This is a genomic window from Streptomyces sp. NPDC006602, from assembly GCF_042870385.1.
Classification (GTDB): Bacteria; Actinomycetota; Actinomycetes; order Streptomycetales; family Streptomycetaceae; genus Streptomyces.
Genome location: NZ_JBIAHG010000039.1, coordinates 1 through 44654, shown reverse-complemented (window position 1 = coordinate 44654; position 44654 = coordinate 1). Strand labels below are relative to the sequence as shown.

The following is a 44654-nucleotide window of genomic DNA, read 5'->3' as shown; positions in this document are numbered from 1 at the left end:
GGGGGGCCATTCGCCTTTTTGGCCGCCCGCGTTTGGGTCTGGTTCTGGGGGGCGGCCCGCTGGGGGGCGCGCCCGCCGGCCCGCCCCCCCCCCCCCCCCCCGCCCGCATCGCCACGCTCGGGGCTTCGCAGGTCGCCGCTCACAGCACGCTCCGCCGTGACAGGGATCTGCCGTCGCCGCGACGTGCTCAACGCCGCGGCGACCTGCGGGAGTCGTGCCGGTCTCCGGGGCGTTGTTCCGGCCCTGGTGAGGCTGCGGGTCAGGCGGGTGTGATGTTCTCCGCCTGCGGGCCCTTCTGGCCCTGGGTGATGTCGAAGGTGACCGCCTGTCCTTCCAGCAGTTCGCGGAAGCCGGAGGCGTTGATGTTGGAGTAGTGCGCGAAGACGTCCGGTCCGCCGCCGTCCTGGGCGATGAAGCCGAAGCCCTTTTCGGCGTTGAACCACTTCACGGTTCCGCTGGCCATGCTGGTGCCTCTCAGTCGATGTCAGGAGCCGCACCGCGCGGTCCTGGAGGTGATCGCCCTGGTCCGGCACTGCACAGCAAAGCGCCCGCGCCAAAGCGCGGGCAGATCCTGCGAACCACGACAGCTGACGACGACGCTACACGGCAAAACCGGCCCTCACCAGTGAACAACAACCACGAGTCGCACCGCACTTCGGGAAGTTTCGGCCTGGATCGAGTCCGCATTGCCCGAAGGCGAAAGGGCAGACCCTCCATCACGCACCCGCGCCCCGGATGCACCGCTGCACCTGCGCAGTCTGGATCGGGCACACACCGACGGCGGCGGCACACGGCTGGAGTGAATCCGGCGCGTTCGCCTCCCGACACCGGCACTCGCTCACGGTCACGGTCACGGTCACGGTTACGGTCACCAGAAGTCACTCATGCTCATTGAGGCTTTGCAGCATGGCCACGGATCAAGTGACGGTTTCGATGCCCGCAACGCAGGGTCACGATGCTCATCGTCACCCCCGCGAGGGTGACCACCGCTGCAAAGTCCCGCCGCACCAGCGTGCGCTCGTCCGCCTGGTGTACCTGCGCAGACACGACACCCTTGCGCAGATCGCCGCCGACTTCGGCATCTCGGTGGGCACCGCACACGCCTAGACCATCGCTGTCATCGACCTGCTCGCCGACCGTGCCCCCGGCCTGCTGCGAGCCCTGCTGGCAGCCGATCCACCTGCGGAGGATCGGGAAGACCCGTCTGACCGGCTGCTGGGCGCCGCTTCCGCCCGCTCGTGGTCGAACTCCTCGGCCTGCTCGCGCAGCGCCTCGGCGGTCGGCCGCCGGGTCCGAAGGCCGGGTCGGCGTCGGCAGGCCCGAGACGTGCGGTCGGCTGAGCGCATGCGGCGCGAGCCCACACGGCGGGACCCTGTGTGAAGGTCAGGCCATGATTGCCGCAGCGGGGTGTCCGTCGGGGAGAATGCTGAACGATGATGTCGACGCCTTCCGGACCGGCACGGGCCGGGTATGCGCCCTTCGCCCACCTCACCGTGCCCAACGCCGCCCTGTACCGCCGGGTGATGGGCGCGTTCCTGGCCGCCAAGGAGCGCTTCGCGGTCCATCTGCGGCCCGAGGACGTGTTCGGGGTGCTGCCGCCGGAGCACCGGCCCGCCGACGTGGACGCGGTGGTCAAGGCGCTGGACAGCCTTGTCGAGTGGGGCAATCTGCGGGCGGATCCGGACACCTCCCGGGTCACCGCGGTCGAGGACTTCTACCGCAAGCGCTTCATCTACCAGCTCACCCAGGCCGGCGAGGCCGCCGAGCTGGCGCTGTCGGCGTATGACGAGGCGCTGGGGCGACGCGGTGCGCTGCAGGCGGTGGCCCTGCATGACATCGTCACCCAGCTGCGGGCCCTGTTGGTGATCGCCGCCGAGCAGGAGGAGGGCGAGCCGGACGCGGCCAAGGCGCATCTGGCGCTGTCCGCTCTCACAAGCCGGTTCGAGGCGCTGGCGGAGAACGCGCGGGCGTTCATGGGCTCCCTGCAACGCACCATCGACCTGCACGATGTGGAGGTCGAGGTTTTCCTCGCCTACAAGGACCGCCTGATCCAGTACCTGGAGCGGTTCATCCAGGACCTGATCACCCTGGGCGGGCGGATCGCCCTGCTCATCGGCGAGTTGGAGGAGCAGGGCCGGGTCGGTGGGCTGTTGCGGCTGGCGGCGGCCCGGGAGGCGGCCGACGCTGCCCCGGACGAGGCCGAGAGCGCCGAGGCGCGGGCGTACGAGCGGTGGGTGGGCAGGTGGTCGGGGCGGCGGCCTGGTTCGTGTCGGCGGACGGCCGCGAGTCGCAGGCCCGCCTGCTGCGTGGGCGAGCTCTTGGGGCGATCCCGCAACTGCTGGCAGTTGTGCGCCAGTTGAACGAGCGGCGAGCCGGGCGCTCGGACCGCTCGGCGGACTTTCGGACCCTTGCCCGGTGGTTCGCCGAGGCCCCCGACGACGCGGCGCGGCACCGGCTGTGGCGCGCCGCGTTCGGGCTGTATCCGGCACGTCACCTCACCGTCGACGCCGACACCCTCGACCGGCGCGCCGCCCACCCGGTGGCCGCCGCCACCCCGTGGGCCGAGTCCGAGCCGCTGCGCATCAGCCCGCAACTGCGCCGCACCGGCAGCTACGAACGGCGCGGCAAGACCCGCCGCGTACAGGACCGGTCCGAGCAGCGCAGGCGCCTGGCCGAGATCGCCGCCAAGCAGGCGGAGGAGATCGCGGCCGCCCGCGCCCGCCTCGCCACGGACGGCACCACGCGGCTGTCCGCGCTCGGCGAGCTCGACCCGCTCGCCTTCGGCCTCTTCCTTCAGCTGCTCGGCGACGCCCTGGCCACCTGGCGGCCCGGCATGACGGCCACCGTCGCGACCAGCAACGACGGCACGATGGAGATCCGGCTCACCGCCCTGGCGGACGGGACGACGGCCGAGGTCCGCACCCCGGGCGGCACCTTCCGCGGACCCGACCACCTGGTCGAGATCACCGATCTCACCCGGACCGGTCAGGTGCGCGCCGACGACAATGCGACGGGAGGGGAGCGATGACCACGCCTCTGGGCGAGGTGCTGGACAGCCGGCGCGCCGCCGAGTTCCACAAGGCCGCCCGCGCGCTGCTGAAGGAGCCGCTGCTGCTCGCGCACGGCCCGTACGCCGAGGAGTTCCGGCTGGTGCGCCAGCACGCCGGCGACCTGCGTGACTGGTTCGACCGCAACACCGGCTGGCCTCTGCGGGTGGACGCGGAGGCGGCGCGGCTGGGCAGGACACCCGGCACCCTGGCCGACCCCACCCATCCGGCCCGCGAGGCATCCCGCGCTCGCGCGCCCTTCACCCGCCGCCGCTATGTGCTGCTGTGCCTGGCGCTGGCCGCGCTGGAGCGGGGCGAGGCGCAGATCGCGCTGGGCCGGCTCGCCGAGCAGGTGGTCCTGGATGCCGCCGATCCCCATCTGGCCGCTGCCGGAATCGAGTTCACGCTGGAGCGGCGCGAGGAGCGGCTGGATCTGGCGGCGGTGGTACGCCTGCTCATGCGGTACGGAGTGCTGCGGCGGGTGGCCGGGGACGAGGACGCCTACGTCAGTGGGGCAGGCGATGTGCTCTACGACGTCCAGCGCCGCGTCCTGGCCGGACTGCTCGCCGCCCGCCGCGGCCCGTCGATGATCACCGCCGACGGCTTCGAGGACCACCTGGCTGAGCTGGCCGCCGAGAGCGCCCTGGACAGCGACGAACTACGCTTCCGCGCCATCCGCCAGCGGCTGACCCGGCGCCTGCTGGACGACCCGGTGCTGTACTACGCGGAGCTGACCGACACAGAGCTCTCATACCTCACCCGCCAGCGCGCCTTCATCACCGCGCGGATCACCGAACTGACCGGCCTGGTCGCGGAGGTGCGGGCCGAGGGCATCGCCATGGTCGACCCCCTGGACGACCTGACCGACGTACGGATGCCCGAGCAAGGCACCCACGGGCACGTCACCTTGCTGCTCGCCGAGCACCTCGCGGCCGCGAACGGCCCGGTCAGCCGCGGTGAGCTGGAGCACAGGGTGCGGGAACTGGCCGCCGAGCATGGCGGCTTCTGGTCCAAGAGTGCCAAACAGCCGGGCTCGGAAGCGGAGTTGGTCGACCAGGCCCTGGCCAAGCTGACCGCGCTCGGCCTGGTCACCGCCGCACCCGGCGGCGTCGCCCCGCTGCCGGCGTTGGCCCGGTTCGCGGTCGGCGAGACGGTCGTAAGGGAACCGGGAGTCCCTGCCCCCCATACCGCTCAGCGAAAGGCGTGAGAAGAGCTGTGACCGCCCTGCCCACTCCCGCACCCGGCCGGTGGCGGCCGCTGCGTATCGGCCTGGTCGACCTTTTCTACTACGACACCGAGGAGTTCTGGTTCCGGGACGGACGGCTGCTGCTGCGCGGCAACAACGGCACCGGCAAGTCCAAGGTCCTCGCCCTCACCCTGCCCTTCCTCCTGGACGGCGACCTGTCCGCGCGGCGCGTGGAGCCCGACGCCGACCCGGGCAAGCGCATGGAGTGGAACCTGCTGCTGGGCGGGCAGCATCCGCACCCCGAGCGAGTCGGCTATACCTGGATCGAGTTCGGCCGCCACGACGAGGCCGCCGGACAGGACCGCTTCCTCACCCTGGCCTGCGGGCTGAAGGCGGTGGCCGGGCGGGGTATCGCCCGCCACTGGTACGCCGTCACCGACCAGCGGATCGGGCAGGAGCTCAGTCTGCTCGACACCACCGGCACCGCCCTGTCGCGAGACCGGCTCGCGGAAGCTCTCTCCGGGCACGGCATGGTGTACGACACCGCCACCGCGTATCGCAGGGGTGTCGACGAGGCGCTGTTCGGGCTGGGTGAGCGGCGGTACGCGGCCTTGGTGGACCTGCTCGTCCAGCTGCGCCAGCCGCAGCTGTCGAAGCGGCCCAACGAGGCCACCCTGTCGCGTGCGCTGACCGAGGCGCTGCCGCCCATGGACCAGGCGGTGATCGCCGACGTGGCCGAGGCGTTCCGGTCTCTGGACGAGGAGAAGGAGGAGCTGCGGGCGGCCACCGAGGCGGAGCGGGCCGCCTCTGCCTTCCTGGACCACTACCGCCGCTACGCCCGCGTCGCCACCCGCCGCCGCGCCCGGCTCCCCCGCCACGAACACGCCCGCTACGAACAGCTGAACCGCGACCTCGCGCAGGCCGAGAGCGAGCGGTCGCAGGCCGAGGAGGACCGGGAGCGGATCGCCGGACGGATCGCGGAGCTGGAGGAGAGTGCCGCACGGCTGACGGCGCAGGAAGCTGCGCTGCGCGAGGGCCCGGAGATGCGCAACGCCCGGGAGCTGGAGCAGGCGGCGGCCGACGCCCGCCGCACCGCCGGCGACCAGTCCCGCGCCGAGGCGGACCGGGAGCAGGCCGCCCAGGTCCACACCCGCGCCCTCGACCGCCTCGAGAGTGCCGACAGGCGGCTCGCGGCGGCCGGGCAGCAGGTCGCGGACACGCTCGCCCGCGAGCGGGAGGCGGCCTCCGCCGCTCGCCTCGACGGTGATCTGCGCACCGAAGGTGCGCCGGAGGCCGAACTGCGCCACGCCGCCGACGAGTCGGTGGCCCGCAGGCGGCGCACCCTCGACCACGTGGAGGAACTGGCGACACGCGCCGAGCAGGCCGCGGCCGAGCGGCGCGCCGCCGCCCGCCGCCTGGATGAGGCGCAGACCGAGGCCGGGCACACCGCCGAACGGCACGCGCAGGCGGAGGCCGTCGCGGCCGAGGCGGGCCGGGAACTGGTCGCCGCCGTACGCGAACACCTCGACTCCTGTGAGGAGTTGACGCCTCAGGATCCGGTGGGCCTGCTGGACGGACTGCAGGAGTGGGTCACGCACCTCCAAGGCCCGTCACCCGCGCGCGTGCATACCGCCGACGCCCATCGCGCCCGCGCCGCGCACCTGGCCGACCAGACGGCCGCTCTCGGCCAACGGCAGACCGAACTGCACGCCAGGCGCGCCGAGACCGAGCGGGAGCTGGCCGGCCTCGAGGCGGGCGGCCAGCACGGCCCCACGGCACCCCACACGCGTACTCCCGGCGTCCGCGACCAAGCCCCCGGGGCGCCGCTGTGGCGTCTGGTCGACTTCCAGGACCACGTCACCGCAGCTGAACGCGCGGGCCTGGAGGCGGCGCTGGAGGCGTCCGGTCTTCTGGATGCCTGGGTGCGCCCGGACGGTACCGCCGTGTCCACCGACGGGCACGACATTCTGCTGTCGCCGGGCGCCGCGCTCGCCGGGCCGGTGCTTGCCGATGTGCTGCGCCCGGCTGTGGACCACGGTGACGCGCGTGCCATGGCGGTGGGCGAGCAGACGGTGGCCCGCCTTCTGGCCGCCGTGGGTCTCGGCTCCGGCGGCGACACCTGGGTGGCGGCGGACGGCCGCTTCCGCGTCGGAGCGCTGACCGGCAGCTGGTCGAAGCAGGCCGCCGTGTACGTGGGCGAGGGCGCCCGCGAGGAGGCGCGCCGGGCCCGGATCGCTGTCCTGCACGGCGAACTCGAGGCCCTGGCACACCAGTCGGACCAGCTGCAGGCCGAGCGGGCCACGGTGGCCCGGCGCCGCCGCACCCTGGACGCCGAACTGACCGCCGTCCCCGACGACGCCGCCCTGCGCCACGCGCACGCGCTGGCCGCGGCCGCCGCGGACGCCGCCCACCGCGCCCGCGCCCGCCAGGACGAACGCTCCGCCGAACTGGCCGCGGCGGCCGGGCAGGAAGCCGAGGCCGCCACCGACCTCACCGACACGGCAACCGCCGTCAACCTGCCCGCCGACCGGCCGCAACTGGCCGCTGTCCGCCAGGCGCTGGCCGACTACACCGCCGTCCTGGCCGCCCTGTGGCCCGCCCTGCGCGAGCGCGTCGACGCCGGGCGCACGGTCGCCGACGAGCGCGCGGAAGCCGAGCGAGCCGGCACCCGGGTGGCCGAACTGGCTCTGCGGGCCGAAAACTCCTCCCGCCTCGCGGCCGCCGCGGACGAACGCCACAGCACCCTGCGCTCCACCGTCGGCGCCGCCGTCGCGGAGCTGGAACGGCGCCTGGCCGCCACCGCCGCGGCCTTGGCCGCGTGCGACCGCGACCAGCGCATCTCCCGCGAGGAGCACACCACCGCCGGTCGTCGCGTCGGCCATGCGGAGGGCCGCATCGAGCAGTTGGAGAAGGACGTACGCGAGGCCGCCGCCTCCCGCGCCGAGGCTATCGCCGCGCTCCAGCGGTTCGCGGCCACCGGCCTGCTGACCGTCGCCCTGCCCGAGACGGTCGTGCCCCCGCTGGACGGCGGACCGTGGGCGGCCACCCCGGCCGTCGCGCTCGCCCGCACCATCGAGGCGCAGCTGTCGGGCCTGTCCGGCACCGACGACTCCGACGGCGCATGGGAACGCGTACAAAAACGGCTCAGCGAGGAGTACAAGAAACTCCAGGACGCCCTCTCACGCGGCGGCCACAGCGCCACCGCCCGCATGGTCGAGGACGGCATGGTCGTCGACATCGTCTACCAGGGCCGCCGGCGGACCGTGCCCGACCTGGCCGCGGCCCTCGCCACCGAGGTGACCGAACTTGCGCGCATCCTGTCCGCGCACGAACGCGAGATCCTCGAAACCCACCTGCTCACCGAAGTCGCCGGCACCCTTCAGGAGCTGATCGCGGCCGCCGAGCGGCAGGTGCGGGCCATGAACGCCGAACTTCAGGAGCGGCCCACGTCCACCGGCATGAAACTGCGATTGATGTGGCGCCCCTCGCGCAAGGCGCCTGTCGGACTGGCCCAGGCACGCGAACGCCTGCGCCAGTCCGCGGACGCCTGGGCGCCCGCGGACCGGGCGGCGGTCGGCGAGTTCCTTCAGGCCGAGATCGCCCGCCGGCAGTCCGACGACGCGGCAGGAAGCTGGCTGGAGGTGCTCACCGCGGCGCTCGACTACCGCTCCTGGCATGAGTTCGGCATCGAGCGCCACCAGCACGGCACCTGGGTTCCTGCCACCGGCCCGGCCTCCGGCGGCGAACGGGTCCTGGCCGTGTCCGTGCCACTGTTCGCCGCCGCCTCCTCGCACTACGCCACGGCCACCCCCGACGCCCCGCGTCTGGTCACCCTGGACGAGGCGTTCGCGGGCGTGGACGACGACTCGCGGGCCAAGTGCCTGGGCCTGCTGCACGCCTTCGACCTGGACGTGGTGATGACCAGCGAACGCGAATGGGCCTGCTACCCCCAGGTTCCCGGCATCGCCATCGCCCAACTCTCCCGTGTCGACGAGATCGCCGCGGTCCTGGTGACCCGCTGGGAATGGGACGGGACCGAGCGCGTACGGGGCTGCGAACCGGACCACCACCTGGCGGTACTCCCCGCTCAGGTGGCGTCTTCGGCCACTGCGGCAGGCGCGGCGGCACCCGGGCCCGCGCCGGCCGACGGCAGCGACCCCGGCCAGGACGCGCTGTGGGCATGAGCACGCCCGGGCAGCCCTCCTCCCCCGGGGAACCCGGCGCGCGCGTCGATCGATACCGTCTCGGCCGCCTGCTCGGTGACCCCGACCTCGCCTGGCTGGTCGAGCGCGTCCGACGCCGCATGGAGCGGGACGAACCCCTCACCGGCCCCGTCACGCAGGCCGCCCCCACCACTGCCGAACGCGCCGCTGCCGAACGCCTGCTGGGCCGCAGCCCGGGGGCCGGACGCTCGCTGACCGTGCGCCTCGAAGCGGTGGACGCCGTGCTGCGCCGCTCGGGCGTCAGCCCCGAGGGCCTCGCCACGGCCGTGACCGCCCTCACCGGCCCGGTCACGCGGCTCGCCGACGTACGCGAACGGGAGGCGAACGCCTGGCAGGACGCCTACGCCCCACTGGCCACGCTGCGGCCTGAACTGTCCGAGTGGGCCGACCTGTTGCGCAAGGACGGCCTCGTACGCCGCCTCGCCCGCACCCCGCACGCGGCGAAGACCCTGCTGACCGACGCCGCGACGGCCCTACGGGCGCTGCCCGCCGACCCGGCCGTGTCCCTGCCCGCCTTCGCCAACAACACTCTGGGCGACGCGCACGCCCTCGACGACGCAACACCGCTCGCCACTGTTGTCCTGTCCGGCGTACGCGCCCTGACCGGCTTCCCGGACGGCAGCGGAACCGAATGGCGCCGCGAGGCCTGGGCCTCGGCCGGCCTGCTGAGGGACGCCCTGTCCTCCACCGTTCTCACCCTGGGTCTGCAGGGCACCGCTGCTCTGGACTGGATGACCGACACAGGCGAGCCGGCCGTCCTGACGCTACGCCAGCTCAGCCACAGCCCGCCGAGCACGGCACCTGCGGTCGTATACGTGTGCGAGAACCCGACCGTCCTGGCCACCGCGGCCGACATCCACGGCCCCACCTGCCCGTCTCTGGTCTGCCTCCAGGGCCAGCCCTCGGCCGCCGCCCTCACCCTGCTGCGCCACCTGCACACCCACGGTTCCACTCTCCGCTACCACGGCGACTTCGACTGGGGCGGCCTGCGCATCGCCGACGCCCTGCTGCGCCGCGTCCCCTGGCAGCCCTGGCGCTACACCGCCGCCGACTACCGCACCGCGGCCGCCGCCACGCCCCTGGCCCCACCCCTGACCGGCACACCGGCCAACGCCGCGTGGGATCCCGACCTGACCCCGGCCCTGACCGAACTCGGGGTGCGCATCGAGGAAGAGGCCGTCCTCGACACCCTCCTCACCGACCTTGCGCCCTGAGGCCGTCGCGCAGGTTGAACCTGGACGTCGCGCGGCAACGGCCCGGCCGTTCCGGTAGGTAACGCGCCCCTGAGCCAGGCGTCGATGCAACGCACTCGGTGGGGTGACGGGGCTGGATATTCCCTCCGGGTTGTTGCGGCGCACGAGCGCGGAGGCGGCCGCCGACGCGCGACCTGACCAACGGCGGCCCCGATCCCCCGACGGCACGCGCCGCTCCGGTGGCCCGCCGTCCCCTGCCACCTGCTGTTCTTCTGACCACGGAGCCCAGTTGTTGCGGGACATGACGTTGGTGACACAGGCCAATGCCGGAAAAACCAAGGTGCCTCGACGGGTATCAGTCGAGTACCGTGCGGGCCATGTCGAGTCCTGAGTCAGACAAGGTGGGGGCTTTCGGTCACGCCGTCAGCCCTCTGAACCACTGAGCTCGTAGCCCTGTCGTCCTGCCGCATTCTGCGGCCGGGCGAGTGTGCCCTTGGGGCTGGCCGCGGTGACGAGATGACCTCCTCGTGCTTCTCCTCACCTCGGAGCCACTCGATGCCTCTCCCGCTGTATCTGCTTGCCATGGCGGTCTTCGCCATGGGCACCTCGGAGTTCATGCTCGCCGGCCTCCTGCCGGACATCGCGTCAGATCTCGACGTCACAGTCGGGACAACAGGCGCACTCACCTCGGCCTTCGCGGTCGGCATGGTCGTCGGTGCTTCCCTTGTGGCCGCGCTTGCCCGCAACTGGCCCAGGCGCTCCAGCCTTCTCGGGTTCATCCTCGGTTTCGCGGCAGCTCACGCCGTGGGTGCCATCACCACCAGCTTCCCGGTCCTGTTCGCCACCCGGGTCGTCGCCGCGCTCGCGAACGCAGGGTTTCCTCACCATCGCTCTTACGGCTGCCGCCACGCTGGCCTCGCCCGACAAGAAGGGACGTGCGCTGGCCGTGCTGCTGTCAGGCACGACGGTGGCCACGATCGCCGGTGTCCCTGGTGGGTCGGTACTCGGCACGGTGCTCGGCTGGCGGGCCATATTCTGGGCTGTCGCCGTTCTCTGCCTGCCTGCCTGCGGCTCTCGGCATCCTGAAGGCAGTCCCGGCGGGACATGTGAAGGAGGAGGCGAGTGGCGGGCCAGCCTTGCGAGCAGAGCTCGCCCAGCTCACAAGGCCGCCATTGCTTCTGGTGATGCTTCTCGGCGCGCTGGTGAACGCGGCAACGTTCGGGAGCTTCACCTTTCTTGCCCCCGTCGTGACCGACACCGCAGGGCTGGGCGAATTGTGGATCTCTGTCGTTCTGGTGCTTTTCGGCGCCGGTTCCTTCGCCGGGGTCACCGTCGCCGGACGGTTGTCCGACCAGCGTCCCGGTCTGGTCATCGCAGTCGGCGACCCGCTGCTGCTCATCGGCTGGCCGGTCCTGGCGGTGCTGGCCATCGAGCCGGTCGCCCTGTTCGCTCTCGTGTTCGCGCAGGGCGCCGTGTCGTTCGCGCTGGGCAGCACCCTGATCACACGGGTCCTCTATGAGGCCGCAGAAGCCCCCACCATGGCCGGGTCGTATGCGACCGCGGCACTCAACGTCGGCGCCGCGGCCGGCCCCCTTGTCGCCGCAACCACCCTCAGCACCGCGGTGGGTAACCTCGGGCCGCTGTGGGCAAGCGGGCTCCTGGTTGCGATCACACTGCTCATCGCGTTCCTCTTCCACGCTGTGGTCGCGGCCGGCCGAGGCGCCGATGTGCTCCAGCGACCCATGCGAACGTCCCCCTGAACATCGAGGGACGCCTCAGCCGCCCGCCGGTAGAACTCCTCGGTGCCGAAGTTCTCCGCCTGCTGCCGTTTCCCACTCGTGAGCGTCTGCCCGAGTGGGGCGGGCAACTGAGAGGGGAGGTCCTCTCCCTCGCCGGGGGCGATCCGCCGTTCACCCCGCATACTGCATCACGAGACGGCGTCTCGCCCGTTGACCATGGCCCGAACGTCTCCTATGGTTGAGGCACTTCTCGAAAGGACGGGACCAGCATGAGGCCAATCGCTCAGATCGGCGTCTTGGTCGTGTCGTGCGCCGGCCGCCGGACCTACGACGAGCCGCTCAGCTACTTCCCGCCCCGGGAGGGACTGCGCCCCGGCACGGCTGTCGGCGAGCCTCAGACCCCCTTCTGAGTGCAGTTCGTCGCCGCGCGACGAACTCCCGCCACACCGAAACGTTCGCTGTCCGGCAACGTTCGTCGTCCGTCGTGGCTTCGCCGACGGGCTTTCCCAACACGCTTTCGAGGAGTGCATCATCGTGACCACCACTGTCGGCCTTCAGCCGATCTCCGGGCCGTCCGCCTGGCGCGGCGACGAGCTGTCGAAGTCCACCGAATGGATCTACATACTCAGCGACGCCGAGCGCGCCGAGTTGGAAGATCTGGGACGGCGCTTCGTCGCCGACGACCCCGACCTGCGCACGGTCACCGTCGCCGACTACCCGTTCGACGCCTGTCGCGCCCTCAACGACGAGTGCGCCCGCCAGATGGACGCCGGCCGTGGCTTCATCCTGGTGCGTGGCCTGCGCACCGAGGAATACGGCGACCCCGTGACCGCGGCCATCTTCTTCATCATGGGCCTGCACCTGGGCCAGCCGATCGGGCAGAACCAGAGGGGCGACCTGCTCGACCACGTGATCGCCACGTCGAACATGACGCTGTCCGACGAGGGCGCGCTGCCCTCTCGCGTGCGGGACCGGCTGCCGTTCCACTCCGACAGCTCCGACGTCGTCGCCCTCATGTGCCTGCGCGGCGCCAAGGAGGGCGGAGCCTCCAGCCTGGTCAGCGGCACCACGATCTACAACGAGATGCTGCGCCGCCGACCGGACCTCGCTGCGCGCCTCTTCGACACCTACCACTGGGACTGGCGGCGTCAGGACCCCGACTCCCCGGAACTCACGTACACCTCGCCGATCATCAGCAACGTCGACGGCGTCTTCAGCACCTACGCGGGCAACTCGATGATCTTCAGCGCCCAGGAGTACCCCGGTGTTCCCCAGCTGACACCCGACCAGGCCGCGGCCATCACCCTCTTCGACGAGATCTCGCAGGAGCCCGGCCTGCCGATCGACATGGATTTCCAGCCGGGGGACGTGCAATGGCTGCTCAACTACGCCGCACTGCACTCGCGCACCAGCTACATCGACCACCCGGAGCCGGAGCGCCGCAGGCACCTGCTGCGTCTGTGGCTCAAGCGCGACGTCGACCGACCGCTGGCCCCTAAGTTCGGCAAGCACGTCGTCGTGATGGGTGAGCCTGCTACACCCCTGGTAACCGGCGGGCGGTTCCGCATCGCCGACGCAGTCACTGTCAACGACGACTGGGGAGTTTGAATCCGTCCCTCCCTGAAGGGAAGGGGATTCCTGGCTCAGGCGGCCTCCTGGAGCAGCGCTCCAGGAGGTCTTCCGCCATCAGCACCAACCGGGTCGACCAGCACCATGCGCCGATCGACGGTGGTGGGGAACGGCTCCTGGTTCTCGGCGGGGAAAGCCCGCCCGGATTTGAGTATGGTCCAGGGCGCACGATTCATGGCGCACGAGTCATGGGCTCCACACCGTCGGCGACCGTGACCGATGCCTCAGTCGGCAAGTACGGGCCTCCCTGTCCGTCGTGCGCCCCGACAGCCTCGCCACCCATGTGGTGAAGGCCCTGCCGGACGCGCCCCGAACCCTGCCCGCGACGTGTATGTACTTGGCCAGGGCGCCGGCGAGGAGAACCGCAACGCGGCGCGTATGGCCGTGCTGTTGGCCGGCCTGCCGGTCACCATGGGATGCGGAATCGGTGTCGACGATGAACGCGTCATGGATTATGTGCGCGGGTTCCCTCGGGGATGAGCACCTTCGCCGCCGTCTTCGCGGTGATCTCCTCGACCGTGACGCCGGGGGCGGTCTCGACGAGGACCAGGCCGCGTGACGGTCTCCTTGCCCGCGTTGATCAGGTCAGGGTCGGCCTCGTCCTCGTAGGGGAAGCGGCCGGTGCCGAGGATGCCGTTCTCCGACTCCAGTACGACGTGGACACCCTCGGGCAGGTGGTTGGGGATCAGCGTCGGCAGCCCGATGCCGAGGTTGACGTACTCGCCGTCGCGCAGTTCGCGGGCCGCGCGGGCGGCCATCTCGTCCCGTGTCCAGGCCATCAGACCCGCACCTCCCTACGCGTCACCGTGAGGTTCTCGATCCTCTTGTCGGCGGCCTGCTCGGCGCTCAGGGCCACCACGCGCTGGACGAAGATGCCCGGCAGGTGAACCTGGTCGGGGTCGATCGCGCCCGGTTCGACCAGCTCCTCAACCTCGGCGATCGTGATGCGGCCCGCCATGGCGGCGAGGGGGTTGAAGTTGCGGGCGGACTTGTTGAACACGAGGTTGCCGTGCCGGTCACCCCTCGCCGCCCGCACCAGGGCGAAGTCGGTGGTGATGCCGTGCTCCAGGACGTGCTCGACGCCGTCGAACGCGCGGACCTCCTTGGCCGGTGAGGCGACGGCGACGCCGCCCCTGCCGTCGTACCGCCAGGGCAGCCCGCCGTCGGCGACCTGGGTGCCGACCCCGGCCGGGGTGTAGAAGGCCGGGATGCCGCAGCCCCCGGCCCGCAGCCGCTCGGCGAGCGTGCCCTGCGGGATCAGCTCAAGCTCTGTCTCACCGCCCAGGTACTGGCGGGCGAACTCCTTGTTGCCGCCGATGTAGCTGCCGGTGACCCGGGATATCCGGCCCGCCGCGAGGAGCACGGCGAGGCCGGATTCCATCGCCCCGCAGTTGTTGGAGACGACGTCGAGTCCTGTGACGCCGGTGTCGTACAGGGCCTGGATCAGGGCCCCCGGAATTCCGCTGAGGCCGAAGCCGCCGACAGCGAGGGACGCCCCGTCCGGGATGTCCCTCGCCGCCTCGGCCGCGGAGGCGACCACCTTTTCCATCCGCCTGCCCACTTTTCTGCAGGGCGCGTGCGCGCCCCACGCTGATTGTTCGCTGGTGAACTTCAGTTCACGTGGTTCTGAGGTGAACGCCGGGATCCGCGGGCTACGCCGGCAGCTCGGTCAGCAGCCGGCGGTAGATGCGCGCGTAAGCGGTCAGCTGCCCCAGCGACAGGGCGTCGCGGCGAGGATCGTCGGCGGCAGGCTTCGCCTGCGGGCCCAGGCGCACGGTGTCGACGCCCCGGGCACGCAGCACGACGCCGTCGGTCGAGCCCGTCCATCCGGTGATCGGCGGCGGCTGCGCACCGAACTCTTCGTGCCAGGCCGCCCGGGCGGCCGTCACCACCGGGGCGTCGGCCGGCGTCGCCGCGGCTGCCGCGACCGGCTCGGCCTCGACCTCGACCGCGCAGTCGCGCAGCACCGACTGAGCACACCGGGCCCGCAGTCGGTCGGCCAATTCGGCCGCCAGCACCTTCGGCTCCACCAGGTCACCGGTGACGACGTACAGATCGATCCCCAGTTGGGCCGGCAGCAGGTCCGGCTTGTCCGGCCACCCGCCGCTGATCGCGCCGATGCCGCACGCCCGGCCGGTCTGCCCCGCCCGCGGGTCGGCGGCCAGGTAGGCCGTGCGCCAGCGGGCGAGCTCGTCCAGGACGATGCCGGCCGAGGTGACGACTCCCCCGGGCGGCGTGGCCGACTCCGGCATCATCGCGGCGCCGGAGCGGCCGGTCACCCGGACGCTCAGGTAGAGCGCGCCCGGCTCGTGCCACAGCAGGGTGGGCGGGCCGCACTTGGCGACGATCGCCGAGCGGGGCAGCGGATACGCGTCGGCGTAAGCCTCCAGGCCGGTGGTCCTCCCGGAGCGGCGATGCGTCCCGGAGCCGGCGAGCAGCAGCCGTCCGGCGCCCGCCTCGGCGAACGCGACGAGCGCCGCCGCCGCCGGCCCGCGGGCAACCCCGAGACCGAAGCCGGCCACCACGTCGCCGTCCACACCGAGTGGAGCGACGGGTGCGGCGTTGCCGGTGACGAGCTGGTTGTAGGCGCCGCCGTCGTCCAGCGACGTGTCGAGGTGGGAGTACAGCAGCGGCCCGGCCCCGTGCGCGGCGATCAGACTGCCACCCTCGGGGCCGTGCTCCGCCACCTGCCACTCGACATGCGGCCACCGGTGCGCGCACCAGGCGCGCAGCCGGTGGGCCGCCGTCCGCTCCGCGCCGCGTGGAGCGGGCGTCGCGTCGAGCAGGTGCAGGACGTCGAGCAACTGCTGTCTCAAGGGCAGCTGCTGGCTCAAAAACGTCCCCAGTCGTCGGACGCCGGACGCCACACGTCGATGTTGCGAGGGTCGGCCGGCATCCTGCGGGGCCGGTGCGTCTCGTGCTCCTCCGGCGTGAACACCCGGTGCCGGTCGCACAGTTCGAACCGCGGGCCGAAGCGCGGGTCGTGCAGGTAGAACGCGATCGACGTCGACGCCGAGTGGTTGACGATGTCGGAGGCGATCGGCGCGCCCTTGTACAGCGCTCGGGCGCGCATCCGCATGACGTGGTCGAGGCTCTTCATCGCGAAGCACAGGTGCGCGACGTAGTGCTCCTTGTTGTTCTGCACCGCGAGGCTGTGATGGTGGCGGTCCTCGCCGCGGAAGAACGTGGTCGAGCCGACGACGTAGTCCGAGGGTATGAACCGCAGGACGTTCTGGTAGAAGTCCTGCGTCTCCTGGTACTTGGTGGTGGCGATGAAGGGGTGCACCAGGTCGAGCGGCCGGATCTCGATGTGCGGCGGCTCGGCGTACTCCTGGAACTCGGTGAACAGCTCGACGATGAGGCCGTTGGGGTCCTTGACCGCGAAGCCGTTCTCGCACAGCGCCTGCTGGCGTTCCTGCAGATCGAGGACTTCGAGGCCGGCGTCGAGGACTCTCTTGTGCAGCTGCTCGAGGACCTCCTCGCTCTCCACGCTGTATCCCACCGCGGTCGTCCACCCGTCGGTGCGCTCGGGCGCGTTGATCAGCTCGATCGCGTGGTGCTCGATGTCGGCGCGCAGGTAGGCGTATTCGTCCGTACGCTGCTCCAGCTGCAGCCCGACGTGGTACTCGAGGAAGTCGATCGTGGCCTGCATGTCCGGAACCTCGATCCGGGCGTACTCCATGCCGTACGGGCCGTGCGGGCGGGTGCTCACGGGCGCTGTCCTTCCTGGGGCGAGCGAGGGACGCTCGGCGTACTCGAACGAGGTGATGGCCTGCCGGTCGATGACCGGTCGCCAGCGCGTGTGCACGAAGCTCTCGTGGGACTCGCTGCCGAGATAGGCGAGCAGGTCGTCCGGGCCGTCGAAGTCGACGGCCATGGTGTGGGTGAAGGTCTGGTCGCGGGTGCTGATGTTCGCGCCGAGGAGGAAGCCGCGCATGGCCGGGTACCGGTCCGGGAAGGTGCGCAGCTCGGCCAGCACGGACTCCCGTGTGGCCTGGTCGACTCCGTCGGCGAAGCGGAAGGACAGGGTGTGTCGGATCATCGGGTCACCGTCCGTCGCCGGCTAGAGGATGAAGCTGAGCCGGGCGCCTGCCGCCAGCGACTCATGGCCCAGGATCGAGCGCCGCAAGCGGAAACGCAGTCCGTCCTCGGTCGGCACCAGCACATGCTCGTACCAGCCGACGTAGGCGTCGAAGTGGCCGTCGCGGGCGCGGTGCACCACGAAGGACGCCGCCACCCGGAAGGAGTCCTCGGTGTGCTGGGACAGCCGCACGTTGGACACCAGCCGGTGGGTGCGCGAGTGCGGGTTCTCGGCGTGCGCCTTGCGGGACTTCAGGCGCTTGACCCTGGCGAGGATCAGGTCCCAGTCGTCGTCGACGAAGGATCCGGTCTCGTGCGGCGACCAGCCGGGGCGGTAGTCGGTGGTCGGGATCTCGTAGCGGGCGCCGGGCTCGAAGAGGGCCAGCCAGCCGTCGTAGTCCCAGTGGTCGAGGATGTCGGCCTCGGCGTAGAGGAAGTCCTCCACCTCCGGCCGGGTGATGGTGCGTCCCTGGCACTGCACGGAGTGGGTGTTGGTGGTCGCGGTCATCGCACGTCCCTCCCCGTGAGGAAGGACGCCGGCCGCGCGCCGTGGACGGCGAGGCCGTCATCGAGGCCGACGGCGTCGATCCAATGCCGCCAGAAGCCCCGCATCGCGCCTTCGTCGGTCGATCTGCCCTGCACGCCCTTGACCTCGTCGGCCATGCCGCGCGACATGTCGCTGTAGTCCAGTTCGGGCACAGCGGTGCCGGCCGTGGCCTGGATGCCGCGCTGGACCGCCTCGTACGCCTCGATGTCGTCCGGGGTGGCGAGCCCGCCCGGGCCGACGAAGCTGACGACCGTCTTCATGCGCAGGGCACGCGCGGCCGGGTCCTCGTCGCGCGGGACCAGCTGCCAGGCGCGTACGTCGGTCTGGTCGGGTGCCACCGGCTCCAGCTGCCGGATCGACAGTCCCTCGATGTCGAACAGCAGCAGGTTGGGGAAGACGAACAGGATGTGGCTCTCGTCGGCCACGTAGTGCGCCCGTTCCTCCCCCAGCCGCTGCGTCATCTCGGCCCGGTGTTGCTCGGTGCGCACGCGCTCGTCCTCGCCGAAGCGCGGTTCCCAGAGCATGCTGATGCGCCCGCCGTGCCCGGTCAGGACCAGCAGTCCGTGGCCGTTGCCGAGGTTGTACGCGTACTGGTTGTCGTCGGTGACGGCGAAGCCGCTCTCGCGCAGGTAGCCCACGAACGTGTTGTGGGTCGGCGCGAAGTGGTAGCCGTCCATCGCGTTCTCGACGGCGAGTTTCCAGTTGCCCCGCACGCTGTACTGCTGCGTGCCGGGCAGCGTGGTCATGCCGCCGACGTGCTGCTGTTCGATCATCGTCATGTAGTCGGCCGCATCCCCGAGGTGCTCGAGCAGCGGCACGACGTCGGGGTCGAAGGCGACGAAGACGTATCCCTCGTGGATCTCCAGGCGCGGGACGCTGCGCAGCCCCATGGACGCTTTGAACTCGTCGGTCGACTCGTACGCGTCGGCGTCGGGGATGGCGGCGAGGTCACCGTTGTTGCGGAATGTCCAGGCGTGGTAGAAGCACTGGAAGAGCCTGGCCGAGCCCTCGCTCTCGCGGCACAGCACAGTGCCGCGGTGCGGACAGGAGTTCAGGAAGGCGTGCACCTCGCCGGCGGTGTCCCGGCAGAAGATCAGCGGTCGCCCGCCGAGTGTGCGGACCTTGAAGTCGTTGGGGTTGGGGATCTCGGTCTCGTGGCCGAGGTAGAGCCAGGTGTGTGTCCATACCCAGCCGCGTTCCCGGGTGAAGATCTCCGCGCTGCGGTAGGCCTCGCGGTTGACCCGGAAGGTGAGCTGGTCCCAGTCCTCGACGATCATCGGCGCTGGGACGGTCCGGGGGTTGCTTCCCATTACGGCGTATGCCTCTCACAAGTCCCGACCCGAGTGGCGCGCTGTGAGACGCCATCTCGTATGTCGCGCCAGCTTCTCCTAGCACAGGCGACAGTGTCAAGCAATCGCCTGGTGGTTGACACCTGAGGCCGGTGCCGCCATCATCCATTCCACATTAGAAGACACCATCTCGCATTCCGTGCGACCGTGTGAAGGGCAAGAAGCCCGTGCCGTACGTCATCACTGAGGCATGTCTCGACGTCATGGACAAGTCGTGCATGGAGGAGTGCCCGGCCGACTGCATCTACGAGGGCGACCGGATGCTCTACATCCAGCCCGACGAATGCGTGGAGTGCGGGCGCTGCGAACCCGTCTGCCCGCAGATCTCGATCTTCCACCACGAGGACCTGCCGGATCGGGCCGAGCAGTCCCAGCGCATCAACGCCGAGTTCTTCACCCTCGAAATCGTCGGAGCCGAACCGCTCGGGTCGCCCGGCGGCGCACGCAAGGTCGGCCGGATCGGCCGCGACCACCCCGGGGTGGGAGCGTGAGCGGCTTCCGGACCGCCACGGACACCGGTCCCGAGGTGTCCGTCGACCTGCTGGTCATCGGCGCTGGCCCGACAGGGCTGTACGGCGCGTACTACGCCGGCTTCCGCGGCCTGAGCGTCGCTGTCGCCGACGCCCTGCCCGAGGTGGGCGGGCAGATCGCCGCGCTGTATCCCGAGAAGCTCGTCTACGACGTGGCCGGCTTCCCCGCCGTCCGCGGACAGGACCTGGTGGACCGGCTGGCCGAGCAGGCCGGTCGGTGGAACCCGACCTACCTGCTCGGCCACGGGGTCACCCGCCTCGACGACGCGGGGGAACACATCGTCGCCACCACCGACGCCGGCGCGCGGATCACCGCCGGGGCGGTGCTCGTCTGCGGCGGGATCGGCAACTTCGTGCCCCGCGAGCTTCCGGTGGGCTCCGACTACCTGGGCCGGGGGCTTCGGTACTTCGTGCCGAGGCTGGACGAGCTCGCCGGTCAGGATGTCGTGGTGGTCGGCGGCGGGGACTCCGCGCTGGACTGGGCGCTGTCGCTGGAGCCGATCGCCTCGTCGGTCGCGGTCGTGCACCGGCGTACGCGGTTCCGGGCCCACGAACGCACCGTCGAGCAGGTGCACGCGTCCTCCGTGCGGGTCCTGACGCCCTACGAGGTCGAGAAGATCTCCGGCGACGGGTCGGTGTCGGAGGTCGTGGTCGCGGGCTCGGACGGCGACCGGATCAGCCTGCCCGCCCAGTCCGTCGTCGCCGCGCTCGGCTTCATCGCCGATCTCGGCCCGATCGAGCAGTGGGGACTGGAGCTGCGCCGCCGGCGCATCCTCGTCGACCGCACACTGCGCACCAGTCGGCAGCGCGTCTTCGCAGCCGGAGACATCGCCGACCACGACGGCAAGGTCAGTCTCATCTCGATCGGCTTCGGCGAGGCGGCCCTCGCCGTCAACCACATCGCCGCCCTGCTCGACCCGGCACGCTCGCTCACGCCGGGGCACTCCTCCGATGCGTGAGTGCCTGACTCACGTTTCACCGCCGCAGCTCGCCGGGGAGAAGCGCCTCAGCACTTCCCGCACACTTACCCGGCCCTCACCGTTACGCTATTCAATACGACGTTCCATTCAACGTCTTACCACCTTACTAAGTACGGGACAGGAGCAAGAATTCATGGCCACGAAGGCGCAGCCCGGCACCGGTGAGCAAGGCGGTCCCGACACGACCGCGCCGACCATCCAGACGGTGCAGCGTGCGGCGCTGATCCTCGGCTCGTTCACGGTCGGCAAGCCGCACATGAGTCTCAATGAGATCACCGCGCGTCTCGGGGCGAGCAAGGCGACCGCGCACCGCTACACGAAGGCGCTGCGGGCGGCGAACCTGTTGCGGTACGACGAGCGCACCTCGCTCTACTCCCTCGGCCCCCAGGTGCTCACGCTCGCCACGGCCGCGCGGGCCGGCCTGCCGATCGTCGCCGCCGCCGAGCCGTACATGGAGGATCTGGTCCGGCGCATCGACGAGACGATCGTGCTGTCGGTCTGGGACGGCGAGGCGCCGACCGTGGTCCGCTCGGTGGACAACACCGACCACATGGTGCGCATCAGCGTCCGGGTCGGGTCGCGTCTCGACCTCACTTCCTCGGCACAGGGACGGATCTTCCTCACGTTCCTGCCTCCGGAACAGGTACCGACGCTGCCGCGCTCGGTCCGCAAGTCGTCCGAGCTCACCGAGGAGCTCGACGCCATCCGGCGACACGGGCTGTCGGTCAACTCCCCCGCCGTCAACGGGGTCCGCACCATCGCGGCGCCGATCTTCGAGGGCGACGAGATCAGCGGAACGCTCGCGGTCGTCGGCACGACGGCGACCGTCCCCGACGACGTCAAGTCGCCGATGGCCCAGGCACTGCTGGAAACCGCCCGCGCGCTGTCGCAGCGGCTGGGCACCTCGGACAGCGCACCCAACGGCGACTGAACCGCTTGTCGGGGCGGCGGCCGACTGATCTTCACCTGCACGGTCCTGACCGTGTGACAGATCGAGGGCCTCCGGGCGGAGTGGATGCGTCTGGCATCCACCCCCGGAGGCCCTCGATGTTCAGTAAGCCGGCCCATCGGTCACGGAAGCAGGTCGGCCCGGGGCGGGACGAAGAAGTCTATGTTCACGCAGGGGGCCTCCGTCGGCTCCACATAGTGCTCACTGCCGCGGGGGACCAGCAGGAACGACCCCGCACGCATGTCGTGCGCGACACCGTCCACGTAGTAGTTCGCCCGCCCCTCGGCGATATGGACCAGCTGGTCGAACTCCTCGTGCCGGTGCGGGTTGAGTGTCATGCCGACGTCGAGTTCGTGGTGGCAGATCATCATCTCGTCCGTCGCGTAGACGCGGCGGCGGACCCCCGGCCGTACCTGGGTCACCGGCAGCTCGTCCCAGTTGAGGACGGTGCCGAACAGGGCCGCGTTGCGTGTGGTCACTGCTTTTCCTCTCCGGCGGCCGTCCGCAGGGCGGTCGCCAACATCTGCAGGTCGGAGCCGACGACCAGGTAGTCGGCGTCACTCAGGCCCAGATCGGCCGCGGCGCCCCGGGCCGGCACCCACCCGCCGAACGCCACCGCCGCAAGGCGGGCGGCCTCGCGCACTCGGTCCACCGCGGCACGCAGCATCGCCGGGTCCGTCGGCATGGCCAGGTCGACCGCGAGGTCGGTGCTGCCGACGAAGCACACGTCGAGAGCGGCGAGTAGATCCGGCAGAGGATCGGTCAGCGCCGTCTCGATCTGGCCCACCAGCACCGGCGGATCGTCCTGCTCACCGCGCAGGAAGGCGGCCAGCGGGATCGCACCGAAGCGGGCGGCCCTGTTGGCGAGGCTGACCGACCGGCGGCCGGCGGGCGCGAAGCGGGTCGCCGCCACGAGTGCCTCGGCCTGGGAGACGCGGGTGAGCATGGACAGCTGGATACCCGCCGCCCCGGCCTCCAGCAGCCGGTTGACCGCGGCGGCGTCCACCTCGGGCACGCGGACGAGGGCCGGCAGGCCGCACGCGTGCGCGTGGCGCACCAGATCGACGGCGTTCTGCTCGGTGAGGGTGGAGTGTTCGAGGTCGACGACCACGAACACGAACCCGGCCGCCTCGGCCAGTTCCACCACGTCGGGCGTCGCCAGCTTGACGAACGTGCCGACGGCGGGTTCCGCCGCCGTCAGGGCCGCGCGCAGCCGGCGCCGCAGCAGGTGGACGTCACCGACGCTCATCGCGTCCCTCCCGGACAGGCGGGCGTCTCACGCCGACGGCAGACCGCGCCACGGCACGATGTCGACCTCGGCGCCGGCGTGCAGCACGACGGTCGGCTCCAGGCGCGGCGCGAGGATGGTGTTGCCCGCGGCGTCGGGCAGGGTGACCTCGTCGGTCCAGTTGACGACGGTGACGTCGGCCCGTCCGCCGACCGCCAGACGCCCGTAGCCCTCGGTGTCGAGCCCGAGCAGCTGTGCCGGGGCGACGGTTGCCCGCCGGATGCACTCCTCCAGCGGCGCGCCGAGCGCGACCAGCTTGGAAATGCTGGTGAGCAGGTCGAACACCGGGCCGCGCCAGTTGCGGGCGCTGGTGTCGGAGCTGAGGATGTCGGGCAGGAATCCGTCGGCGATCGCCCGGCGCGCCACCTCGAAGCTGAGGTTGCTCTTGCCGTGGGCGGAGTCGAACAGCACGCCCCGCTCCCGGGCCGCCATGACTGCGGGGTGCACCTGGTCGCCGTCGAGGATGCCGTTCGGCTTGCCGGTGTAGCAGTGCGCCACGATGTCGCCGGGGCGCAGGTGGTCCAGGACGACGGGCACCGGCTCCTCGGTCTCGCCGATGTGCACCATCAGTGGCAGCCCGGCCTGTTCGGCCAGCGCCACGGACTTCTTCAGCAGCGACTCCCAGTTCTCCCCGACGACGTCCTCGGACAGACGGATCTTGAAGCCGCGCACGATGTCGGGGTGGGCCTCGGCGGTCGCGAGCGCGTCCTCGGGGACCAGGGTGTCGGGGTTGAGCAGCTCGCCGAACCTGAAGTCGATCAGGCCGAGCACCGAGACGTTGAGGAAGTTGACGATGCGCAGCGGGTTCGCCTCGACCACCAGCTTGCGGAAGGCCGCGAACGTCGAGGCGCCGGCCGTGCCGGCGTCCGCCGCGGCGACGACGCCGCGGCGCAGGTGGGCCTCCTCGGCCGGAGCGCCGACGGCGGAGACGTACTGGAAGATGTGGGTGTGGCCCTCGACGAGGCCCGGCAGCACGGTGGAGCCGGTGACGTCGATCGTGCGGGCCGCGCCCGCCGCAAGCCCTTCCCCGATCGCGGCGATGCGGTCACCGGTGACCGCCACGTCGAGCCGGGCATTGGTGCCCGACGCCGGATCGATGACGGTGCCGCCGGCCAGGACGAGGTCGTAGGACGACGCGGAGGAGATGGGCATCGGTGTGTGCTCCAGGGTGAGGGGCGGTCAGCTGACCGGTTCGGTCAGCCGGGGGTCGCGCAGTGAGGCGTCCGCGGGACGCACGACGCGGGTGACAAGGGGCAGTACGCCGTCCACCTCGACCCGTACCTCGTCGCCGTCGGCGAGGAAGCACGCGCGGTCCTGGCCGGTGCCGGCCGGGGTTCCGGTGAGGACGACGTCGCCGGGTTCGAGGGCGGTGAACCACGACAGCCTGCTGAGCAGGTCGGTGACCGCGAAGATCATCCCGGCGCTCGTGTCGTCCTGTACGAGCTCGCCGTTGACCCGGGTCCGCACGTAGATCGCGTCGCGGTCGGCGAGGTCGTCGACTGTGCGGACGGAGGCGCCGAGCGGCGTGAACCCCGGGTAGCTCTTGGCGAGGGCGGGCACCCCCGTGGCGCGCATGACCTCGCGTGCCGTCATGTCGTTGGCCGCGGTGATGCCGGCGATCGCGGGCCAGACCTGCGACTCGGACGCCTGGTACAGGCGGCGCCCGACGACGACCGCGATCTCCCCCTCGTAGTCGGGTTCGGTCACGGCCTGCGGGATCACCACCTGCGCGCCGGGGGCCAGGACGCCGGACGGCGCGGCCAGGTACAGGATCGGCTGCTCGGGCAGTCCCCGGCCGGCCCGGGCCGCCTTCGACACGTAGTTGAGGCCTACGCCCCACACCGCACCGGGGCGGCCCAGCGGCGCCACGATCGTGGCCTCGTTGAGCGGGATCCGCCGGCGTACCGCGCAGGACGCCAGGCCCTGCAGTGAGCCGTCCTGCTCGAGGACCGCGCCGACGTGCGGAAATGCCGTGTCCAACAGGGTGATGGCCCCGTCCTCGATCCGGCCCAGGCCGGACTGCGTCGTCACTACTTGCATGACGGCATCTTTCAATGCGAGACGACATCGTGTCAAGCAATGCGAGACGGCATAACGCAAAGCGATACGCGCGTCAGGCCGGGGACACACAGGCACCCCGTCCGCACGAGAGGTGGACGGGGTGTCGGGGGGCTGGTCGGACTGCCGGCCGAGGGGTCAGGCGAGCTGCCGCTGCACCTCGCCGCTGTCCCAGTAGTCCGTGCGGCGCGTGATGAGGCCGCCTGCGACGGTGAACACGAAGACCCCGCGCACGCGTACGGGGCGGTCGCCCGCCGAGCGCATCCGGAACGTCATGACGTACGGCACCGCGGCCGACTCGCCGTCCACGAGGACGCGCTCGGGCGCGTAATGCAGGTCCCCGAAGTTCTCGAGGAACCCGGTCAGCGCTGCGCGGTACTCGGCGCGGCCCTTCCGGCTCTGTCCCATGGCCGACGTGTGCTTGTTGACGAAGTCCTCGGCCACGCAGGCGGCCACGGCGTCGGCGTCGTGCGCGTTCAATGCCGCGAGGTACGCCTCGACGGCGGCGCGGGTGTCCTTCAGGACGAACCCCACTTCGCCCGGACGGAGTCGAAGACCCGCTGGTCGTGGGAGATCTCGACGACGTTGCCGTCGGGGTCCTTCAGAGCGCAGATGTAGCCGACGGGCTCGGGCATCTGCCTCGGCTCCCAGTGCAGGCAGCCGAGCTCGCGGGCCCGGTCCGCGAGCGCGTCGACGTCCTCCCGTGTCGGCACCTCGATGCCGAGGTGCGCGAACGGGTGCAGCAGGCCCAGCTGGTTGCCCTTGTCCTTGTTGAACGACACCAGGACGAGCACGAACGGCGTCTCGGCCTGCTGGTCGTTGGAGAGCCAGACGCTCTCGCCGTCGGCGTCCTTGAACCGCTCGACCACGACCAGCGGAGTCAGTGTGGTGTAGAACGCGATCGCTTTGTCGAGATCGCCGGTCGGCAGCGCGATGTGAGTCCAGCGTGCCGAGGTGAGACCGGTGGCCACGGAACCTCCATGGTGAGTGGTGCGGATTTCTTTGAGCCTAGGCGTGCGCGCACGCGCGGGTCGATGTGCTGCGGACACAACACGCAGGCCAGCGATGCTGGCCCCGCGCGACATCGGTTCGCGGCCTGCCGCTGTGCGAGCCTGCGAGAGGACAGCGACAGGGCGTCGGCTGGGAGACGAGGGCAAGCGTGCACTACCGGATTCTGGGTGGGACGGGCATCGAGGTGAGTCAGCTGTGCCTGGGGTCGATGATGTTCGGCGCCTGGGGCAACACCGACGAGGCGGAGTGCCACCGCATGGTGGCGACGGCGCTCGACGCCGGGGTCAACGTCGTCGACACCGCTGACGTGTACGCCTTCGGCGAGTCGGAGGAGATCATCGGCCGGGCGCTGAAGGGACGGCGCGACGACGTCGTCCTGGTGTCGAAGGTCGCGAGCCGGATGCCCGCCGGCCCGCTCGACCGCAACCGGGGCGGCACCTCCCGGCTGTGGATCACGCGTGCCGTGGAGGGCAGCCTGCGCCGGCTGGGGACAGACCACCTGGACGTGTACCTCGTGCACCGTCCCGATCCCCTCACCGATGTCGAGGAGACCCTCGGTGCGCTCAGCGACCTGGTGCGAGCGGGCAAGGTGCGCGCGATCGGCACCTCCAGCTTCCCGGCCGAGGAGATCGTGGAGGCGCAGTGGGCGGCGCGGCGCGGTGGCCGCGAGCGGTTCACCGTGGAGCAGCTGTCGTACTCGATCCTGGCCCGGCACGCGGAGGCCGCTGCCCTGCCCACCGCTGGGCGGCACCGTATGGGCGTGATGGTCTGGAGCCCGCTCAACGGCGGCTGGCTGACGGGCAAGTACCGGACCGGCGCCGAACCGGCGGCGGATTCGCGGGCACTGAGAAACAGCGACCACTTCGACTTCGCCGACGAGCAGGTGCGCGAGCGCAAGCTCGCTGTCGTCGAGGAACTCGTGCGTCTGGCCGCCGAGGAGAGCTGCACGCTGGTCGAGCTGGCGCTGCGGTTCGTGCTCGCCCATCCCGGCGTCACCACGGCCGTGATGGGCGCGCGCACCCACGACCAGCTCCTGTCGCAGCTCACCGCGGTGGACCGGCCGCTGTCGGCCGAGGCACTGGACAGGATCGACGAACTCGTCGCGCCGGGCAGCGTGCTCAATCCGCTCGACGTCGGTTACACGCCGCCGGCGCTGGAGACCGTGGCGCTGCGCCGGCGCTGACGGCGATGTCGCACACCCACGGCGGATGCCGGCCCCGCGCGTTCGCGGCACCGGCGTCCGTCCTCGCCGGATCCCGGCCGTCACGTCGACCCGCGCTCGAAGGGCCGGCCGAGCGCGCCGGGCTCCCGGTGCTGGGTGGTGAACAGGAGCATGGCGAGGAGCGCGAGGAGATACGGGGCCGCTACGAGCAGTTGTGCGTTGAGGGTGACGCCGAGCGCCGGGAGCGCCAGGCGCATCGCGTCGGAGAGGCCGAAGACCAGGCAGCCGAGCATGGTCCGGCCGAGCCGCCACGCCCCGAAGATCACCGCGGCGATGACGATGTATCCGCGTCCGGCGGTCATGTTCTGGTTGAACGATCCGACCTCACCGACCGCGAGGTAGGCGCCACCGAGACCGGCCAGTGCGCCGCACCACAGCAGAGCCTGCCGGCGCCGCATGTTCACCTTGATGCCCGTGACGTCGGCGGCCTGGGGGTTCTCCCCCACCGCCCGCAGCTCCAGGCCCCAGCGGCTGCGATCCACCAGCCACCAGGTGAGGGGGACCAGCGCGAACAGCAGGAAGGCGGGCCAGCGTTCGGAGAACAGCGGCTTGCCGATGAGCGGGATGTCCTGCAGCAGCGGGATCGACAACATGTGGACCTGGTGCGAGACGAACTCGTTCGTCGTGATCAGGTAGCTCGTCAGCCCGAGCACCAGCGCGTTCAGCACCAGGCCGACGACGAAGGTGTTGATCTGTGCCCGGTGGGAGAGATTGCCGTGTACGAAGCCGAGGACGAGGCCGGTCACGACGCCTGCCGCGAGGCCGGCGGTGGCACTGCCGGTCGCGCTGGCGGTGGCGATCGAGGTGAACGCGGCGCCGAGCATCATCGCCTCGACGGAGATGTTCATCGTGCCGGCGCGCTCGGCCACGTACTCACCGCAGGCGGCGAACGCCAGTGGCACGGTCAGCCGGACACCGCTGGCGAGAATGGTGGTGGTGCTGTCCAGAACGCTCACGCGGCTGCCTTCACCTTGGTCGGGACTACGGACAGGTCGGGCGCCGCCTGCGGTGTGGCACCGCGACGCCGGCGGAAGAGATCGACGAGCACGGGCGGTGCGACGAACGCGAGGACCAGCAGCGCTTTGACGACATCGACGAGGTAGTACGGCACCCCCGTGGCCGAGAGGAAATCGCCGCCCGCACGCAGTACGGCGAACACCAGCGACACCGGGATCGCGACCAAGGGCCGGTTGCGTGCGACGAGCGCGACGAGCAGGCCGTCCCAGCCGAAGTTGTCCGAGAGCCCGGCCTGCAGCCGGTTGGTGCCGACCGGGCTGACCAGCAGCAGCCCGCCCGCCAGCCCGGCGAAGGCGCCGGACAGTGCCAGAGTGAAGCCGCCGAGCGCGGCCACCCTCACACCGGTGTGCTTGGCCGTCAGCGGATTCAGTCCGAGCATGCGCACCCGAAAGCCCCACCGGCTGCGCGTGAGGACCACAGCGACGCCGACCGCGGCGACCAGCGCGATGAACAGGCCGGTGTTCCACTGCACCGAGGGGTACTGCCCGAAGCCGCCGAGCCGGGCGCCTGCCGGTAGGGGGTTGGACGCCGCGTCGGCGATGCCCGAGGAGCCCTGCGCGCTCTCCTGCAGGAACCAGGGGGTGCTGACCGCGAAGGTGACGAGCTGGATGGCGAGGAACGTCATCAGCAGGGTGCTCACCGGGACGTTGACGCCGCGCAGTCGGAGCATCACCGCGCTGAGCGCGGCCCAGGCGCCACCGCCGACGGCCGCGGCGATCAGCACCACGACGACCAGCATCGGGCCGGGCACGGCCAGCCGCAGCCCGACCCAGGCTCCGGCCAGGCCGCCGATGAGCACCTGTCCCTCCTGGCCGATGTTGAACGTGCCGGCCGACGCGCAGACGCACGCGCCGACCGCGACCAGCAGCAAGGGCGCCGCGTTGAGCAGCGTCGTCGTCCATCCCGTGGCGTCGGCCAGACTCCCGGTCCATATCGCGTCCGCCGAAGCACTCGGCGAACCACCGGTCAGTACGAGCAGCAGCGCGGACGCGCCCGCGGCGACGGCGACCAGCACGGCGGTCAGGCCCGCCGTCATCCAGCCGTCGCGCCCGGGCCGGAGCCGGGCGAGAAAGCGCCGGGCGAGGTCGTCCCCGTTCGGCAGCGAGGCGGTACTCATGCGGCCTCACCGCCGACCAGCATGCCCAGTCGCTCGGGGGTCGCCTCCGAGACGGGGAGTGCTCCGGTGATCCGCCCGGACGAGATCACCGCGATCCAGGTTGCAAGGGCCATGACTTCCTCGAGTTCGGTGGAGATGAGCAGCACCCCGACGCCGTCGGCGGCCGCCTGTCGCAGCCGGGCGTACATGTCCTCGATGGCGCCGACGTCCAGCCCGTGGGTGGGCTGCGCGGCCACCAGGACGCTGGTGTGACCGGACAGTTCCCGGGCGAGCACGACGCGCTGCTGGTTGCCTCCGGACAGGCTGCGCACCGGCGCGTCGAGCGAGGGAGCGACGATGTTGAACTCGTCGGCGAGGCGACGGGCCTCGGCGAGCATCGCGCGCCGGCCCAGCAGGAACCGGCCACTGAGCTTGTCGAGCGACTTCATCGTCAGGTTTTCGGTGACACTCATGTCGAGGACGACCCCGCTTTGGTGCCGGTCCTCGGGCACGATGCCCAGACCGGCCCTGCCGAGCGCGCCGGGCCGACTCACGTCGACCGTGCGCCCGGCGACCTCGACGGTGCCGGCGGTCGGCACGAGGAGCCCGGCCAGGACCTCCCCGAGCACCGCCTGGCCGCTGCCCTCGACACCGTAGAGAGCGCAGATCTCGCCCGCGCCCACGGTCAGATCGATACCTTCGAGAACCCTCACCCCGCCCTTTTCGACGGTGAGGCCGGCGAGGCGCAGGACGGGCGGCTGCCGGTCGTGTGTCCCGCCTTCGGCAGGACGGGTCTTCTGCACCGGCAGCAGACCGAGGGCGGCGGCCTCGTCGTGCAGCGACACGTCACGGCCCACCATCTGGCGGGCCAGTTCCGGCGCCGTGGTCTCGGCGGTGACCGCCCGGAAGGCGACACGGCCCTTGCGCAGGACCGTCACCCGGTCCGTGGCCTGCACGATCTCGGCGAGCTTGTGGCTGATGAGGATGACAGCGCGTCCCTCCTCCTGCACCACGCGGCCGAGCACGGCGAACAGTTCCTGCGACTCGGCCTGGGTCAGCACCGAGGTGGGTTCGTCCAGGATCAGGATCTGAGGGTTGCGCCGCAGGCACTTGACCACTTCGACGCGCTGCCGCTCGCCCGCCGAGAGCGCGTCGACGCGCGCTTCGGGGTCGACCGGCAGCCCGTACCGTGCGGCGACCTCGGCGATGTCCGCGCAGATGGCCTGCTTGTTCACCGCACCTGTATCGCCGAGCGCGACGTTCTCCCACACGGTGAGCCCGTTGATGAGGCTGAAATGCTGGTGCACCATGCCGATGCCCAGCTCGGCCGCTTCCTGCGGGCTGTCCAGCGCGACCTGTTCGCCGCGCACCAGCACGGTGCCGGAGTCGCGCCGGATCAGCCCGAGCAGAACCTTCATGAGACTGGACTTGCCTGCCCCGTTCTCGCCCAGGAGACCGTGGATCTCGCCGGCGTCGACGGTGAGGTCCACGGCGTCACAGGCCGTGACGGACCCGTAGGACTTGGTGATGCCACGCAGCTCGAGGATCCGAGCCGCTGAGGTCGTCGGTGTCATCGCGTGTGAATCTCCTGGGTCGGTGTCGGCACGGTCAGCCGAGGCGCTTGACCTCGGCCTCCGGGTTGATCTCCTTGCTGCCGATCTTCTTCATGAACTGCGCCAGCTGCTGGTCCTCGTCGCCCTGGCCCTTGCAGATCTTGACGGTCGGGAAGGGGTCGACACCCAGCTGCCACACGCGCGCCGAGCCCATCTTCAGCTCGTCCTTGGCGAAGTCCTCCAGCGCGGCGCGGAAGTAGTCACCCGGGCTGAAGATCACCGAGATGTCGAACTTAGGGCTGGTCGAGTCGCACCGGTCAGTGCCCGGGGTGAGGGTCGGCACGCCGTTGGCGTTCGCCACCTGTGCCGCGGCGTCGGTCGCGCCCCCGAGGTAGGGGTAGATGACCTTGGCACCCTGGCTGATCTGGGCCTGGATGGCCTCCTTGGCCTTCGCCGAGTCGTTGAAGTCACCGGTGTAGGTGCTCACCAGGGTGGCCTTGGGGACCACCTCCCGGATACCGGCCAGGAACGCCTTGGCTCCCAGGACACTGAAGTCGGCCTTGATACCGGTGACGAACCCGGCCTTGGTGTAGCCGGCCGCCTTCATCTTCAGGCCCGCGGCGTAGCCGGCGGCGAGCATCGACTGGTTGGGGTTGTCGGAGGACAGCAGGATCCGCGGGGTCTGGTCGATGTTCGCCGACGACGGCACGTACCACGCGGTCTTGGCGCAGACCGGCTCCTCGGAGGCCGGGATGGCGGCCTTGAGCTCGCTGGCGGCGAGCGCGACCATGTCGACGCGCTGCTGGCACAGCGCGCGTGCCGCGGTGAGCGCGTCGCTCGCGGGCACGCTGCCGCGCTTGATGACCTTCCAGCCCTTTTCCTTGGCGAAGGCGTCCGCCGAGTCGACGAAGCTCTCGTAGTAGCCGTGGTCGTTGATGTCGCCGGGGCTGAGGACACCTACGACGACCTTCCCGTCGCCGTTGACGTCGGGCTCGTTGAGGCCTGAGCCGCCGGTCCCGCTCGCCGCGGGGGTCGTCTTCGCTGCCGTCGCCTCATTGCTGGCGCAGCCGGAGAGCGCGAGGGCTCCGGTGAGGGCGAGGGCGAGGCCGAGCGGGGCCCGACAACGCCGAAGCGAGCTTCTTGCGGTCATGTGCGTTCCATTCACTGGGTGGCACCGCCTTGTCGAGGCGGTGGCGAAAAAGGGGGGGTGGGTCAGTTGGCGGACGTGTCGGCCCGGTCGAGGTCGGCGTAGGCGACACGATCCTGGTGGAAGAGGGAGTCCTCACCCGCGGTCACGAACCACGGGAAACCCATCCGGCCGACCGCTCGGACCTGGGTGGGGTCGATGCGGCCCGGGGCGGACATGATCGAGTCGTCGGTGGTGATGCAGACGACCTCGGCGAGCAGGAGGTGCACGCCCGAGAAGCAGGACGTGTGGTCGCCGCGGTCGATCACCTCGTGCACACGGCACTCCAGGTGCGCGGGGCTGTCGGCCAGCGACGGCGTGTCGACGACCCGTGAGGGCACCGACCGCCATTCGGCGACGTCCATCTCGCTGACGCCGCGGGGGTACTCGCGGGCCACCGCCTCGATGTGCTCGGCGAGCTCGGCTGTGGTGACGTTGACGACGAACTCGCCCGTGCGCTCGATGTTGAGCCAGGTGTCCTTCGGCTCCGCGGTGGCCTCCCGCTGGGCGCCGATGGTGACCGCAATCAGCGGCGGTTCGCCGCTGACCGGCATGTAGTAGCTGTACGGCGCGACGTTGACCCCTCCGTCCGGGTCGAGCGTGGTGATCATCGCGATCGGCCGCGGTACCACCAGTTGCGAGAGCAGGCCCTGCTTGTGGGCCGGAGAGCGTCCGGACATGTGGATGACGTTCAACGGGTGGTCTCCTTTGCGGTGCCCGCCGGCCGTGTCGGCCAGGTCGGGCGGGGCGTGATGCCGGCGCGCCGCAGGAGGGCGGCGGATCGCTCGGCGGCGGCCTCGGCGACGGCGGCGAGGTCGATGCCGGTCGGCTGCCGGTCGCGGACGACCACGCGGCCGTCGACCAGCACGTCACGGACGGTGCGGGAAACGTGGCCCCACACGAGCTGGCGGGCCAGGTCGCCGCGGGGCATCCAGGCGGGGTCGCGGGTGTCGAGTACGACGATGTCGGCGGCCTTGCCGACCTCCAGGGAGCCGGTCCGGTCGCCCAGACCGACCGCCTCGGCGCCGTCGACGGTCGCGAGCGCGAACGCCTGCTCGGCGCGGATCGGGTCGGGCAGGTCACGGTCGCGTTCGAGGCCGGCGAACAGGTAGGCGGCCAGGAGGACGTCCGGGGCGTCACCGGCGTTGTGGGCGTCGCAGCCCAGTGCCACCCGGCCGCCCCGGCGCACCAGTTCGGCGTGGCGCGAGGCGCGGGTGTAGCCCTGGGCGAGACGCAGGTAGGCCCCGGGGCAGGCGGCGACCGCGGTACGGGTGGCGAGGATCGCGTCGACCTCCGCGTCGTCGAGCCACACGGCGTGTCCCAGCAGCAGGCGCGGGCCGAGTACTCCCAGCTCGTCGAAGTGGACCACCGGTCGGCGTCCGCTGCGCTTGGCGTAGGCCTCGACGTCGGCGGGTCCTGGCGAAACGTGCCAGGTCAGTCCGGTGTCGAGCCGTTCGGCCAGGCTCGCCGCTCCGGTGAACAGCTCGTCGCCGGCGAGGTCGTGGCCCACCAGCGTCACCCACCCGGTGACCGGCCCGGTGGCCGGCAGGGACCGAACGATGTCCTCCTGCCTGGAGAGCACCTCGTCGGCGGGGGCGCCGAACGGCACGCCCTCGGCGTCCCAGCCCCAGCCGCCGACCCGTGCGCGGATACCCGCGGCGGCCAGTCCTGCGGCCACCCGTTCCGGGTAGGCCACCGTACCCGGCTCCAGCACCGTGGTGATGCCCCGGGACAGGCACTCGACGGCGGTGATCGTCGCGGCCAGTTCGTCGTCGTCACCGTCGGCGTGGGCGTGCAGCGGGACGATCCAGTCGAAGATCGACTCCTGCGAGCTGATGTGGTCCGGGATCGTGCTGCGTACAAGGGGGTCGACGGTCGTGTGCTGGTGGGCGTCGACGAGGCCCGGGATGACGACACAGCCCGACGCTTCGATCTCCTTTGCGCCCGGGAAGCGGGCGCGCAAGTCCTCGGCCCTGCCGAGCGCGGCGATGCTGTCCCCGGACACGGCGATCGTCGCGCCGGTGAGGACGTGCCGCGCGGAGTCCATGGTGACGATGTCGCCACCTACGATCAGCAGGTCGGTCATGGCGTGATCACGACCTTTCCGATGGTGTCGCGGGCGCCGAGCATGTCCCAGGCGTCGGCGAGATCCTCGAGCGGGAACAGGGCGGCGGCGGGCAGGTGCAGACGGTCGGCGAAGCAGGCTGACGTGGCGGCGACGAAGTCGGCCGAGGTGTAGCCGCCGGCGCCCAGTAGTTTGAGGCCGCGGTGGAAGACCTCCTGGAGCGAGAACGACACCTGGTCGCCGCTGGTGTTGCCCAGCATCAGCAGACGCCCGCCGATGCCGAGGCAGTCCAGTGAGGTGCGCCAGGTGTCGGTGCCGACGTGGTCCAGGACCAGGTCCGCTCCGGCGCCGTCGGTGAAGGTCGACACCGCTTTCGCCGGGTCGGGGTCGTTGCTGCGCAGGGCCAGGTCCGCGCCGGCCGCGCGCGCCGCGGCCAGCTTCGCGTCGCTGCCCGCGAACGCGACGACCGAGGCACCGGCCCGCTTGGCCAGCGCGATGGCCGCCAGGCTGACGGGACTCGCGGCGGCGTGCACGACGAAGGTCTCACCGGCGTCCAGCGCTCCGACCGTGTGCACCGCGTGCCACGCCGTCGCGAAGGCGGTGGGCAGGGTGACGGCCGCGGCGAGCGGCAGGGACCTCGGGACCCGGACGATCGATTCGGCGGACGCCAGGACGTATTCGGCGAGCGCACCGGGGGCGTTCCCGCCGAGGATGCGCGGGTTTGCACAGTACGCACGATCGCCCACCGAGCAGCGCGGGCAGCTGCCGCAGCCCTGGGTGGGATCGGCGATGACGCGGTCGCCGGGGACGACCGAGCTGACCGCGGATCCGGTGGCCGTCACCGTTCCGGCGAAGTCCATGCCGGGCACGTGCGGAAGGCGGAAGCCGGGGATCAGGCCCGGCCCCTTGCGCTGCAGCAGGTCCAGGCGGTTCAACCCGCAGTACGCGACCTTGACGACGACGTCACGCGCACCGCACACCGGTTCCGGGACTTCCCGCAGGGACACGACCTCGGTTCCCCCGAAGTCGGTCTGCACCATCGCTCGCACCGCCGGCCCTCCTCACCTCGTCCGTCTCGCATTGCGAGGCGGTGGAACGTATTGTGAGGCAACTCTGCCCATGCCGACCAGTGCTGTCAACGCTTGTATGGAAAAACTGGGTTTCGTCGGCGTTGCGCCTGCTCGTGAGGCGCACGGAGCAGGCTGCGCGGGCTGGAAGCGGGTACGGCGGCATGCGCCGCGCCACCTCGGCGGCACGGCGTCGGGCGGTTCAGTGTCCGGCGGAAACCGGCTCGTCCTCGCCGCGCAGCCGCTGGTCGTCGGCGGCCAGCAGGTCGAGCGCCGCGAGCGCCACATGCAACTCCGCCGAGGCGGCGGGAAGCAGGGGATCCGTGCCGAGGAGGTTCTTGATCTGGCGGACCCGGTAGCCCACCGAGTTGCGGTGGAGATGCAGCTGTTCGGAGACGCTCTGCCGACTGCCCCTCTCGGCCAGCCAGGCACGCAGGGTCGCCATCAGTTCCGGACGCTGCCGGATCGGCCCGAGGTGTGCCTCGGCGTACGCCTCGAGTTCCGCGCGCGGGAGGGGCAACAGCACCCGGACCACCCCGCAGCGTTCGAAGGTGAGCAGCGGGACGCGCCGGGTCAGGGCCAGGCCGAGCAGCCGTTCGGCCTCGGTGAAGGACCGGGCCAGACCTACGGTCGAGTCGGGGTGGGAGCCGCTCGCCGCGACGACGTGGTCACCGGCCGCATCGTCGCCGGTCATGAGGCGCAGCCGGCTTCGCAGGCGGGCGAGCAGGAGCTCGCCCGGCACAACCGTCCACGCCGTGCGCGCCTCCTGCTGCACCGGGTGCTCCAGCCAGGTGAGAGCGGTGGACCAGGCGCGCAGGCGGGAACCGCTGTAGTGCAGTACGGCACCGGCCGGCGGTCGCTGCAGATCGATCCCCAGTCCCGCGGCCGCCGCGCACACCGAGGGGCTCACCGTCCCGGACCGCAGCGCGGCGACGACGTCGGCCGGTGTGTGCGGCGGCGAGACCTCGGCCAAGCCGTCGCCCGCGCGCACGGCGTCGATGCGCAGCGCGGTGACGGCGGCACCGGCCAGCGCCTGCACGCGCTGATCACCGGGACCGACGGACAGCAGCACACCGGCCGCTGCCGTCCCCGCGACCACGGGCAGCGCGGTCGCCCGCAGCCCGTCGAGTGTGTCGATCACCGGTCCGGCCACACCGGCGAGCACGCTGTGCGCCACCGTGGCCGGCACTCCCGCACCGCCGTCGGTGCTCGCCAGCACCCCGCCCTCGGCGGACAGCAGGCGCACGGGTCGGCCGGTCGCCCGGCACAGCGCGCCGAGCACGTCCGAGCGCGCGGCACCGGCGAGCACGGCCTCGGTCAGTTCCCGCTCCAGCACGGCGGGTTCGGCGTCCGGGCCCGCCCTCTCCCGGGCCGGTCCGGACCGCGCTTCGGCGATGGTTCCCATGGTGTCGGGTCTCAGCGGGCCAGCAGCCGGATGGCCACGCCCTTCTCCTGGGTGTATTCGCGCAGCGCTCCGTACCCGCCGCCCCGGCTGAAGCCGCTGTCCTTCTGCATGTTGAAGGGGAAGCCGATCACTCCCGCGTCGTGGAACTGGTTGACCGCCACCTGCCCGGAGCGGACGTCCTTCGCCAGCCGCAGGGCCCGGGAGACGTCGTTCGTCCAGATGCAGGCCAGCAGGCCGAAGTCCGTCGCGTTCATCAGCTCGGTCGCCTCGGCGGTGTCGCGGAAGGACTGTACGGCGAGAACCGGGCCGAAGACCTCCTCGCGGGCGACGCGCATGCCCGCGTCCACACGGTCGTACACGGTCGGCTGGACGAACCACCCCTCGCCGGTGGGTGCGCCGCCGGTGACCAGCCGCGCGCCCTCGCGAGGCGCGTCCTCGAGGAAGCCGCTGACGCGGGCGAACTGCGCGGCGCTGACCAGCGGCCCCATGTCCAGGTCGGCTTCCCAGGGGCCGGTCTTGACCGCGGCCATGGCGGCGGCGACCCGCTCCACGACCTCGTCGTGCACCGAGCCCTCCACGAGCAGCCGGGAACCGGCGTAGCAGTTCTGCCCCGCGTTCTCGGTGATCGAGGCGACGACCGCCTCGATCGCCGTGTCGAGGTCGGCGTCGGCGAACAGCACGTTCGGCGACTTGCCGCCGAGTTCGAGCTTCACGGGGACGAGGTTCTGCGCGGCGGCCGTCATGATCGCCCGCCCGGTGGCGGTGGAGCCGACAAAGCTGATGTGGTCGACGCCCGAGTGCGAGGTCAGTGCGGCGCCCGCCTCGGGTCCGCCCGCGACTACGTTGATCACCCCCGGCGGGAAGCCGGCCCGGCGGGCGAGTTCGGCGAGTGCGAACGGGGTCAACGGCGCGATCTCGGACGGCTTGAGGACGACCGTGTTGCCCGCGGCGAGCGCCGGTGCGACGTTCGCGGCCATCAGCACGGCGGGCACGTTCCACGGGATGACGACGGCGCACACGCCGTACGGCTCGGGAACCGTGTAGCCCAGGTAGTCGGGGCTGCGGGTCGGCAGCGTGACCCCGGTGAGCTTGTCGGCCGCGCCGGCGAAGTAGCTGATGATGTCGTGGGCGATGTAGATGTTCGTCCGGCCCCCGGACAGTGGCTTGCCCACGTCCCTCGCCTCTACGGCCGCCAGCGCCTCGACGTCGGCGAGGACCAGGTCGGCCCAGCGCCGGATCAGTGCCCCGCGCTCGCTGGGGTTGGTCGCCGCCCAGCCAGGGGCGGCGCGGCGCGCGGCGGCGACCGCGTCGTCGACATCGACTCCGCCCGACAGCGCCACCTTGGTGATCACCTGCTGGGTGGCCGGATCGACGATGTCCAGGGTGCCGCCGCCGCGGGCCGCGACCCACTCGCCGTCGATGAAGTGCTGGGCAGAAGGGAAGTCAACAGCAGCCATAGGTGAACCTTGACCCCCCTTGTCACGCATGTCAATATGCGATCTCGTAATGTGAGTCATCAGGAGGTCCCGTGCGCGCCACCGCCGCTCTGCTCGAGCAGCCCGGACAGCCCTTCGTCCTGACCGAGGTGGACCTGGACGAACCCCGCCCCGATGAGGTGCTTGTCCGCGTCGCCGGAGTCGGCATCTGCGGCACCGACCTCGAGTTCGCCACCTTCTTCCCCACACCGGCGCTGCTCGGGCACGAGGGGTCGGGCGTCGTCGAGAAGGTCGGCGCGCACGTCACCTCCCTGCGCCCGGGCGACACCGTCACCATGTCCTTCGCGTCGTGCGGCACGTGCACGCTGTGCCGCACCGGTTCGCCCGCCTACTGCCGCAGCTTCGACGCGGTGAACTTCTCCGGCCGTCGGCCCGACGGCTCCACCGCGGTGACCCATGAGGGGCGCGAGGTCAACGCCCACTTCCTCGGTCAGTCGTCGTTCGCCAGCCACGTCGTCGCACCGGAGCGGGCGGTCGTCAGGATCGACCCGTCGTTGGACCTGCTGCGGGCCGGACCCTTCGGCTGCGGCTTCCAGACCGGCGCCGGCGGCGTGCTCAATGTGCTGCAGCCACGTCCCGGCTCGTCGATCGCGGTTTTCGGGGCCGGCGCTGTCGGCGTGGCCGCCATCATCGCGGCCTCGCTGAGCGGCTGCGCGGTCGTCGCCGCCGTCGATGTGAACCCGGCCAGGCTGGAGGCGGCCCTCGGCTACGGCGCCACGCACACCGTCGACTCCTCGGCCGGGCCGGCCGCCGAGCAGCTGGCCGCCCTCGTCCCCGAAGGATTCGACTTCGTGATCGACACGACCGGGCGCGAGGACGTCCTGCGCGTCGCGGTGGAGTCGCTCGGGCCGCTCGGCCGCGCCGGGGTCATCGGCGTCGGGCCGAGCGAGTCGATGAGCTTCGAGTGGCGCAGCATCCTCAACGGGCGCAGCGTCACCGGCATCATCGGCGGGTCCAGCCTGCCGCAGGTGTTCCTCCCCCGGCTGCTGGAGCTCAACGCCAAGGGCCGGTTCCCGGTCGAGAAGATGATCACCTACTTCCCGTTCGAGCAGATCAACGAGGCCGTCGCGGCGGTCCGGTCCGGCTCGGTCGGCAAAGCTGTGCTGACCTTCTGAGACGTCGCCCACCCGACGTTGTCGCACACCGCGGCAGCACCTTAGGGTGGCGACGCCGATGAGGCACCAGACATCCGGTGGCGCGGCCGGACAACACCGCGCAGAAGGCCGAGCACGTGGAGCGTGCCCACCATGTCCGCCGACATCGACTTCGATCACCACTCCGATGAGGCCAACGCCGATCCGGTCGCCTACTACGCGCGCTTTCGCGAGTCGTGCCCGGTAGGCCGTTCCGCCGCCTACGGCGGCTTCACCTATACGACGCGGTATGCCGACGTGGCCCGCATCGCCCGCGACGACGAGACGTTCTCCTCGGCCCGCAGCGACCACGGCGGCCAGGGCGTCGGCATCGTCATCCCCAAGGGACCGGGGCTCGACCAGTATCCGATCGAACTCGACCCCCCGCGGTCGACCGAGTACCGGCAACTGATCAACCCGCTGCTCACCCCGGAGGCGATCGAGCGGCTGGTGCCCATGATCGAGCGGCACGCCGCCCGCGTCGTGGACGACTTCGTCGAGCTCGGCTCCTGCGACTTCGTCCGTGACCTCACCAACCCGCTGCCGGCCGCGGTGACCTTGGACTGGCTCGGTTTCCCCGAGGAGGACTGGGCGAAGCTGGCCGGGCCGATCCACGACATCTTCGCCGCACCGGCCGCCAGCGAGCGCGCCGTGCGCGGCGCCGCCGGACTGGCCTACATGGACCAGCGCATCCGCGAACTGATCGCCGAGCGCCGGTCGGCACCACAGGCCGACGCGGTCAGCGCGCTGGTGGCCGGACGCCGCGCCGACGGCAGCGAGTTCGGCGAGGACGAGCTGGTGTCGGTGATCGGCCTGCTCATCGCCGGCGGCGTCGACACCACCACCTCCCTGACCGGATGGACGCTCGTCCACCTCGCCCGCAACCACGAGCAGCGCCAGAAGCTGATCGACTCCCCCGATCTGCTGGACACCGCGACCGAGGAGTTCCTCCGCGCGTTCGCCCCCTCGCAGTCGATGGCCCGCACGGTCACCCAGGACACCGAGGTCGGCGGCTGCCCGATGCACGCGGGCGACCGGGTGCTGATCCCGTGGGTCGCCGCTAACCACGACCCCGCCGTGTTCCCCGACCCCGAGCAGGTTCGGCTGGACCGCGACGCCAGCCGACACCTCAGCTTCGGGATCGGGTCGCACCGATGCGCCGGCGCGCACCTGGCCCGGGCCATGTTCCGCGCGATGATGACGCAGGTGCTGACCCGGCTGCCCGACTACCGGGTGATCGAGGACGGGCTCGTCGCCTACCCGACGCGCGGCAACCAGTCCGGCTGGGACGCGATCCCGGCGGTCTTCACGCCCGGTCCCCGAGCGACCGCGGCAGCAGGCTCGATCCGCGCGCTGACCACGCCCACTCCCTTGCGGGTGAGGGCGGTGCGCGCCGCAGCCGAGGGCGTCGTCGCCGTCGACTTCCGTCTGCCGGACGGCGGCGAACTCCCCGCGTGGCAGCCCGGCGCGCACGTCGAGCTGCGTCTGCCTTCGGGCAGACTGCGTCAGTACTCGCTGTGCGGCGACCCCGCCGACGCCACGACATGGCGCATCGGCGTCCTGCACGAGCCCCAGGGCCGAGGCGGGTCGGCCGAACTCCACGAACTGGCCCGCCCGGGAGCCACCTTCGCGATACGCGGGCCGCGCAACCACTTCCCGCTCGTACCGGCGCCGTCCTACCTGTTCCTCGCCGGCGGCATCGGCGTCACACCGATCCTCGCCATGGTCCGCGCGGCCGCCGAACGCGGCACGCCCTTCACCGTCTTGTACGGCGGGCGCACCCGCTCGACGATGGCGTTCGCCGACGAGCTCGCCGCCGTCGCCGGCGACCGGCTCACCCTGCTCCCCCAGGACGAGGCCGGACTGCCCGACCTCCCCCGTCTGCTGGGCGAGCTGGACGCGGACACCGCCGTCTACGCGTGCGGGCCGGCGCCGATGCTGGCGGCCGTCGAGCGCGAGTGCGCCCGCCTGGACCTCACCGACCGGCTGCACCTGGAGCGCTTCACCGCCGGCGACGGCCTCGAGACGGCGTATGACGCCGCCGAGAACCGGGACTTCGAGGTCCGGCTCGCGCGCACGGGAGTCGCCCTCACCGTGCCGGCCGACCGCCGCCTCATCGAGGTCCTGCGCGACGCCGTGAGCGGCCTGTCCTACGACTGCGAGAAGGGATACTGCGGCGCCTGCGAGACCCGTGTGCTCGCCGGAACGCCGGAGCACCGGGACTCCGTACTCAGCGACGAGGAACGCCTCGCCGGGCGCACCATGATGATCTGCGTCGGCCGGTGCCAGGGCGACCGGCTCGTCCTCGACATCTGAGCCGTCCCCGGCCTGTGCTCCCCGGCCCCCGGCCGGCTGCCGTATGGGTCCAACGGCGGGCGCGATGTTCGCCGTTGGACCCACCCGGTGCCCGGACCGGCACGGCCTGACGATCCGCCCCTCTTCATGGCGCCGGCTCAGCCGAAGGCGCGGATGCCCAGCCAGACGCCCGCCAGTACGCCGAAGGTGACCACGGCGGCACGCAGCACCGGCTCGCTCAGCCTGGTCGCCAGCCGGCCGCCGAGGACTCCGCCTGCCAGGGACGCCGGCGCGACCACGAGCACGCTCACCCAGTGCACGGGCCCGAACAACGCGAACACGACAAGCGACACCGTCGCCACGACCAGCTGCAGCGTCCCCTTGAGTACGTTCACCTCAGCCAGCGGAGCTGACAGAGTCAGGCCGAGCAGGGCCATCAGGATGACTCCCAGCCCGCCTCCGAAGTAACCGCCGTAGACCGCGCCGGCGAACGTGCCCGCGTAGAGCTTGAAGCGGTGGTCACCCTCAGCGGTGCCGAGCAGTGCCCGCAACCGGGGCTGGAAGGCGAAAAGGGCGCTGGCGCCGAGGACGAGGAACGGCACCGCGACCGAGAAGACCCGCTGCGGAGTGAGCAGCAGCAGCGCACATCCGGCGGCGGCGCCCACCGCGGACACGACCGCCGGCGACATCACGGAAGGCGGGCGGGAAGATCCCCGCAAGGCCGCGACATTGCCCAGGTAGCCCGGCCACAGAGCCACCGAGTTGGTGACGTTGGCGGCCACCGTACCCAGCCCGCCGGCGACCAGGGCGGGGAAGAGGAGCAGTGAGCCACCGCCTGCGATGGAGTTGACGAATCCGCCGACAAGGCCGGCTCCGCCGATGAGAACAACGTTGCCGACGTCCATCCAGTCCCCTCCACGACAACTTATGCGAGATGCCATGTTGGCATACGAGACAGCGTTACTGCACGGACCCCGACCGGAAACACCGGGGCAACAGGACGTTCCTAGCGTCGGGCCAACCCTTCCCCTCCACGAAAGGTCGGCCATGACCGCGACCGACTCACCCCTTCTCGACATCGCCGCGACCGGCTTCCCGATCCTCCAGCCCGGCCACGGAGCGATCGCGTCGACGACCTACGTCCCGGCCACGCCGGGGAACACCCTGTGGGGTCGCCTTCCATGCGAGGCGGACGCACCGTGCGCGGTCGTGCAACCGGGCGCCGTCGTCACGGTCGACACGCTCAGCCACGAGGGAGTTCTCGAGGACCAAGGCCGCAACCCCGTCGAATTCTTCGGCCGTTACGGCGTCGGCGGCGGCCATGTGCTCGACGACGCCCAACAGGTGGCGGACTCCGGCATGCCGCACGACTTCGACGACGACGGGCCGCACCTGGTCACCGGACCGATCGCCGTGGCCGGCGCCCGGCCCGGCGATCTGCTCGCCGTGACCGTTCTCGGCCTCGCCCCGCGGGTTCCGTACGGCATGGTCTCCGCACGCCACGGCTTCGGCGCACTCCCCGGCGAGATGCCGTCGCTGCCCGGTCCCGTGTTCACCTTCGCCACGGCCCACGCGGACAGTCACGGCGCCTGGGGCCGGATGGCAGTGGATCCGGCGGACCCCTCCCGCGGCTCACTGCGCTTTCCGCTGCGGCCGTTCCTCGGTGTGATGGGCGTGGCGGTGCCCGGGGACGAGCGGCCGCACTCCGTGCCGCCGGGGCGCCACGGCGGCAACATCGACATCTCCCTGCTCGGCGAAGGCTCCACGCTGTACCTCCCGGTGCAGGTGGACGACGCGCTGGTCTACTTCGGGGACCCGCACTTCGCCCAGGGCGACGGCGAGGTCGCCCTCACCGCGTTCGAGGCGTCGTTGCGCGCCACCGTGAAACTCGAGCTGGTGCCGGGCGGTGCGGCGCTGCGGCCCGGCCACGGCCGCGTCGCCCCGTTCGCCGAGACGGACGACTACCTGGTGCCGATCGGCCTCGACAAGGACCTGAACGAGGCGATGCGCGACTGCGTGCGCTGCGCGCTGGACCTGCTCGCGACCGACTACGGCATCGACCGCCATCTGGCGATGGCGTACCTGAGCGCGGCGGGCGACTTCGCGGTCTCCCAGGTCGTCGACGACGTGAAGGGCGTCCACGCGAGGATCCGCAAGTCCGACTTCCGCGAGGTCGGCCAACCGCGTTGACCGGTGGTCGCACCGATTCCCGCCGTGGCACGGCGACAAGAACGGGGCGGTGGGTTCAGGACCAGGAAGAGAGCGCCGCGGATGACACACAGGCGGCGACCGCAGTAAGAATCTGGGCGCAGGCCGGGCTCATGGACCGCGGTATCGCCTCGGACTCGCTCCACTCCCGATCGCCTGACGCGGCCCCGCACGCACTTGCCAACGCGGCCAACGCGAGGGAGCGCCCGGAGGAATCGGCCGCACCGCCAAGAGACCGGACCGCAGCCTCCCGCCTCTCCCCGCTCAGGACGTCGTAGCGAGGAGCCCACCCGGCCGGCAAGGGCAAGCGTCTTGGCATGCGAACGAGGACACCCTCAGCGATCAGACCGGCCGACAGACGCTCGTGCACGCCGATGCGCGGGGCCCTGACCCACTCCAATGCCGAGCGCGGACTGCGAGACGACCGGATCCGCACGAGAACCTCACCGAGCGCGCGGTCAGCGGCTGGACACCGTGCACGGCGACAACGGATCCGTCCACGGTGTCGATGAAGCCGTCCATACCAAGTTCCGTCGGCATCGCACCGCTCAGGCCGAAGCCGAGGCCGGCGTGATGGCGAGGAACTCGGCCTTGTCCGTCCAGATACACAGCCGGCTTGACATCCTCCCCTCCCTAAAGGGAGGGGCTTCCTACGGCTCGCGCTGTGGGTGTTTCTGCTTCGTCGCCGACTGCCCGCCCGGAGAACTCCGTTGAGGTCTTACACCAGCTCCACAGACAGATGCGGTCAGCCCGACCGCCAGAATGTTCTTCGCCGCGTTCACGTCCCGGTCGTGGATCGTGCCGCAGTCGCATGTCCACTCACGGACATGCAGGGGCATCTTCGATGCGATGGTGCCGCAGGCGGAGCACAGTTTGGACGATGGGAACCACCGGTCGATGGTGATCAGTTCCCGTCCGTACCACTGGGCCTTGTACTCCAGCATGGTGCGCATCTCGCGCCAGGCCGCGTCACTGATGGCGCGGGCCAGACTGTGGTTCTTGACCAGGTTGCGCACGGTCAGGTCCTCGATCACGATCGTTTGGTTTTCACGAACGAGCCGAGTGGTGATCTTGTGCAGGTGGTCCCGGCGCCGGTCGGCGA

The 44654-nt window shown here is 71.3% G+C and carries 35 protein-coding genes and 6 pseudogenes; 16 read left to right on the top strand and 25 right to left on the bottom strand.

Annotated elements, in window-relative coordinates:
* Window positions 1–259 precede the first annotated feature (259 nt).
* On the bottom strand, window positions 260–463 hold the full coding sequence (locus ACFYO2_RS43090) for a cold-shock protein (protein WP_388361170.1): 204 nt from the start codon (window positions 461–463) through the stop codon (window positions 260–262).
* Between the two features lie 492 nt (window positions 464–955).
* On the opposite strand from ACFYO2_RS43090, the pseudogene ACFYO2_RS43085 reads away from it, so the two are divergent.
* From ACFYO2_RS43085 to ACFYO2_RS43045, 9 genes and pseudogenes are all read left to right on the top strand, one after another.
* Window positions 956–1179: pseudogene (locus ACFYO2_RS43085) on the top strand (transposase family protein); the annotation flags it as partial.
* A 254-nt stretch (window positions 1180–1433) separates the two neighbouring features.
* Window positions 1434–3028 (top strand): annotated as a pseudogene (locus ACFYO2_RS43080) (TIGR02677 family protein).
* The gene (locus tag ACFYO2_RS43075) at window positions 3025–4254 is read left to right on the top strand and encodes a TIGR02678 family protein (protein ID WP_388361168.1); all 1230 of its coding nucleotides are present in this window, start codon (window positions 3025–3027) and stop codon (window positions 4252–4254) included. The pseudogene ACFYO2_RS43080 and the gene ACFYO2_RS43075 overlap by 4 nt, the downstream one beginning before the upstream one ends.
* An 8-nt stretch (window positions 4255–4262) precedes the next feature.
* Window positions 4263–8417, top strand: a complete 4155-nt coding sequence (locus tag ACFYO2_RS43070) for a TIGR02680 family protein (RefSeq protein ID WP_388361166.1) — start codon at window positions 4263–4265, stop codon at window positions 8415–8417.
* The gene (locus ACFYO2_RS43065; protein WP_388361163.1) at window positions 8414–9670 is read left to right on the top strand and encodes a TIGR02679 family protein; all 1257 of its coding nucleotides are present in this window, start codon (window positions 8414–8416) and stop codon (window positions 9668–9670) included. Before ACFYO2_RS43070 ends, ACFYO2_RS43065 begins: the two co-directional genes overlap by 4 nt.
* A 534-nt stretch (window positions 9671–10204) precedes the next feature.
* Window positions 10205–11409, top strand: a pseudogene (locus tag ACFYO2_RS43060) (Cmx/CmrA family chloramphenicol efflux MFS transporter).
* A 248-nt stretch (window positions 11410–11657) separates the two neighbouring features.
* Window positions 11658–11798, top strand: a complete 141-nt coding sequence (locus ACFYO2_RS43055) for a hypothetical protein (RefSeq protein ID WP_388361160.1) — start codon at window positions 11658–11660, stop codon at window positions 11796–11798.
* 124 nt (window positions 11799–11922) lie between these two features.
* Window positions 11923–12996 (top strand): TauD/TfdA family dioxygenase, encoded by a 1074-nt coding sequence (locus ACFYO2_RS43050; RefSeq protein ID WP_388361157.1) that lies wholly within the window; start codon window positions 11923–11925, stop codon window positions 12994–12996.
* Window positions 12997–13205: 209 nt separating this feature from the next.
* Window positions 13206–13431, top strand: a pseudogene (locus ACFYO2_RS43045) (hypothetical protein); the annotation flags it as partial.
* A 140-nt stretch (window positions 13432–13571) separates the two neighbouring features.
* Here the strand turns inward: ACFYO2_RS43045 and ACFYO2_RS43040 are convergent.
* From ACFYO2_RS43040 to ACFYO2_RS43015, 6 genes and pseudogenes are all read right to left on the bottom strand, one after another.
* Window positions 13572–13796 (bottom strand): annotated as a pseudogene (locus tag ACFYO2_RS43040) (CoA-transferase); the annotation flags it as partial.
* A complete protein-coding gene (locus ACFYO2_RS43035) occupies window positions 13796–14566 on the bottom strand; it encodes a CoA transferase subunit A (protein ID WP_388361154.1) in 771 nt (256 codons plus the stop codon). The gene ACFYO2_RS43035 and the pseudogene ACFYO2_RS43040, both read right to left, overlap by 1 nt.
* Window positions 14567–14669: 103 nt before the next feature.
* Window positions 14670–15833, bottom strand: coding sequence for a hypothetical protein (locus ACFYO2_RS43030; RefSeq protein WP_388361151.1), 1164 nt, complete (start codon window positions 15831–15833; stop codon window positions 14670–14672).
* 14 nt (window positions 15834–15847) lie between these two features.
* On the bottom strand, window positions 15848–17059 hold the full coding sequence (locus ACFYO2_RS43025) for a VOC family protein (protein WP_388361149.1): 1212 nt from the start codon (window positions 17057–17059) through the stop codon (window positions 15848–15850).
* A gap of 21 nt (window positions 17060–17080) precedes the next feature.
* The gene (locus tag ACFYO2_RS43020; protein WP_388361146.1) at window positions 17081–17605 is read right to left on the bottom strand and encodes an aromatic-ring-hydroxylating dioxygenase subunit beta; all 525 of its coding nucleotides are present in this window, start codon (window positions 17603–17605) and stop codon (window positions 17081–17083) included.
* On the bottom strand, window positions 17602–18954 hold the full coding sequence (locus ACFYO2_RS43015) for an SRPBCC family protein (RefSeq protein ID WP_388361143.1): 1353 nt from the start codon (window positions 18952–18954) through the stop codon (window positions 17602–17604). Before ACFYO2_RS43015 ends, ACFYO2_RS43020 begins: the two co-directional genes overlap by 4 nt.
* A gap of 188 nt (window positions 18955–19142) precedes the next feature.
* Between ACFYO2_RS43015 and fdxA the strand changes: the two genes are divergently transcribed.
* From fdxA to ACFYO2_RS43000, 3 genes are all read left to right on the top strand, one after another.
* Window positions 19143–19484 (top strand): ferredoxin, encoded by a 342-nt coding sequence (fdxA, locus tag ACFYO2_RS43010; RefSeq protein ID WP_388361140.1) that lies wholly within the window; start codon window positions 19143–19145, stop codon window positions 19482–19484.
* Window positions 19481–20482, top strand: a complete 1002-nt coding sequence (locus ACFYO2_RS43005) for an NAD(P)/FAD-dependent oxidoreductase (protein WP_388361137.1) — start codon at window positions 19481–19483, stop codon at window positions 20480–20482. The genes fdxA and ACFYO2_RS43005 overlap by 4 nt, the downstream gene beginning before the upstream one ends.
* Window positions 20483–20636: 154 nt before the next feature.
* Entirely contained in the window at window positions 20637–21434 is a 798-nt protein-coding gene (locus ACFYO2_RS43000) for an IclR family transcriptional regulator (RefSeq protein ID WP_388361134.1), read from the top strand.
* 140 nt (window positions 21435–21574) lie between these two features.
* Here ACFYO2_RS43000 and ACFYO2_RS42995 read toward each other — a convergent pair whose 3' ends face one another.
* The 6 genes from ACFYO2_RS42995 to ACFYO2_RS42970 form a co-directional block, all read right to left on the bottom strand.
* The gene (locus ACFYO2_RS42995; protein WP_388361132.1) at window positions 21575–21931 is read right to left on the bottom strand and encodes a cupin domain-containing protein; all 357 of its coding nucleotides are present in this window, start codon (window positions 21929–21931) and stop codon (window positions 21575–21577) included.
* Window positions 21928–22701: an HpcH/HpaI aldolase/citrate lyase family protein gene (locus ACFYO2_RS42990; RefSeq protein ID WP_388361129.1), complete on the bottom strand. Its 774-nt coding sequence runs from the start codon at window positions 22699–22701 to the stop codon at window positions 21928–21930. Before ACFYO2_RS42990 ends, ACFYO2_RS42995 begins: the two co-directional genes overlap by 4 nt.
* Window positions 22702–22728: 27 nt before the next feature.
* Window positions 22729–23892: an amidohydrolase family protein gene (locus ACFYO2_RS42985; protein ID WP_388361126.1), complete on the bottom strand. Its 1164-nt coding sequence runs from the start codon at window positions 23890–23892 to the stop codon at window positions 22729–22731.
* Window positions 23893–23919: 27 nt separating this feature from the next.
* Window positions 23920–24780, bottom strand: coding sequence for a fumarylacetoacetate hydrolase family protein (locus tag ACFYO2_RS42980; RefSeq protein ID WP_388361124.1), 861 nt, complete (start codon window positions 24778–24780; stop codon window positions 23920–23922).
* A gap of 156 nt (window positions 24781–24936) precedes the next feature.
* Complete coding sequence (locus tag ACFYO2_RS42975) at window positions 24937–25332, bottom strand: nuclear transport factor 2 family protein (RefSeq protein WP_388361121.1); 396 nt, start codon at window positions 25330–25332, stop codon at window positions 24937–24939.
* Entirely contained in the window at window positions 25317–25769 is a 453-nt protein-coding gene (locus ACFYO2_RS42970) for a VOC family protein (protein ID WP_388361119.1), read from the bottom strand. The genes ACFYO2_RS42975 and ACFYO2_RS42970 overlap by 16 nt, the downstream gene beginning before the upstream one ends.
* Window positions 25770–25957: 188 nt before the next feature.
* On the opposite strand from ACFYO2_RS42970, the gene ACFYO2_RS42965 reads away from it, so the two are divergent.
* On the top strand, window positions 25958–26992 hold the full coding sequence (locus ACFYO2_RS42965; protein WP_388361117.1) for an aldo/keto reductase: 1035 nt from the start codon (window positions 25958–25960) through the stop codon (window positions 26990–26992).
* Window positions 26993–27072: 80 nt separating this feature from the next.
* Here the strand turns inward: ACFYO2_RS42965 and ACFYO2_RS42960 are convergent, their stop codons facing one another.
* From ACFYO2_RS42960 to ACFYO2_RS42920, 9 genes are all read right to left on the bottom strand, one after another.
* Window positions 27073–27987 carry an ABC transporter permease gene (locus ACFYO2_RS42960; RefSeq protein WP_388361115.1) on the bottom strand — a complete coding sequence of 305 codons (915 nt, stop codon included), beginning with the start codon at window positions 27985–27987 and terminating at the stop codon, window positions 27073–27075.
* Entirely contained in the window at window positions 27984–29165 is a 1182-nt protein-coding gene (locus ACFYO2_RS42955) for an ABC transporter permease (protein WP_388361113.1), read from the bottom strand. The genes ACFYO2_RS42960 and ACFYO2_RS42955 overlap by 4 nt, the downstream gene beginning before the upstream one ends.
* Window positions 29162–30718, bottom strand: coding sequence for an ABC transporter ATP-binding protein (locus ACFYO2_RS42950; RefSeq protein ID WP_388361112.1), 1557 nt, complete (start codon window positions 30716–30718; stop codon window positions 29162–29164). The genes ACFYO2_RS42955 and ACFYO2_RS42950 overlap by 4 nt, the downstream gene beginning before the upstream one ends.
* Window positions 30719–30752: 34 nt before the next feature.
* Window positions 30753–31847 carry a BMP family ABC transporter substrate-binding protein gene (locus ACFYO2_RS42945; protein ID WP_388361110.1) on the bottom strand — a complete coding sequence of 365 codons (1095 nt, stop codon included), beginning with the start codon at window positions 31845–31847 and terminating at the stop codon, window positions 30753–30755.
* Window positions 31848–31909: 62 nt separating this feature from the next.
* Window positions 31910–32578: a flavin reductase family protein gene (locus ACFYO2_RS42940; RefSeq protein ID WP_388361107.1), complete on the bottom strand. Its 669-nt coding sequence runs from the start codon at window positions 32576–32578 to the stop codon at window positions 31910–31912.
* The gene (locus ACFYO2_RS42935) at window positions 32575–33969 is read right to left on the bottom strand and encodes an amidohydrolase family protein (protein ID WP_388361104.1); all 1395 of its coding nucleotides are present in this window, start codon (window positions 33967–33969) and stop codon (window positions 32575–32577) included. The genes ACFYO2_RS42940 and ACFYO2_RS42935 overlap by 4 nt, the downstream gene beginning before the upstream one ends.
* Complete coding sequence (locus ACFYO2_RS42930; RefSeq protein WP_388361214.1) at window positions 33966–34988, bottom strand: alcohol dehydrogenase catalytic domain-containing protein; 1023 nt, start codon at window positions 34986–34988, stop codon at window positions 33966–33968. Before ACFYO2_RS42930 ends, ACFYO2_RS42935 begins: the two co-directional genes overlap by 4 nt.
* Window positions 34989–35217: 229 nt before the next feature.
* Window positions 35218–36420 carry a PucR family transcriptional regulator gene (locus ACFYO2_RS42925; RefSeq protein ID WP_388361101.1) on the bottom strand — a complete coding sequence of 401 codons (1203 nt, stop codon included), beginning with the start codon at window positions 36418–36420 and terminating at the stop codon, window positions 35218–35220.
* 11 nt (window positions 36421–36431) lie between these two features.
* Window positions 36432–37877 carry an aldehyde dehydrogenase family protein gene (locus tag ACFYO2_RS42920; protein WP_388361098.1) on the bottom strand — a complete coding sequence of 482 codons (1446 nt, stop codon included), beginning with the start codon at window positions 37875–37877 and terminating at the stop codon, window positions 36432–36434.
* Window positions 37878–37948: 71 nt separating this feature from the next.
* On the opposite strand from ACFYO2_RS42920, the gene ACFYO2_RS42915 reads away from it, so the two are divergent.
* Window positions 37949–39031 carry an NAD(P)-dependent alcohol dehydrogenase gene (locus tag ACFYO2_RS42915; RefSeq protein ID WP_388361095.1) on the top strand — a complete coding sequence of 361 codons (1083 nt, stop codon included), beginning with the start codon at window positions 37949–37951 and terminating at the stop codon, window positions 39029–39031.
* A gap of 132 nt (window positions 39032–39163) precedes the next feature.
* On the top strand, window positions 39164–41365 hold the full coding sequence (locus ACFYO2_RS42910; protein WP_388361092.1) for a cytochrome P450: 2202 nt from the start codon (window positions 39164–39166) through the stop codon (window positions 41363–41365).
* A 137-nt stretch (window positions 41366–41502) separates the two neighbouring features.
* Here ACFYO2_RS42910 and ACFYO2_RS42905 read toward each other — a convergent pair whose 3' ends face one another.
* The gene (locus tag ACFYO2_RS42905; RefSeq protein WP_388361089.1) at window positions 41503–42249 is read right to left on the bottom strand and encodes a sulfite exporter TauE/SafE family protein; all 747 of its coding nucleotides are present in this window, start codon (window positions 42247–42249) and stop codon (window positions 41503–41505) included.
* 142 nt (window positions 42250–42391) lie between these two features.
* On the opposite strand from ACFYO2_RS42905, the gene ACFYO2_RS42900 reads away from it, so the two are divergent.
* Complete coding sequence (locus tag ACFYO2_RS42900; protein WP_388361087.1) at window positions 42392–43534, top strand: acetamidase/formamidase family protein; 1143 nt, start codon at window positions 42392–42394, stop codon at window positions 43532–43534.
* A gap of 55 nt (window positions 43535–43589) precedes the next feature.
* On the opposite strand, the pseudogene ACFYO2_RS42895 reads toward ACFYO2_RS42900, so the two are convergent.
* Both ACFYO2_RS42895 and ACFYO2_RS42890 read right to left on the bottom strand, forming a co-directional pair.
* Window positions 43590–44057 (bottom strand): annotated as a pseudogene (locus ACFYO2_RS42895) (GPP34 family phosphoprotein); the annotation flags it as partial.
* 145 nt (window positions 44058–44202) lie between these two features.
* Window positions 44203–44654 (bottom strand): RNA-guided endonuclease TnpB family protein (locus ACFYO2_RS42890; RefSeq protein ID WP_388361084.1); only part of this gene is annotated, 452 nt, incomplete at its 5' end.

Coding starts and splice junctions, on each gene's coding strand:
- ACFYO2_RS42990 (WP_388361129.1), bottom strand. CDS start 22,701: ATGAGCGTCGGTGACGTCCACCTGCTGCGGCGCCGGCTGCGCGCGGCC.
- ACFYO2_RS43000 (WP_388361134.1), top strand. CDS start 20,637: ATGGCCACGAAGGCGCAGCCCGGCACCGGTGAGCAAGGCGGTCCCGAC.
- ACFYO2_RS42900 (WP_388361087.1), top strand. CDS start 42,392: ATGACCGCGACCGACTCACCCCTTCTCGACATCGCCGCGACCGGCTTC.
- ACFYO2_RS43025 (WP_388361149.1), bottom strand. CDS start 17,059: ATGATCCGACACACCCTGTCCTTCCGCTTCGCCGACGGAGTCGACCAG.
- ACFYO2_RS42905 (WP_388361089.1), bottom strand. CDS start 42,249: ATGGACGTCGGCAACGTTGTTCTCATCGGCGGAGCCGGCCTTGTCGGC.
- ACFYO2_RS43065 (WP_388361163.1), top strand. CDS start 8,414: ATGAGCACGCCCGGGCAGCCCTCCTCCCCCGGGGAACCCGGCGCGCGC.
- ACFYO2_RS42925 (WP_388361101.1), bottom strand. CDS start 36,420: ATGGGAACCATCGCCGAAGCGCGGTCCGGACCGGCCCGGGAGAGGGCG.
- ACFYO2_RS43020 (WP_388361146.1), bottom strand. CDS start 17,605: ATGACCGCGACCACCAACACCCACTCCGTGCAGTGCCAGGGACGCACC.
- ACFYO2_RS42980 (WP_388361124.1), bottom strand. CDS start 24,780: ATGCAAGTAGTGACGACGCAGTCCGGCCTGGGCCGGATCGAGGACGGG.
- ACFYO2_RS42920 (WP_388361098.1), bottom strand. CDS start 37,877: ATGGCTGCTGTTGACTTCCCTTCTGCCCAGCACTTCATCGACGGCGAG.
- ACFYO2_RS42985 (WP_388361126.1), bottom strand. CDS start 23,892: ATGCCCATCTCCTCCGCGTCGTCCTACGACCTCGTCCTGGCCGGCGGC.
- ACFYO2_RS43075 (WP_388361168.1), top strand. CDS start 3,025: ATGACCACGCCTCTGGGCGAGGTGCTGGACAGCCGGCGCGCCGCCGAG.
- ACFYO2_RS42945 (WP_388361110.1), bottom strand. CDS start 31,847: ATGACCGCAAGAAGCTCGCTTCGGCGTTGTCGGGCCCCGCTCGGCCTC.
- ACFYO2_RS43015 (WP_388361143.1), bottom strand. CDS start 18,954: ATGGGAAGCAACCCCCGGACCGTCCCAGCGCCGATGATCGTCGAGGAC.
- ACFYO2_RS43035 (WP_388361154.1), bottom strand. CDS start 14,566: ATGGAAAAGGTGGTCGCCTCCGCGGCCGAGGCGGCGAGGGACATCCCG.
- ACFYO2_RS42950 (WP_388361112.1), bottom strand. CDS start 30,718: ATGACACCGACGACCTCAGCGGCTCGGATCCTCGAGCTGCGTGGCATC.
- ACFYO2_RS43090 (WP_388361170.1), bottom strand. CDS start 463: ATGGCCAGCGGAACCGTGAAGTGGTTCAACGCCGAAAAGGGCTTCGGC.
- ACFYO2_RS42930 (WP_388361214.1), bottom strand. CDS start 34,988: ATGGTGCAGACCGACTTCGGGGGAACCGAGGTCGTGTCCCTGCGGGAA.
- ACFYO2_RS42910 (WP_388361092.1), top strand. CDS start 39,164: ATGTCCGCCGACATCGACTTCGATCACCACTCCGATGAGGCCAACGCC.
- ACFYO2_RS42955 (WP_388361113.1), bottom strand. CDS start 29,165: ATGAGTACCGCCTCGCTGCCGAACGGGGACGACCTCGCCCGGCGCTTT.
- ACFYO2_RS43055 (WP_388361160.1), top strand. CDS start 11,658: ATGAGGCCAATCGCTCAGATCGGCGTCTTGGTCGTGTCGTGCGCCGGC.
- ACFYO2_RS42935 (WP_388361104.1), bottom strand. CDS start 33,969: ATGACCGACCTGCTGATCGTAGGTGGCGACATCGTCACCATGGACTCC.